Here is a 57671-nt window from a genome sequence, read left to right as displayed (position 1 = left end):
ACGATGATAAAAGCAGCGTGCATGTTTTTCTAGATGACTTAGTTTGTGGATTAGCAGCAGCGGCTTCAGCCAGAATTGCTCATCAAAATGAGCATGCGCCTGATTATAGCTCTAAGCAACGTTTGGACTAATGAGTTCAGTCTTTACTTTAAATATACAAATGATAGGTTTTACGTGATAAATTACCTATATTTCTAGATAAACGCTCACGTCCATAGTGGATTGTGCAGTCGTTTATTTTCGTTTCCATGATGTGCTCTGTTGCGGGCAAAAGTGGAATTATGCTATCATTATTGCATTGTGTGTTCCTATGCATGGATTATCGTCTCGTCATAGCTTAATTGCCTTAGTGGTTGTAGTTGCACGTCATAGGAGGTTTATTCATGTGGACGGTGATCTATATAGCTCCTACTGCGAAAATTGCAGAGCGGATTAAACAGAGGCTGACGGAAGAAGGCTTTCTGGTTCAAGTACGAGGCATCTCTTTATCCAAAAATCAGTTTGAAATTGTAGTTCCCGAAGGGGAGCTGGAAGAAGTACAAGAAGTGCTCAATTCTATTTTACATAGATAGTTAAAGTAGAACTAAGAATCGTGGCTTGTCAGGGAATATAGATCATAGCCAAGTAGAGGTGGAAATGTGCTAAAGGATTTATTTCAAAAGCGAAAATATGCAACGATTCCTTCCGAGAGAACGAAAAGGGAAATTCCTGAGGGTTTAATGAATAAATGTCCGAAGTGTGGCACGATTCAAACAAGCAAAGAGCTTGAGAAGAATCTTAAAGTGTGTACGTCTTGCGGTTATCATTATCGTTTAAGCGCATCCGAACGGATCCAACTTACGCTCGATGAAGGTCAATTTGTTGAATTTGATACCGATATGATTTCAGAAGATCCTTTGCAGTTTCCTGATTATGTCGAGAAATTGGACAAAGCTAAGAACGCAACGAAGCTTCAGGACGCCATTATGACGGGTCAAGGCACAATTGGCGGATATCCGGTTATCGTTGCTGCGATGAGCTTTGATTTTATGGGAGGCTCGCTAGGTTCCGTTGTTGGTGAGAAAATGACGAGAGCCGTCGAAATTGCGATTGAGAAAAAGCTTCCGATTCTTATTTATTCCACATCTGGTGGCGCACGTATGCAAGAAAGTATTCTAAGCCTTATGCAAATGGCCAAAACGAGTGCTGCTTTGTCCAAGCTTAGCGAAGAAGGCGGATTATTCATATCTATTATTACAGATCCGACTTTTGGTGGGGTTTCAGCAAGTTTTGCAATGCTTGGCGATATTATTATTGCAGAACCGGCTGCGTCTTTTGGTTTTACCGGACGCCGTGTAATCGAACAAACGATTAAGCAGAAGCTGCCTGATAATTTCCAAACATCTGAATTCAATCTCGAGCACGGTCAGCTCGACAAGGTCGTCTGTCGTAAGGATATGAGACCGACGTTAATTAAGCTGCTCGACATGCACGGAACGAAGGAGGATGCGACTGATGCCGGGTGAAATGCCGTTTGAACAGCCGCTGGCGGAGCTGAAAAGCAAGATTGCCGAACTGCGTAAATTTGGTGCAGAGAAGCAAATTGACTTTTCAGAGGAAATTCGCCGTTTGGAAGAAAGATATGTGCAACTAGAGGATGAACTTTATACAACGATGACGTCAGCGGAGAAAATGCAACTGGCACGCCATCCGCAAAGACCGACGACAATCGATTATATTCATACGATATTTACAGATTTCATTGAGTTTCATGGGGATCGCTTATATGGCGATGATTTAGCAATTGTTGGTGGTCTGGCCAAACTGAACGGCATACCCGTGACGGTTGTTGGGCATCAAAAAGGGAAAGATACGAAGGACAATATCGCTCGCAATTTTGGATGTCCGCATCCAGAAGGGTTCCGTAAAGCGCTGCGTTTGATGCGTCAAGCTAACAAATTTAAGCGTCCTATCGTTACCTTTATTGATACGAAGGGGGCATTCCCTGGGAATGCTGCGGAAGAGCGCGGTCAAGGAGAAGCGATTGCCAGAAACTTGCTGGAAATGGCCTCTTTTCGTGTGCCGATCATCTGTATCGTCATTGGTGAAGGTGGCAGCGGCGGTGCCTTGGCGTTAGGTCTAGGAAATAAGGTGTTAATGTTGGAGAATGCGATCTATTCGGTTATTAGTCCCGAAGGCGCAGCTTCGATTCTTTATAAAGATGCTTCTAAAGCATTACACGCAGCAGAAGCAATGAAAATTACGGCTGATCATATCCTTGAGCTAGGTGTTATCGATGGGATTATACCTGAGCCTAAGGGCGGCGCTCACCGGGATTTAGCCACACAGTCCGAACACATTAAATCAGCGATCTGGGAACAGCTTCAGCAACTGCTAAGTTTGAACGAACAGGAGCTGCTTGAGGACCGTTACCGGAAATTTAGAGATATCGGTCGGTTCACATTCAATCAGGAGGGTAACAGTAACCATGCGTAAAACGAAAATTGTCTGTACGATTGGACCAGCAAGCGAATCACAAGAAAATTTAAAGAAACTACTACTAGCGGGCATGAACGTCGCTCGTCTTAATTTCTCCCATGGAGATTTTGAAGAGCACGGTGCACGTATCCGCAACCTTCGCGCTGCATCCGCCGAGACTGGTAAAATAGCTGCTATTTTGCTTGATACCAAAGGACCGGAAATCCGTACAGGTAAGCTAAAAGAAGAGCCAATTGAGCTCGTTCAGGACAAGCATATTATTTTGACAACCGAAGAAATTCTAGGGGATGTAGACCGTATCTCAGTTACGTATTCTGATCTGCCGCGTGACGTTAAAGTTGGATCCACGATTCTTATCGATGACGGCTTAATTGGTCTTACGGTTGTTGATATTCGCGGAACTGAGATCGAATGCCGTATCGTCAATGGCGGAACGATCAAAAGTAAAAAAGGTGTAAACGTTCCAGGCGTGAAAATCAGTCTTCCAGGTATCACCGAAAAAGATGCGAATGATATCGTGTTCGGTATTGAACAAGGTGTAGATTTCATCGCAGCTTCTTTCGTGCGTAAAGCAAGTGATGTCATGGAAATTCGTGAATTGTTAGAGCGTCACAACGCATCGCATATCCAAATTATCTCCAAAATCGAAAACCAAGAAGGCGTTGACAACCTTGACGAGATCCTTGAAGTTTCCGACGGTTTGATGGTTGCCCGTGGAGATCTTGGCGTTGAGATTCCTGCTGAGGACGTTCCTGTTGTTCAAAAGCAAATGATCAAAAAGTGTAACATTGTAGGTAAACCGGTTATTACGGCTACAATGATGCTCGATTCCATGCAACGTAACCCGCGTCCTACACGTGCGGAAGCAAGTGACGTAGCGAATGCGGTATTTGACGGAACAGATGCTGTGATGTTGTCCGGTGAGACAGCAGCTGGAAAATACCCAGTTGAATCCGTTGAAACGATGGCTCGTATTGCTGAGCGTGCAGAAGCGGCTTTGGAATATAAAGAGATCTTCCTTCGTCAAGCACAAGCGCAACAAGTGACAGTTACAGAAGCAATCTCGCAAGCTGTAGCGAACTCGGCACTAGAGCTAGGTGCGAAAGCGATTCTGACAGCTACTGAAAGTGGCTACACGGCGCGTATGGTTTCCAAATACCGTCCAAAATCCCCGATTATCGCAGTAACACCTAGTGAGCAAGTGATTCGTCGCTTATCCCTCGTATGGGGCGTTATTCCGGTGATTGGCGTAGAAGCGAAAACAACGGACGAGCTATTCAACCTAGCGGTAGAAAGCTCCATCAAAACAGGTATCGTTTCCCTTGGTGACATCGTTGTTATTACAGCAGGTGTGCCAGTTGGCCGCTCTGGAACAACGAACCTGATCAAGGTTCATCACGTTGGTGAGATGATTGCCAAAGGGACAGGCATCGGTATGCAAACAGCGACAGGAACTGTTGTAACAGCACGTACACCAGAAGAAGCTAACGCGAAAATGGTAGATGGCGCTGTACTTGTAACAGTTTCAACGGATAAAGAGTACATGCCAGCTGTTCAAAGAGCATCGGCCTTGATTACCGAAGTGGGTGGCATTACGTCTCACGCGGCTGTCGTTGCACTTAGCCTTGGGATTCCTGTCATTGTTGGCGTGGAAAATGCAGTAGAATTAATTAAAGACGGTACAGAAGTTTCGATTTACCCAGAAGTAGGCGTAATCTACTCAGGTCAAGCGAGCGTTCTGTAAGTCATATAAAGAGTGAAGCGAGAGCAATCTTGCTTCACTCTTTTTGCGTCTATGACGCCAAATTCCAAGCTCAGGCGATGCCTATGTTATAATGGAAGTATCAAGTTATAGCAGGAGGATTTAACATGAATCAGGAACGGTGGCATGGGCACCAGCTGCGAGTGCGGTATCAGGAGACGGATCAAATGGGGGTCGTCTATCATGCCAACTATTTGACTTGGTTTGAAATTGGACGCACTGAGCTCATTCGATCTCTGGGATATCCCTATAGTCGAATAGAGGAAAAGGGGCTACTACTCCCCGTAACCGAAGCGGATCTCAAGTTCAAAAAGCCAGCACGTTACGATGATCTTGTGGGCATCTATACGCAGGTCATTCAAACGAGCAGCATTCGGCTGCAATTCGCCTATGAAATTCGCAGAATTCATGACGATCTTACCGAAGAATTATTGGTGACGGGCACAACTAGTCATGTTTGGGTGAATCCTTCTTGGAGGCCAGTACGTATAGAGAAGGAAGCGCCAGAATTGTGGCAGCTCATTACGAAGAATTCCGAAGGAGTGTGAACGTATGTTTCGATGGATTATTGCTCTATTAATACTCGTACCAGCCGTTGAAATTACACTGTTAATTATGCTAGGACATCTAGTCGGAGGTTGGATGACCTTCCTGTTCATCATAGCAAGTGGCTTTCTAGGTGCTTACTTTGCTAAGCGCGAGGGACGCAAGGTCATGGAATATGCGAAGTTCGAGTGGTCGCAGGGGCAATTGCCCGCACAGCAAATCCTAGATGGCATCTGTATTTTCCTTGGAGGGATTCTGCTCATTACACCAGGCTTCATTACGGATATTCTTGGTTTCTTGCTCGTTTTTCCGTATACAAGACCGATATTCAAGGTACTCTTGCTGGCAATCATTCGCAAGCAAATCGGTAAAGGCAACATGCACATCATTCGTCGTCGATAAGCTTATTATCAAAGCAAAGGCTCGGTCATCCTCCTATTCCGGAGGTGCCGAGCCTTTGTGTATGTAGGCTGCGATATCATGAAAGATTCTCGCACGATAGAAGGCGGTAATGAGGATAAGCGATACAGGACCAACGATGAGTCCTAATAGGCCGAATAGCTTTAAACCAACGAACATGGCGATTAATGTGGCTAAGGGATCCAAGCCGACGGAAGAGGCTAATACTTTGGGCTCCATAATTTGCCGCGCGATGACAATAACGCCGTACAGAATACTAAGTCCAATACCCAGCATGATATTGCCTTGCGCAAAGAATACATAGAGGATCCATGGCACCATGACCGCACCTGTTCCTAAATACGGCATTAGATCAGCCAAACCCGTCAATAAACCGATGGTGATGGCGTAGTCAACTCGCAGCACAAGCAGACCGATAATGACCACGAGGGCGGTTAAGGAAACTAGAATTAACTGAGCTCTTACATATCCGAACAGCGCTTTCTGCAAATCCGTTCGAATTAACTTCGTCGTTTTGACGATGACATCCGAGAAGATACCTTTGTAGCGTTTGATAAGTCCATACCAGTCCTTGCTAATGAAGAAGGTGGCTAACATGACAATGATCGTGATTGTCGCAATATTCGGCAGCGAGGTTAGGAAACCTTTGAGTGCCGCAAAGATATAGGTGATGACCAATTTACTAACATCGGCTATTGAACCTGCGGTGGACGAGAGATTGGTGTTAACCGTCTCCTGATATTTCGGGTTATTTTCGAAAAATTCATTAACACGCTCAATCCATTGTTGGAAGGTAACCGAATTAATAAACACATTAAATTCTTCTACCCACCGGTTAATTTGCAGTTGAATCGTATCCGCAAGTGAGCCCAGTTCAACGACAATATTGGCTACAAGTAACGTAATGATGGTAACCATGGCACCTAAGAATAAGAGCATGGATAACGAAACCGACAGCCATCTGGGCAGTTTTAATTTGAATTGAAAAAAATTAACAAGCGGGTTAAGCATAAGAGCAATGATCCAACCAAAAATAAAGGGGTAAATTAGAGGAATGATATAGTAAAAGGCAATGGCCACTATGAATAGTATGATTGCCACCCATATACCCCTGAAAATTTGGTGAACCAGTCGCGGATTTAGGATACCCATGGTAGGAATCACTCCTTGTTATCAGTCATTTTTATTGTAACATGAACGTGGATAAATACGGAAATATCATCTTATTTACAAAATCTTAATATATTGAAATACAGGGAATTGGATTGTCGCCCCCTCAGACGCATAGTACAATGGAGAGAGTAGATGACTAAAAAAAGGGAAAATACTGGAGGAATTATGAGTATTGCGCGCGAACCGGAACTGAAGGATGTTAAGGAACTCAAAGAACTCAAAGAGATCTCAACCAAGTACATTAATCGTGATTTGAGCTGGATTGAGTTCAATTGGCGTGTGCTTGAGGAAGCGCAAGATGCGAGTACGCCACTACTAGAGCGTGTGAAATTTCTGTCGATCGTATCAAGCAACCTCGATGAATTCATGAGTGTTCGTGTCGCAGGACTTAAGGATCAAATTAAGGCTGGCTATACCAAAAAAGATTTCACTGGCTATACGCCAGCAGGACTCATTAAGCGCATTATGAAACGCACGGCCAAAATGGTAACAGAGCAGTACAAAACGTACCGTGAAGTAACGCGGCTATTAGGAAAAGAAGGCATCGTTTTTACGGAGTATGAAGATTTGAACACGTCTCAGAAGAAGGCCATGGACGCCTACTATCATGATATTATTTTCCCGGTACTGACACCGATGGCTGTCGATCAGAGTCGCCCGTTTCCTCTTGTCCATAATCAATCCTTATATTTGGCCGTGTTGCTTGTACGTGAGGGCGATGATTTGGATGAAGAACCTTTCTTTGCTATTGTTCAAATTCCTAGTAATTTATCCCGCTGCATCCCCGTACCTGCACGTTCGAATAGCAAAAAGACCGAGTTTATTCTACTGGAAGAGCTAATCGAGCATCATATTCAGTCTCTTTTCAGTGGTTACATACCTATTTCTGTGCATGGCTTCCGAGTGACGCGAAATGCGGATCTAACGCTTAATGAAGAAGGAGCGGAGGATTTACTCGAGGAGATCGAAAAGGAGCTAAGGCGCAGACGCTGGGGCTCTCCTGTGAGGTTGGAGGTCCAAGAAGGGATTCATCCCTATGCTTTAGCGCAATTGCAGGATGAGTTTGAGATTGAGGAACAAATATTTGAGATTGATGGGCCGCTAGATATTACCTATTTTATGAAGTTAGCCAACTCATTGAATGGATTTGATAATCTTCGCTATCCGCGCATTGCGGCTAAGTATCCCATTGAATTTGAAGATACAGCGAATTCCGATGAATTCTTCGAGATTCTCAAGGCAAAAGATGTGCTCGTGTATCATCCGTTCGAAACGTTCGATGCTGTGACGGACTTTATCATTCATGCGGCTTATGACCCACACGTACTTGCGATCAAGATGACACTCTACAGAGCGAGTGGTAAATCGCCAATTATTCAAGCCTTAGCAAGAGCAGCAGAGTCAGGTAAGCAAGTGACGGTGGTCGTTGAGCTGAAAGCTAGGTTTGATGAAGAACGGAATATTGCATGGGCAAGAATGCTCGAGAAATCAGGTTGTCACGTCGTATACGGCCTCGTGGGACTCAAAACACATGCCAAAATTACACTCGTCGTGCGGCAAGAAGAACATACACTTCGCCGATATGTCCATGTCGGTACAGGTAACTATAATGATAGTACAGCACGGCTATATACGGATGTTGGTTTGTTCACCTCCAATAGTGTTATTGGTGAAGACGCTTCTGCCCTTTTTAACGAAATTACAGGTTACTCGGATCCACATGATTGGCAATCTTTTGCGGTAGCTCCAACGGATTTGAAAGATAAGTTGTTTGAACTCATCGCGCGTGAATCTGAACATGCGCAAGCTGGCCGTCCTGCAAAGATTATTGCCAAAATGAATTCACTGTCCAATCAAGAAATGGTGGATGCGTTATACGCGGCGTCTCAAGCTGGTGTGAAGATTGAACTTATCATTCGCGGTGTGTGCTGCTTGCGGCCGGGAGTGCCAGGGCTCAGTGAGAATATTACTGTTCGGAGTATTGTAGATCGTTTTCTTGAGCATTCAAGGATCTATTATTTCGAAAATGGGGGACGTGTCGACGTCTATCTGTCTTCTGCAGATTGGATGACGCGGAATTTAACGCGGCGGATTGAGTTGATGTGTCCCGTATTGGATCGTGAAATGAAGAAAATGATGATTCAGATTTTGAATGTGACACTTCATGATAATGTGAAGGCAAGAGAGCTCATGTCGAATGGGATGTACACACGCATCAAAAATGAACTGACCCCTTATCGGAGCCAGTTCGAGGCCATGCGGATTACTTCATGGAAGAAACTTCGACTTGAGCCGCAAGCTTGAGTCCCCAGATTTTATCAAAATCCTTCGTAAATGCATGAAACTCCTTAAGCTCCAAATAAGGGTTGTGCACACAACGCATATGAAGATTCATCGCGTTACCCTTACGAAGGATAGTCAGTTCTTGAATTGGCTGAGTTTCACTCATATCCAAGGCCATTGCAAGCTTTAGAATCGCACCGAGCTTGACGATTAAGGTAATATCGGATTCCAGTAACAGGTCCTTGTATACAAGTGCCTGCTGCTGGGTCCGATTTTTTGTTTTGAAGGTGGCGATCAGCGATGCAAGGACGATCTCCCGATGGCTTAGACCGTCAATATGGGCTTCCTGAATCATATATTCCGTATGCTTGAGGTACTGGTAGAAATGCACACTGACACCAATGCGGTATAGTAGCGCTGCTGTGTGCAGTAACAGCCTGCTGCGTGATTCCAACTCTGTAGGTGGTGAAAGCGCGTCGTACATCTGTAATGCAAAAGCATCGATATGCCGGACATGTGTGACGGAGGCATTCGGATGAAGCATGAGGATGTTATGGAGGCTCGCTTCTAACACGTCAGCCTTCATCGGTTGCTCCGGATGAAAAGTTTCCCAAAAAAGCCCGTCACGAAGTCCAGATCCGCTAACAAGACAAGAAGAGGATTTGGCTGCTTCGCAGATCGTCTCGAGGATAATCAGACCAGGTACCATAATGTCAGCTCGCTCTTTGGCGAGACCGTCAATTTTCTTCCTTTTTTCAATAGGCAATGAGGATAAAAGAACTGAAAATTCCCGAAGCTCTTCCAGCTTCATGACATAATTATGAGCGAGCTGGAGAGGGTATTTATTGCGCTTACGACTCATTTTACCTAGGGTGCGAATCGTTCCTCCTAGCCCAACCATCGGAAGATTTGAAGACTGGGCTATCCATGGCTGAGAAGCAATTGCTTCAAGGACCATTTGGCGAATGTTGTTGATTTCGGATTCCGTTATGTTAGCGCCTTTCATATATTGGCGAGTCGTATTCACAGCGCCGAAAGGAAAGGAGACGCTTTGGACTAACTCTCTATCCTTTAGTAACGAGACTTCTGTGCTGCCTCCGCCGATATCAATAATCATGCCATCGCGAATATCCATGGCATTGACGACACCTAAATAACCAAATCGAGCCTCTTCAAATCCGCTCAATACTTCAATGCGAAGTCCAGTTTGTTCCTCAAGAATTCGCACGATATCAGCCGTGTTAGCAGCGTTTCGAACTGCTGCAGTTGCAACTGCTCGCACAATTGTAACAAATTGAGACTGGCATAACCTGGCATAGTGGGTTAAGATAGGAACGATTGATATAATATCTTTGTTATGTAAAATGTCATCTTGACCCATACGTTCACTAAGTCTTGCGGAATCTTTATGCTCACTTACGACGCGATAAGCGCCATGGGCATTAATTTCATATATGACAAGTCGGATGGAGTTGGAACCAATATCGATGATGCCAATCCTAGTTGCATGGTTGCTCATTATGTCGCTCCTTTCAACTCATTTCACGGATTCATTAGTTACATTGTATCAATCTCGTACTTGCTCTACAAATTTTTCCGCGTTCACTGAATAATTCGGTGAAATTAACAAAAACTTGTATCGTGTGTTTGGAACCAGTTGCACGAATCATGGTGTGAAAGTTTTCGCCAAAAAGAAATCTTATGATAGTGATAATGAACTTCTATGACCCCTTTTGTTCACTTACCAAGTAAAATACTTTATTATTAAAAGAAGAAAACAGCAATATTATGCTAATAGAGTAGCTAAGGAGAGATTCCCATGTCTGCAACCAAAGGTTTAGAAGGAATTGTAGCCACAACCTCGTCGATCAGCTCCATTGTAGATGGTGTGCTTACGTATCGCGGGATTGATATTGATGACCTCGCAGAAAATGCGACTTTTGAAGAAGTAATTTACTTACTTTGGTTCGGCAAATTGCCTACTCAAGCAGAGCTTGAGAAATTGCAAAGTGACCTGAACTCATACAGCAAAGTACCAGATGCGGTAATTGACCTCATTCGTACATTCCCGAAAGATGTAAATTCCATGGCGGCGCTTCGTACAGCGGTTTCTGCACTTGCCCTGTATGATGCAGAGGCAAATGATGCTAGCATGGAATCCAATGTGCGCAAAGCGATCAAGTTGCAAGCACAAATTCCAAGCATTATCGCAGCTTTCGCACGCATTCGCGAAGGTAAAGAGCCAGTAGCTTCCCCAGGATATGCTTCTGTAGCTGCTAACTTCTTGTTCCAACTGACTGGCAAAGAGCCAGATAAAGTTGCGATTGAAGCTTTAGATAAAGCATTAGTACTTCATGCTGACCACGAATTGAATGCATCAACTTTCGCGGCGCGTGTTACGGTAGCAACATTGACTGACATCTATTCCGGTATTACTTCCGCTATCGGTACGCTTAAAGGACCTCTTCACGGTGGTGCGAACGAAGCGGTTATGGTTATGCTTGAAGAGATCGGTACAGTTGAGAATGTTGTTCCTTACATTAACGGCAAATTAGAGCGCAAAGACAAAATCATGGGCTTCGGTCACCGCGTATACAAAAACGGCGATCCTCGTGCGAAGCACTTGCAAAAAATGTCCTATGAGCTTGGCAAATTGACTGGGAACTTGAAGTGGTACGAAATGTCCATTAAAGCAGACGAGTTGGTAACAGGTCTTAAAGGCTTGAAGCCAAACATTGACTTCTACTCGGCTTCCGTATACACAACATTGGAAATCCCGCGTGACTTGTTCACACCGATCTTCGCGATCAGCCGTACTTCCGGTTGGGCAGCTCACATTCTTGAGCAGTACGAGAACAACCGCTTGATCCGTCCTCGCGCAGAGTACACAGGTCCAGTTAACCAAAAATATATCCCAATTAGCCAACGCTAATTGTTCAAGCTATTTAAGCTCAAGGTGCGGGCGTTTCGTACTGAGCCCCAGTTCATCTGGGGGGAGTACTGTGACACCCGTCACTTTTTGTGTGCCTAGTTATGCACATCATATAAGAAGCAACCATTTAGACAAATTTGAGGAGGAACTATTATCATGCCACAATTCGAAACTTACGAACTTCCAACAGAAGGTCAAAAAATCACGATCGAAAACGGTGTACTTCAAGTCCCTAATAACCCAATTATCCCTTTCATCGAGGGTGACGGTACAGGTCCTGACATCTGGGCAGCTTCCGTACGCGTTCTAGATGCTGCAGTTGAGAAAGCATACAAAGGCGAGAAGAAAATCGCTTGGTACGAAGTATACGCTGGTGAGAAAGCTTTCAACAAATTCAACAGCTGGTTGCCAAATGATACATTAGAAGCTATGCGCGAATACATCGTGTCCATCAAAGGACCACTTACTACACCAATCGGTGGCGGTATCCGTTCCCTGAACGTGGCACTTCGTCAAGAGCTTGATCTTTACGTATGTTCCCGTCCAGTTCGTTACTTCAACGGTGTTCCATCCCCAGTTAAACGTCCTGAGCTAGTTGACATGGTTATTTTCCGTGAAAACACAGAAGATATCTACGCAGGTATCGAGTGGGAAGCTGGTTCCGAAGCAGTTAAGAAAGTAATCTCATTCTTGCAAAACGAAATGGGCGTTAACAAAATCCGTTTCCCAGAAACTTCAGGGATTGGTGTTAAACCAGTATCCTCCGAAGGTACAGAGCGTTTGGTTCGCGCTGCAATCGAGTACGCAATCAAACATGGCCGTAAAACATTAACATTGGTTCACAAAGGTAACATCATGAAGTTCACAGAAGGCGCGTTCAAAAACTGGGGTTATGAGTTGGCTGAGCGTGAATATGCTGATAAAACATTTACATGGGCACAATACGATCGTATCAAAGAAGCAGAAGGCGCTGAAGCTGCAAACAAAGCTCAAAAAGACGCTGAAGCTGCTGGCAAAATCATCGTAAAAGATGCGATTGCTGACATCGCTCTTCAACAAGTATTGACGCGTCCAACTGATTTCGACGTAATCGCGACATTGAACCTGAACGGTGACTACCTGTCTGATGCACTTGCTGCACAAGTTGGTGGTATCGGTATCGCTCCAGGAGCAAACATTAACTACTTGACTGGTCACGCGATCTTCGAAGCAACTCACGGTACAGCTCCTAAATATGCTGGTCTTGACGTTGTTAACCCAGGTTCCGTTATCCTTTCAGGCGTCATGTTGCTTGAGCACCTTGGTTGGTTGGAAGCTGCTGAACTGATCTACAAAGGTTTGGAAACATCCATCAACAACAAAACCGTTACTTATGACTTCGCACGTTTGATGGAAGGCGCTAAAGAAATTAAGTGCTCCGAGTTCGCGAACGAAATCATCAAAAACATGGCTTAATTTTTACCTATCGTTGAGTTAGACAAAAGTTATGAGGAGGTATATTTTAAATGGCTATTCGTCGTAATAAAATTACCGTTGTTGGCGCGGGTTTCACAGGTGCTACTACTGCTCTAATGCTAGCTCAAAAAGAACTTGGTGATGTTGTATTACTCGATATACCGCAATTAGAAAACCCTACAAAGGGCAAAGCACTTGATATGCTGGAAGCAGGTCCTGTGCAAGGCTATGATGCTCAAATCACGGGTACATCCAGCTACTCGGATGCAGCCGGTTCCGACATTGTCATCATCACAGCAGGTATCGCTCGCAAGCCTGGGATGAGCCGCGACGATCTCGTTAACACCAATGCGGGTATCGTGAAATCCGTATGTGAGAACGTGAAAGAAGTGGCTCCAGATGCGATCGTAATCATCTTGAGTAATCCTGTAGATGCGATGACGTATGTCGCTTATCAAGCACTTGGTTTCCCGAAAAATCGTGTTATTGGTCAATCCGGAGTTCTAGATACAGCCCGTTACTTAACGTTTATCTCGCAAGAGTTGAACGTGTCCGTTGAGGATGTAAAAGGGGTTGTTATCGGCGGACATGGCGATGACATGGTACCACTCGTACGATACACCTACGCAGGCGGTGTGCCCATCGAGAAGCTGATTCCAGCTGATCGCATTGAGGCCATCGTGCAACGGACTCGTACTGGCGGCGGCGAAATCGTTAACTTGCTTGGTAACGGTAGTGCATACTACGCACCAGCTGCTTCCCTTGTGCAGATGACCGAAGCTATTCTTAAAGACAAGAAACGGATCATCCCGACAATCGCACTTCTCGAGGGCGAGTATGGGTATGATAACCTGTTCATGGGTGTTCTGACGGTACTTGGCGCTAACGGCATCGAGAAAATCATGGACATCGAATTGACAGAAGCTGAGAAATCAGCTTTGGACAAAACAGCGGAATCCGTACGTAATGTCATTAAAGTTGTTTCGGGTTAATCAAGATAATAAGCAATGGCCAGCTTCCTAAGTTATAGGAGGTTGGTCTTTTTTATGTTGCGATGCGCGTGCTGGTGTTTTCTGCGTATTTAGTCACATTTTTATGGAGATATGGTGAAATTACGGAATATATGACATCGCTTTCTTGTTACGTTCATGCCGATTCTGTATACTAAAAGAGAACGATTCTAATTAAAATTGCGGAGGTCGACTCAATGTACCAGGTTATGATTTTTTTACATGTAATTAGTGCTTTAATGCTGGGCTCTTATGTTGTTTTCCCTTTCATTGTGGGACGAGCTGCAAGCTTATCTGGAGCAGGACAAGAAAGCTTCATGGGGTTGCTATCTACGATGAATCGTGTTGGTCAATTCTCATTGATTGTTACTTTCCTTTCCGGTGGAGCGATGGTAAGCCAAATCGATCCTATGCCGTCTGCCTTGTGGATGGCGGTAGCTGTTATTCTTCTAGTGATTGTTGGGGCTGTAACAGGAATGATCGGTGGTCGCATCAAAAAGTTAAAAGCGAACAGTGCAGCAGGGAAAAGTACGGCAACGGATGCTGCTAAAATCAAAACATTCAGCTGGATCGCTTCTATTTCAGTTATCCTAGCTATTCTAGTTATGACAAATCCTCAAATTTTGGGATAGTCGATACATGTACACAAACAAAGAACCTCTTACAACGCATGGATTATGCGGGATAAGAGGTTCTTTTGTGTGAAAGATCCGAAATCCTAGCTCGGATCCGCGATATCTAACGTAATCTCGTCTAATGTTTTCTCGAAAGATGCGCTCATATGCTCCAAGAAGTAATCGACTTCCGGCATGTTCATCTTCTTCAGACTGTCGAGCACTTGCTGCTTGGCGACGACGAATTCTCGATTACCGGTAGAGAGCTCAGTTAGACATTTGATGTAGGCTTCGATCAAATCAGCGGCTTTGACCCAGCGGTAGAGCTCAGGGTCGGGATCTTGAATGAGGCCGCGGTAGATGTTGCTAAGCGCAGGTGGAATCGTGCTGATTAAACGTTCTACAGCTACGTCCTCGATCTCGCGGAAATTCCGCAGAATTTGCTCATTGTTGTGTTTGACAGGCTGAGGGATATCACCTGTCAGCACCTCAGAGGCATCGTGGAACAAGGCGATGGAGACAACGCGGTCCGTGGGTACATTGCCACCATAGACTTCGTTGGAGATTGTGCACAGCATATGAGCAATAGAAGCTACGTAGAAGGAATGCTCGGCTACGTTCTCGCGGCGCATGTTCCACATGAGGCTCCAGCGGTCGATATATTTGAGACGATATAGATAGGCAAAAAAGTGATGATTCATCATAAATTCCTCCTGGAAACGGAGCGCATGCATTCCGCAATTTAATGTACCCTAACAGGTATAACACTTCGCCTATTTGAAGTCAACATGGCTGGCACCGTGCCAACAATTTTGTAGGGAAAGGTGTAGAAACGAAATTTTAGGTTAGGTTAATGGTAACACGAACATTTACAGCGAAGGGGGAGGAATAATGAAAATTGTCGGTATATTTGTTATTGTACTGGTATTTAATATCGTATTCGTCATTGAGATGGATATCCTCCTCGGCTTTAGCTTGTATCACTCCCTTGATAATATGATGAATCATTTTCGCGCAATGTCAGCACCGGAACATGTTCTTTTGATCTTTATGTTTGTGTTCTTACTGATAGCGCCAATCAAGCTGATGCTGAATAAAACGAGTAAACAAGAAAAATAATTAGAAGATATTTATAACACAACAATAAAGGAGCGTCATAATCGGATGATTATGACGCTCTTTGTCATCTCTTTTTGAATCACCATTCGTCACCGTAAATGATCATTTTTTGATAAATTGTTTGGGGGTCTGGCCATAGGTTCGTTTGAAGATACGAATGAAATAGCTGGTCTCCATGCCCATTTGCTGTGCTACTTTTTCAATGGAGATGCCAGGGTGATCCTGCAGGAGCTGGATCGAGCGGCGCATGCGAATTTGTTGAATATATTGCTGCGGCGTAACGCCATAGCTGCTGATGAATAGTCGGTTAAAATGCTGAATGGAGTAACCGACTGTTCTCGCCAAGTTAGCGAGCAGCAAGCGCTCGTTATAGTGGTCGTGGATTAGCTTGATCGCTTCTTGGAGAGCGATATTAGGTTGCCCTGCTGCATGGACACGTTGCTTCAGCTCAGGGCTAGTTTGGCTTTCAAGGATATGTAAGAGCATATCGTACATCCGCCGGGACGCTTCCCAGTAGCTATTTTCGCCATTTAAGCTGAGCAGATGCCACAAGGACTCAAGCTTATGCCATAGCTCATGAAACAGGGTCTCGTTGAGTTGCGTGGGTATCTGGCTGCCAAGATGGTCTACAAATGTAGGGGCTGATGTGCCGTTGAAAGCCACGAAACCTAGCTCCCATACGTCTTCCCCTGGTGCTGGGAAATACTCGTGGGGCACGTTGGCAGGAAGAATGAGCATGGTACCGGGACTCATTTCCATTTCACGTGTGCCAGAAATCTGGAAAATGCCTTTGCCGCTGCGACATAGGAAGAGCTGATGAGCAGGATAGCCATTAGGTCGCAAAAGCTGCTTCTGTTCATGGCTGCCAACACAATACACATAAAGGGGGACTAAGTTATCAAGCGTTGCTAGTTCAGCAATTAGAAATGGCATCATGTTGACTTCACCACCATGTTCATATTGTACGATTTTTGATATCTTCTGTTCTACTAGTATAGTAACTATTTCCCCTATAATCAAAATAAATAATGAAGTCATAGCGATATGAAATAGGAGTGATTTGGATGTCTCGTAAGATTCCACCGATAAGTTCGAAACTGCCGGTCTTGATGCACGGTGCTGATTATAATCCCGACCAATGGCTGCACGATCCGCGAATTTTGGAAGAGGACATCCGATTAATGAAGCTTGCTAATTGCAATGTGATGGCGATTGGAATTTTTGCCTGGGCGGCTTTAGAGCCAACAGAGGGAACCTTCACATTTGAATGGATGGACAGGCTACTGGATACATTTGCAGAGAATGGCATTTATGCATGGCTAGCAACGCCGAGTGGAGCAAGGCCAGCCTGGATGTCTGAGAAGTATCCAGAAGTGAGAAGAGTTGAAGCGAATCGCGTACGCAATTTGCATGGCCTCAGGCACAATCATTGCTACACAAGCCCTGTGTACAGAGAGAAGACAGCGATCATGAATTCGAAGCTGGCTCAACGCTATGGGGGGCATCCAGCAGTTATCGGCTGGCACATTTCCAATGAGTTTGGTGGGGATTGCCATTGTGAGTATTGTCAGAATGCCTTCCGAGATTGGCTGGAAAAGAAATACGGAACGCTCGAAGTACTTAACGCAAAATGGTGGACGTCATTCTGGGCGCATACGTACACGGACTGGAATCAGGTCGAATCTCCGGCACCGCATGGCGAGAGCATGGTACACGCTCATAATTTGGATTGGCGTCGATTCGTTACAGATCAAACCGTCGACTTCTGCAAGCATGAAATTGATGCCATTCGGGGAGCAAATTCCGACCTGCCGGTAACGACCAACATGCACTTAATTGAAGGCTTGGATTACCGTAAGTTTGCCGATATTTTGGACGTCATTTCCTGGGATGCTTACCCTACTTGGCATGAACACCAGGATGACAGTGAGCTGGCAGCTACAGTTGCATTCTATCACGACCTGTTCCGTTCATTGAAACAAAAGCCTTTTCTGCTCATGGAATGCACGCCAAGCTTGACGAACTGGCAGCCGGTCAGCAAGCTGAAACAACCAGGCATGCACAGGCTTTCCTCACTTCAAGCTGTAGCGCATGGCTCAGATTCTGTGCAATATTTTCAATGGCGTAAAAGTCGAGGCTCCAGCGAGAAATTCCATGGTGCCGTCGTTGACCATGTTGGGCATGAACATACACGCGTATTTAAAGATGTAGCAGAGCTAGGGCAAACTTTATCTGATATCTCAAAAATTGTCGGGACGACGACGCGAGCTGAGACAGCGATTCTATTCGATTGGGATAATCGGTGGGCGATCAAAGATGCGCAAGGTCCACGCAATATGGGCATTCATTATGAACGAACCGTGCTTGCACATCACCGAGCGTTTTGGGAGGAAGGCGTAGCCGTAGATGTCATTGGTTCTGAGGACGAACTATCCCCCTACAAGCTTATTATTGCGCCTATGTTATACCTATGCCGGGAAGAAACGGGGAGAAAGCTCGAACAATTCGTCGCTGAGGGTGGGACGCTGGTCACAACATATTGGTCAGGCGTTGTTGACGAACACGACCTATGCCATCTAGGCGGCTTTCCCGGTCCGCTCCGTAAAACGCTAGGTATTTGGGCTGAGGAGATTGAAGGTCTATATGATCACGATCGGAATGGGGTAGCCCTGTCACCTGCCAATCCTCTCGAATTGACGGGGACTTTCGAGTCACATGAGATTTGCGAAATGATTCACACGGAGGGAGCAGAGGTTCTAGGTGTGTATACGGATAGCTTCTATGCAGGCCAGCCGGCGCTCACAGTGAATCGATTCGGCGATGGTCAAGCATATCATATGGCGACGCGGATGAAGTCGGATTTTCTACAGGCTTTTTACAGTAAACTCATCAAACAAACTGGCGTTGCTCGTGCCATAGACACGGATCTCCCACAAGGAGTCACTGCTCAGGTGCGGACAGACGGTGTGACTGATTATCTGTTTATTATGAATTTTAGCGGGAAAATGACGCAAGTTTCTCTGGACGATCAATGTTATACACATCTGGATTCCAATGAGTTCTTGAAAGGGGTTATTGAACTTCCCGTTAACGGGATAGAGCTGGTTAAACGTTCGGCCAACTGACCGTGTATTGGACGGAAAGTAACATACAGCCATTTGTAACTGTATGTTCTTTCTTATTCCTTTTGATCATGTTCTTGTCGGGCACCACGTCCGATGTGTTTACGAAATAGCGCAATAAGTAGGATCAGTAAGGGAATCCCCGTCTGGATGGGAAGTTGGATATAGCGAGGCAATACATTCAAACCTTCATCGAGGTGCTCGACGAAGTTCGAGGACATGAGAATGGAAGATAGCAGGATGACGATTCCAATGGGCAGGGCTAGTTTTCGGTAGTTATTCACTTGAAATATATCAGAAGCTGCAATAATGGCAGCAAGAAAAAAAGTGCCTACTTTGAAAAAGCTAGTGATCACGAAAATAATGACAACAAGTGAATCTAAGCGCTGTAAAAATTCGCCGATATTGATTTCGCCCATGGTCTCAATTAAGGGGAATACAGCGTTTTGCGTATGGTAGACACCGAGAACAGCCACATTGAGAAGGGTCGTTAGACTTAAGATCAGGCCAGAAAGTAAGATACTAATGACACCGACTTTTGCAGCGGCTTGGGAGTTATTCAAGAACGGTAAAAACATCGTAAACGTGACCATTTCAGCAAAGGGAAACGTATATACGAGAGGAAATGCGGCATGGAAAATGGGTTTCCATCCATTATCGATTATGGGCTTCAGGTTATTCACCTCCATTTGCCTAGAAATGATAAGGAGGAGAACACCAAAGATAAAAACGACAATAAATAAACTGAAAAAGATCTCAACGGATCGAACATACACTTCAATACCTCTAGTTAAACCATAGATTAGTGCAAGAATCATGATGCCATTAAGGATGGAAATGGGGGTTTCATTATAGGAAATCGTCGAGGTAAGCGCACCGAAATCCATTAAGTTTCTACCGGATACATAAGTAAAGTAAACAAGATAGAAGAAACTAAGGAGCCAACCCACATATTTACCAAAAACGAGTTGCGTATATTTGGTAAAGGAGTGATTCGGATATAAGCGAAATAGGGGGACATAGATGAACAGATAAGTAGCAACCCCAGCTAACATCGCTAGTAGAATAACGATCCAGGCAGATTGTTTGGCTTCCATACCGATGTTAATGATAATGGCGTTGCCTATTTCAAACATCATCATCCATGCAAACATTTGTCCGCTATTGATTTTCTCTTTTATCATCGAAGTCCCCTATCTTGTTGTTAAGGTATCTTCTTTCAATTATTACCCATATCGCGAATTGTAAAAGCTGTTTTAGAAATAAAGTCATGGGAAGAGTAGGGCCCAAATCACAAATAATATTGGAGATTATGGGAAATATTAAAAAAAATGATCTGAGAGGATTACATGATGGATCTCTTTAAGAAATTAACCAAAAGAAGTTCTAATCATAGTTCGCTCCAGCCACACAGTTCAGGTATGGAAGCATCACTCGACCTACTGTATACGGATCTGCAGGATAATGTACAAGAGATAAAGACAAAGCTTGGCAACAGCTCAGACCTTGTAGCTAGGGAGTTCATCCTAGGTACGGAAGGAGCACTTAAGGCTTGTATTTTCTATACAGATGGACTTTCCAATGCCATTTCAGTACAAAATTTTATCCGGGATTCACTATTACCTGAAGTGCACTTTGAATCGACCGCAACAGCGGACACCGAGAATTCGGTTATGCAGCAATTAAAAAATCGTATCCTAGCTGTTGGAGAAGTTCATGACGTCATTGATTTCAAATCCCTCTACACCTCTTTATTATCTGGGGATGTCATTCTCTTGTTGGACGGACACACACAGGGCATTGTCATTGGTCTGCGTGGCTGGAATGAACGTGGTGTTACGGAACCCTCCAATGAAACGGTTATGCGCGGGCCAAAGGAAGGATTTTCTGAAAATATTAGAACGAATACGGCCTTAATTCGCCGAAAGATAAAAGATCCTAATCTCTGGATGGAATCTAGAAAAATAGGAAGAGTCACGCAAACCGATGTTGCGATTATGTACTTGAAAGGAATTGCTGATGATTCCATTGTAGAAGAAGTCCGTAGTCGGCTAGATCGAATCGATATTGATGGGATATTGGAAAGCGGTTATATCGAGGATATGATCGAGGATAAAACGTATACGCCATTCCCAACCGTGTACAACACCGAACGGCCGGATGTTATTGCTGGCGAGCTGTTAGAAGGGAAAGTAGCCATACTCGTCGACGGAACACCGGTGGTGCTCGTCGTGCCCGCATTACTTGTCTCCTTCTTACAGGCCGCAGAGGATTACTATCAGCGCTGGGATATCTCTACCCTTATTCGCATCTTACGTTATAGCTCATTTTGTATTGCTTTATTAGGTCCATCTTTGTTCATTGCCGTTACGACCTTTCACCAGGAAATGCTGCCAACGTTACTCCTCATTAGTTTGGCTGCGCAGCGAGAGGGAGTTCCCTTTCCTGCTTTTATAGAAGCATTGATTATGGAAGTGACCTTTGAAATATTACGTGAGGGCGGTTTGCGCATGCCCAAATCGATTGTGACCGCCATTAGTATTGTCGGAACATTGGTTATGGGTACCGCTGCTGTGGATGCCGGATTCGTATCAGCGGCCATGGTTATCGTTGTTTCTATCACGGCAATTGCAAGCTTTGCTGTGCCTGCTTTCACTATTTCTGTATCCGTTCGTATGCTTCGATTTCCGATGATGGCACTTGCCGCCTCATTTGGCTTGTACGGTATTATCATTGGGGTAATTATTTTGGTACATCATTTGGGTAGTTTACGATCATTTGGCGTCCCTTATCTCAGCCCTTTTGCTCCCTTTCAGTTAAAGGATAACAAGGATACCATTATACGGGTACCTTGGTGGGGGATGGTTTCCCGGCCTCGGATACTGAACAAGCATAACATGATTCGTGAACAGACGGATTCGCCATCTCCACCTACAAGGAATCCAGAGGGAGGTTAGCCTATTGTGAGAAAGCGAGTTCTTGCTCTCTTGTTTATGGGGATCGTTATTGTTCTAACCGGTTGTTGGAATCGTAACGAGTTAACTGATTTGGCATTTGTGGTAGGAATGGCCATTGATAACAGTGATGATCAGATTGAAGTATCTATTCAAGTAGTTGAACCACAACAAATTAATGCCAAGGGGGGATCAACTCGCATTCCTGCCATCATGTATAAAAGTAAAGCAGATACGTTAGCTGAAGCTCTAAGAAAAATGATGACGGTTTGTCCTAGAAAACCTTATGTTTCGCATCTGCGTGTTCTAGCCATTGGGGAATCACTAGCTCGGGTAGGCATTGCGGACACTTTAGATTATATCTCCCGTGATCACGAATTTAGAAATGATTTCTCCATTATTATTGCAAAAGGAGGAAAAGGAGCAGATGTCCTGTCAATCTTGACGGCACTAGAACCCATTCCATCCAACAGTCTATTTGACACTTTACGCGTATCGTCTAGAGAGTGGGCGCCTACGACGACAATCACACTAGACGAACTCATTACTGACTTGGTCAGCCAAGGCAAAAATCCAGTGTTATCTGGCATTGAAAGAACAGGTGATCTCAAGGTGGGCAGATCACTGGATAATTTGGAATCAACCACGCCAAATGGCAATGTACGCTTAGTAGGGTTGGCGGTATTTCAAAAAGATAAGCTGGTCGGCTGGTTAGATGAAGCAGATAGCAAAGGTTACAATTATATTGAGGGTAATGTGAAACGAACGATTGGCAATGTGACGTGCGCGGATGGCGGACAGATCTCATTCGAAGTGTTAAATACAAAGTCAAATATGAAAGGTGTCATCAAGAACGGGGAGCCTCAAATCGATATTCGGCTGCTGGTTGAACAAAACGTGGCAGAGGTCAAATGTCAAGTTGACTTGATGAAGTTAGAAACGATTGAAGGTCTTCAAGAAAGATCCAATAAGCAGTTAAAAGAGCTTATCCAACATACCATTCATGAAGTTCAAGCGAAATATCAATCTGATATTTTCGGGTTTGGTGAAGTGATTCATCGTAACGATCCGAAGGGTTGGCAACAAATAAAGGATAACTGGCAGGAGTTGTTTACAAAGTTATCTGTGAATGTTGAAGTCGAAACGAAGACGCGACTCACAGGCACAACATCAAATTCTCTTGTTGAAGAGTTGAAAAAGAAGAAGTAGCCGAATCGAAGAGGTATGTATACCGACGAAGGGGTGAAGGGGCAACGGAGTCCTTCATCCTAAAAAATGATAACAACATATTAATAGGAATATATGTAAGGGTTTACAAAAAAACAGAATCGTGAGGTGCTCTCTATGAAGACAACGAAAAAACCAAATGTGATCGTATTTTTTACGGATCAACAGCGCTTTGATACAACAGGTGTTCATGGTAATCCCCTTGAACTGACTCCTAACTTCGACCGCATGGCGATGGAGGGAACGCATGTTTATAATTCGTTCACGTGCCAACCCGTATGCGGACCTGCTAGATCTTCCCTGCAGACAGGAAAATATGCGACTGAAACAGGCTGCTACGTGAATGGCATTCCGCTCCAGCAAGAGGAGCAAACACTTGCCCACTACTTTAATGACGCTGGCTATCATACCGGATATATCGGTAAGTGGCACTTAGCTGGCCAAGAGCCGGTGCCGCAGGATCAACGAGGCGGTTATCAATATTGGCTAGGCTCCAATGTTCTTGAATACTCTTCGGATGCGTACGATACAGTCATGTATGACAATGAGAATAAGCCGGTGAAGCTTCCAGGTTATCGGGTGGACGCTCAGACTGATGCAGCGATCCGATACATTGATCAACATAAAGAGGATCCATTTTACTTATTCCTATCCTATCTCGAGCCGCATCATCAAAATCATTCGGATAACTATCCAGCTCCGCGCGGATACGAAGGCCGATACAGTGGCAGCCAATTCATCCCTGGGGATCTTGCAACGTTGGGTGGTACAGCACATGCTCATCTTGGCGGTTATTACGGGATGGTCAAACGCTTAGATGAGGCTCTAGGACGTTTGTTCGATTGCTTAATTAGCCTGGACTTGGAAGAAGATACGATTATCATGTTCACTTCTGACCATGGCTGCCACTTTAAGACGAGAAACAATGAGTACAAGCGCTCCTGTCATGATAGCTCCATTCGGGTGCCAACGGCATTCACGGGAGGCTGTTTCAAATCTGGGGGGCGTTTGCAAGAGATGATCTCCTTAGTGGATCTTCCACCAACTCTACTGGATGCAGCAGGTATTCCGGTTCCAGCTTCCATGCAGGGCCGCTCCATTCTTCCGCTGCTGCGTGGTGAAAGAGAGGATTGGCCAGAGGAGATACTTGTACAAATCAGCGAGTCACAAGTTGGCCGAGCTATTCGTACACACCGCTGGAAATACAGCATAAGTGCGCTGAATCTGAATCCTTATCACGATGCAGGGGCAGATACGTATGTCGAGGAATTTCTCTATGATTTGCAATCCGATCCCCATGAGTTAAACAATCTGATCGGGGTCGTTTCCTTTGATAACGTTGCCTCGGATTTACGCACGCGCTTGATTCGTCGCATGCAAGAAGCGGGAGAAGCCGCTCCAACGATACAACCAGCGGAAGTAAAGACTAACTCGGGTGCCAGAAGGGTGTCAGTCAGCGAGCTCCGCAAGAAGCTGTAGGTAAATCATGATGTGCTAGGTAAAACGATACAGTCATTATTCATTTTTATTATAGGAAGAACAGGAATAGCAGAGCGCCAGACTAACACAACACCTTCGTGTTTGGTCTGGCTTTTTTTCTTGGAGCTCGCATGCGAATAGATAAAGGGATTTATGAATGAAAGTAGAAATGTAATGTAGAATTTTATGAATTCAGAATATTCTTTTAAATATAGCGGAGAGGTTTGTAGAAAGGAATTGAGGTCGCCATGCATTGGTTCAGTAAAGTGACAATCAGAAATCAACTGATTTTCCTCGCATCCATCACATTTGTGTTGTTAATCTTAATTTTTTCCGTCTTTTATACCCAAAACAAAGAGATTATTAAACAAAAGAATACCGAGTATACCGTGAATATGATTTCTCAATTGCAGCAAGATGTGGCTTCCTACCGAAATAGTATTGATAAATTACTGATGAATATTGCTTATAACCCCGACATGCAGGAATTCATGCTTGAAACCGATTATGGAAATAGGTACGAGCTCTCTAAGAAAATTAGCAGTGTACTGAACAATGCCAGATTAATGAAGGAAGGTATTGTAGACGTCATTGTCGTTGGAAATTCAGGCTCGTTCTATAGCACCTTCGGCGGAAATGAATATGTCACGAAGTATCAACAGCTCTTCAGTAGTTCTCCCTTTATTTCAGGTTTGAAAGAAGTGAATTTCGGTTCCAATATCAAGGGAACCAAGTTTTTCATAGCAGGACTATCCACCTTCGCCACGTACGATGCTGCACATACAGGCACACAGATTGGCTATTGTTACCTAGTCATTGATGCGAAGGAAATTACCGCGCTTTCGTTCCCCAAGATCGGCAAGGAAGAGATGAAGTTCTACTTACTAGATCGCGATCATCAGGTGTTTACGTCCAACGATACAGCCGCTATTGGGGGCAACTCCGATTTCTTGACAGCGGCAGAAGCTTTAAATGGCCAATCGGCGATCCTTACTTTGAATGGCGTTCGCCAAATTGTTCAAACCGAGAAGTTGCCCGAAATTGGCGGCACTATCATTAGTGCTATTCCCGAAAAAGCGTTATATAGCGAGATTAGAAAATTAAGATTAAATGTCATTTACTTGCTGCTTACAGCTATTTTCATTCTTTCCGTGCCTTTCATCCTCATTATGAATAATTTGATTAAACCCATTCGCCAAATTACGAATTTCATTCTAGGTATTCGAACCAAACAAACGGTCATTTTCAAGCAGGAGATCAAACTTGAAGGCTACTTTGAAATGACCATTCTGTCTTCCAAATTGAATACAATGTTCAACGAAATCGATTCCCTCACACGCAATCTCATTGATGCTAATATCCAGCTGTATCGCGTGGAACTCGAGAAAAAGAAAGCTGAACTTGCGTTCTTGCAAAGTCAGATTAATCCTCATTTTCTGTACAACACCTTCGAAACGATAAAAGGAATTGCGATGATAAGAGGGGTTCACGAGATTAAAGACATGGTCCAAGATTTGAGCCGGATATTTCGATACAGTATTAAAGGAACAGAAGAAGTCTCGCTCCAAGAAGAGTTGGATACGATTAGCGCTTATTTGCGCATTCAAAAGACGCGGTTCAAGGATCGATTCGACATTCAGATGGACATTAACCCTCGGGTATTAACTTGCAAAGTTCCTAAAATGATTCTTCAACCGATTGTTGAGAATGCGATTATACATGGCTTAGAGCCCTTATCGAAAAAGGGTCATCTGAGGATTATGGCGGAAATTGACCCCCATAACAAATTAGTTATCTCTGTGAAAGATAATGGGAACGGAATGCCTGAGGAAATGAGCGAGGCGTTACTTAAGAATGCGGAAGGCAAAGACCCGTTCGAGCAGCATCTAGGCTTGAAAAACGTCAATAATCGAATCCAATTCATCTGTGGAGATGAGTATGGGTTGAGCTTCCAAAGTCAAGAGAACTTAGGGACAGAAGTGATTTTTCATTTGCCGCTAAAGGAGAATGAGGATGTATAAAATTTTATTGGTAGATGATGAAGAGTGGGTTGTACAGAGCTTAAAACATAGTATTGATTGGGAGGAATATGGATTTCAAGTGATTGGAGAAGTGCACAGCGCTGACGAAGCCCTTGCATTCATTGACACCCATCAACCACATCTCGTGATAACGGATATCAAAATGCCTGGTATGAGTGGGCTCGAATTAATAAAAAGAGTCGTAAGCAAAGAGTTACCCGTCCAGTTTGTTGTAGCCAGCGGACATGCGGAGTTCGTTTATGCACAGAAAGCGCTGCAATATGGGGCGATTGGCTACTGTTTGAAGCCTTTTGAAGAAAATGAAATTAAAGATTACTTAAAGAAAGCTAGGTTACATATCGAATCAAAAAGTAAAAGTGATCATTTGGAATTAATCGATTTAATTCTAGGGCAAAGTGTGCCCGATCATGGCAAAGTAAAGGAATTATTACGGGCTGAAGGCGTTGATTGTGATAAAAATGAATTAGCTGTTATTCAAGTGATCGGGAATTTCCTCATGCCAAGCGAAAGTAAGATTCCGTATTGCAGTCTGAAAACTGGACCAAGTAAACGGGTCTGTCTTATGAATCAATCGGATTTTATGTCGTTTATGGAAAAAGTGAAATCGGTCCCGAATGTTAGTGTAGGCTATGCGACGCACATGAAGCTACACGAGATTAAAGAAGCCATACATGCGGCCAATATATCAGCATTTCATTTTTTCGTGACCGGAAAGAAGGATTGTTATTGTGTCAGTGCTGCCTCTACGGATCTTAAGCGTTATTTAGGTCATGTAGCAACCGCGATGGAAAAGAAAGATCTGAAGTTCATTGATGCCACCTTTCATGAACTCTCGCTTTGCTTCGAATCGGGAGCGTATACGATTAAAGATGCTTATTTTGTCTATTATCAAATTATGTATTATGCGAGCGATAGACTAGCTATGCATGTCGACGTGGAGATTGATCATTTCGAACAGCTATCTTCCATTTATATGAATGTACATGTCATGTTGGCAGAGCTTAGACGGCAAATCATTCAACAAGTGATATCCTTAGCGCAGGTATCCGATGTAGAGATCGAGCACGAAACCGTCAGGCATATTGTGAAATATGTCAAAGAAAATTTCTATAATGACATCAATTTGAGTCAGATTTCCAAACTATTTTTCGTAACGCCGAACTATGTTAGTCATATTTTTAAAAGGGAAATGGGCGTTAATTTCACGGAGTATATCAGTAAGCTGCGGATTGATTATGCGGGGGGCTTATTAAACAGCTCAACGTTAACCATTCAACAGGTGAGTGAGAAGTCAGGGTTTAACGATTATTTTTATTTTACCAAAATATTTAAGCGGATAACGGGCATTACGCCATCGGAGTATAGAAAAAAAACAAGGGCAGATTAGTCCTCACTGTGCGATATGAACGATTTCATGATTGGCTATGTAATAATCTACGATGAAGAAACATGTTATGCCTTTCCGATTAAAGCGTCGATATAGATGCTGGAAATCGTCTATATGGGCGTATCGCAGATTATATTAATATTTAGTTAAGACATCGTTCACATCGTAAGGAGGGTTCCTATGGAAACAACAACGAACTTAGTCGAGCATAGGCAGGTTCGTAAACGATCCAACTTATGGGATAGAATCACCTACCATAAGTATTTCTATCTCATGTTATTACCTATCATTACATGGTATGTAATATTTTGCTATATTCCAATGTACGGTTTGTCCTTAGCGTTCAAAACCTACGACTTTAGCAAAGGGATTACAGGCAGCCCATGGATCGGAATTCAAAACTTTAGAGATATTCTGAATGATAGTCAGTATGTAAACTCTTTAATGAATACCATCATCATTAGCTTCGGCAAACTTATATTTCATTTTCCAGTGCCAATCCTTCTAGCCCTTCTCATTAACCAAATTGCGAGGCAGAAACTTAAAAAGATATACCAGACGATTTTTACATTTCCGCATTTTATTTCATGGGTCGTATTAGGTGGAATTATTACCAACATTTTAGGCTCACAAGGTGTTTTTAATCAAATTATGGGGTTGTTCGGATTTGAATCGATGTCCATCCTTACGGACCCTGCGTTATTTCGCCCACTCATCTACATCACGCATATTTGGAAAGAAATTGGGTGGGACTCCATCATTTATTTAGCGGCTCTTGCAGGTATTAATCCTGAATTGTATGAAGCAGCGGATATGGATGGCGCGAATGGCTTACAGAAAGTACTTCATGTTTCTTGGCCTGGTATTAAATCTACGGTAGCCATCCTGTTCATCCTTACAGTTGGGCTTATGATGAATGTTAGTTTTGATCAAATCTACAACCTGTACAGTGCTCCCGTTTATATCGTTGGGGACACGGTGGACACTTACATTTTGAGGACAACCATGTCAGTTGGAAGCAATTTTGGATTATTAGCTGCTGCTGGCTTTATCAAGTCTGTTGCAAGTATGTTTCTACTGTTGTTTGCCAATTATGTTGTGAAAAAATTTGGAGAACAGGGTCTGTTTTAGAAAGGGGGAGTAAGCATGAACTCATCACCAAGTGTAGGCAGAAAACGTTCGGGGTTAAGCTTTATTCCCCATGTCATATTAGGATTCTTTGGAATCCTATCCATATTTCCTTTCTATACGGTTCTGATTTCTTCTTTCGCCTCTTTTGAAGCGATTACTAGTAAGAAGGTATATCTATTTCCCACTTCATTCGTATTAACGAACTACAAAACAATCTTAACGCAAGATCAATTCTTTAGCTCACTAGGTGTAACCATCTTTATTACGGTAGTCGGTGTATCGATCAATATGTTTCTTTCGGTAACTGGAGCTTATGCGCTGTCCAAGAAACAGCTGCCTGGTCGTAATTTGTTCTTATCCTTGATCATATTCACGATGTTTTTTAACGGCGGTTTGATCCCCTGGTATTTACTCGTTAAAAATTTAGGCTTAATTGATAGTCTATTCTCCATGATTTTACCTGTAGGAATCAATACATTCTATCTCATCATTATGAAAAACTATTTCAATTCACTGCCTGAAAGCTTAGAAGAGTCGGCTAAGATCGACGGCGCCAATGATATCTATATTTTGATCAAAATTATCATCCCCATTTCAGCGCCTTTCATCGCTACATTTGCCTTGTTTTATTCCGTAGAACGATGGAACGAATGGTATAACTCCTTATTATTTATTCACTCACCTTCTAAGGCACCTTTACAAATACTGCTTCGAGAGCTGCTGATTAATTTCAATACGGACATTGGGTCGATTGGGGCAGCCATCAGGGACAGTAAAAGCATCTATGTACAAGGTGTACAAATGGCCTCGATTGTAGTCACAAGTCTTCCGATCTTACTTATTTACCCGTTTCTTCAAAAGCATTTTGCAAGTGGCATTATGGTGGGGTCGTTAAAAGAGTAAGAGGCCAAACGTAGGTGTTTGAAAGAAAAGGGCAACAAATTGCCTTTCTCTTCTATATAAAAAATAGGGAGGTTTTCTTATGAAAATGTTGAAAAAAAGTTCACTTTTCTTAATGAGTACGCTGCTGTTTACAACCTCATTAGTGGCCTGCAGTAAAACCAACACGGAACCAAGCTCGGCCACTGTGGCGCCTACAGCCAGTACCAGTACCACCAGTACGACTACACCAAAGACGGAAGAAAACAAGTATAAGGATGCCATCGAACTTTCCGTTGCGATATGGGATGTCGAGTCAGGATTAGCGAAGTCGAAAGATGATGCCCTCTATCAATTCCTTTCAAAGAAATTTAACGTAACATTTAAGCCTGTAGGCATCACATGGGATGATTATGCGCAAAAGATCAATCTCTGGGCCGCTTCCGATTCCTTGCCCGACATTTTCTCCATTGATGCGATCGGAACGCCAACTTTTTATAATTGGGTCAACCAAGGCATTGTAAAACCAATTCCGAAGGATCTTTCCGGTTATCCGAATTTGTCAAAGTACTTAGACGTGAAAGATATTCAAGCAACGAAGATTAATGGGCAATTCTATGGTATCCCTCGACGTACTTATTCTTCTTTGAATTATAATGCGAATGATCGGATCATCTTCTACCGTTGGGACTGGGCACAGGCAGCAGGTGTAACGAAGGAACCAGAAACGTTTGACGAATACAAAGATATGATGGTTAAAATTGTAGCCTCGAATCCAGAAGGGAAAAAGCCTGTTGGACTCACGGGACTTCCAAAAACAGCACCAGATGTACTGTGGACGTACAGTAACCCTCTAGCTTCCTCAGATGGCAGTGGGGCTGATTCCAAATGGATCAAGGAAGATGGTAAATTCATTCCAGCTGTCTTTAGTAAAAACTCCATACCTACATTGAAAATGGCACGTGATTGGTTCGCAGCAGGCATTATTGATAAGGATTTACCATTGTTAAAAGGTGAACAGCATTACGAGAAGTTTGCCTCTGGGAAAGCTGCATCCATTGTTGTCAGCGGTGGTTATATCAATGGCTACAAAAAAATCGAGAAAGACAGATTTAACAAAGTCTATCCGGACAAAAAATTCACGGACGCTGTTAAATCATTGAAACCACTGACAAGTCTAGATGGCAACAAATATCATCCTGTATTTAAAACATACTGGTCGGAAAGTTATTTTAACGCGAAGATTAACGACAAAAAATTGGCACGTATCTTGGATCTGTATGATTATCTGTTGAGCGATGAAGGGAAACGTCTAGTTAGCTATGGATTTGAAAATGTCGATTATAAACTGGATGGTGCCAAAATCATCCCGATCGATCCCAAAGTCGTCATTGGTGAGAAATATCCAAGTACACTAGTCTTCAATACGTTAGCAACGTGGGAAACCCCTTATACCGTTGACGATCCTAACGATCAAAGCTGGGTGAACAAGGATCTGCAGAAGGATGCAATCAGTTACATGCAATTTGTGAAAACCAAAACAAAAATTCCTGATTTCTCACCTGAGTTAACGCTAGTGTCTACACCAGCCAAAGATAAATTTACGGTCATTAATTCAGATTTACTAATCAAAATCATGGCAAGTAAAGATGATGTGGAACAAATGTTCACGAAGGAAATTGACGCTTATAAAGGGAAAGGTCTGGATAAAGTCATCGAAGAAGTGAATGCCAAAGCGCAGCAACTAGGGATTAAGTGAACGAACTTCCTGGTCGGTATCCTCGTATACCGACCAGGAAGAATAATTATAGGGTCATGTCGTATAGAAGGCGCACGAACTTTTGTTACAGGCCAAGTAAACCATAAACAATGATTGGAAGGGAATGGTTAATCCGATGCGACAATACGCTCAAAGGGCAAAAAGAAAGATCAGACTACTTACGCAAGTTTGTTCAGTACTTATGTTATCCTCCCTTTTCAGCAACTGGATTCCGCAACAGCCAGTGTACGCAGACGATTATTACGGCCATGAAAATACAGGTATATTTCGTGAAGATTTTAATGGAAACACCTTAGACCCCAAGAAGTGGCTTATCGCTGCGAAGCAATGGGGCGGAATGAATAACAATGGTGTGGTACCAGAAAATGTTAAAGTTCAAAATGGCAACTTAATTCTTGAAGCACATGGTGATTTATATAATGGTCCAGTCAAAGGCTTATACAAACCCAATAAAAATAAGGAAGATATTACGCCTTATCACCTTGCTTACAATGTGGATACCGTGGAGCGCGGGAATAAAAGAGTGGGCGCAGCAGTAGCAACGAAAGCTTATATGGGTTCTGGCAGATATACGATGTCTGCGAAGATTATTCCGGATTTGGGTGTAGCTTCTACGATGTGGAGCTTTCATTACCAAGAGTATTATGGATCCGTAGCTACCAAAAATGGTGTCAAGGTTGCGAGTGGAGATCCGGAATACATCAGAGCGTTTAAAGAAGGCCGGTTGCTGCCTGGAGCAGGTGGTGTGTACCCGGATTATTACGCATACAATCATGAAATCGATATTGAGCTTCCGGGTAGACCTAGTGGAGCCCATACGGGGCAAACTTATGACCGGGCACTTTTGAACACTTTTACAGGTGAAGCGGATAATGAGTATACGACCATATACGCGAATCTGGCTGCCAAAGGTATTCATGTGAACGATGGGAACTACCACAAATTTGAATACCGCTGGCACACAGGAGGCAATGGAGAAACACCGAGAGTGGACTATTATATAGATGATCAGTATATCGCCACCAATACAACAACACTTCCAACCAACGCAGGCCGTCTCTGGCTGGGCGTGTGGTTCCCGGATGCTTGGGCGGGCTCGTCCGCTAACTTCGATGTGAAGCAAATGGCTGTCGACTACTTTGAATTTGAACCATACCACGAGCCAGGAGACACATGGATGCCGGAGACATTCCCGGATGACGGTTGGGAAGATTCTGATTTCCGTCCTATGACGGCAGACGCGATTAATACAAGATGGGGCACAACAACAGGGGAATTTCGTGATAATTTCGATGGAACGTGGCTAGACACAAGTAAATGGAAAATAGCGCAGAAAAATTGGGGTGGCATGCTCGGAAACTCAAGTGTCAATGGACAAAGCTGGAATGGCGGTGTTCACCCGGATAACGTTAAGCTGGATGCACAAGGGCATTTGGTACTAGAAGCGCATGGCGATTATTATAACGGATTACCTATTGGGATGAATAGCAATGGTGTGCCGCGAAAAGATGGTCGACGTGTTGGTGCCGCTATTGCGACTTCGCACTATTATGGCTCTGGTGAGTATGAAATTCGCATGAAAATACCAAAAGTGATAACAGGGCCTAATAATGAAGGAATGCCGCATGGAGCTGTTCCTGCGATCTGGACATTCCATTATCAGGAAATGGATGCGACAAGTCCTGAAGCTCAGCAATTTAACGTCGATCCTAACGCGGATTACTGGGTCAGTAACAATGAAATTGATATGGAATTTCCAGGACGTCCTGGCCCGACACATACAGGTATGACATTTAATAAGGCCTTATTTAATACTTGGCAAGGCGAGAATGAGACGGAATATCATACGAATTATACAAATTTGGGAACGAACGTGTCAGATGATCAATGGCATACGTACAAAATTATTTGGCAAATTGCTGACCCCGCTCATCAAATTGCGCCTTATGTGCAATTCATGGTGGATGGTGTTACCAAATATACGGCAGATGCCTCCAAATTCATTCCTACTAAACCAGGACGCTTATGGTTAGGGTATTGGTTCCCCAAAAATTGGGGCGGGCCAGCGAATTTCTCTAAAGCACAATTGTTAGTTGATTATGTGAATTTCAAACCGTACAGCACTTCAGGTGCTATGACACAGCAAGAGTCATATCCGATGACAGGTTGGGCTGCGAGTGAACAGTACCCAGGCTATTGCGTATTCCCTTGCAGTGCAGCGCAAACCCCGGACACACAAGCGCCAACCGTACCTACTGCCTTGATATCCCCTTCCAAAACAAGTAACAGTGTTACACTTTCGTGGACAGCGTCAACGGATAATGTTGGGGTTACGGCATACGACGTTTATCAAAACAATACGTTACTTACTACTGTAACAGGAACAACGTATGTGGCATCTGGTTTGACAGCGAACACGACGTATAATTATTATGTCAAAGCAAAAGATGCTGCAGGGAATCTGTCAGCAGCGAGCAGCACGCTCAATGTCACGACAGGAGTTGCGGATACGCAAGCACCAACGGTGCCAACGAACTTAACATCACCATCTAAGACGGATACCAGCGTGAATTTATCATGGACGGCTTCAACAGATAACGTGGGAGTAACGGGATATGAGGTCTACAAGAATGGTGTCTTATCTGCGACAGTAACGGGCATATCAGCTGTCGTGTCAGGACTGACGGCTAGTACGGCCTATAACTTTACGGTCAAAGCAAAAGATGCTGCAGGGAATCTGTCAGCAGCGAGCAGCGTATTAGCCGTGACGACGAATGCAGCCGTAAGCAATATGCTTCAGAACGGTACATTTAGTTCAGGACTTGTTAGTGATGCTGCTTTAGGTTGGAAAAATACGAAAACCGGTGTGTCAGATGTGACGGGTGGCACACTGAATTTACATCCAACGACTGTCGATATTGCAGAAGTCGAGCAAGCTGTAACAGTCACATCTGGTCAGGCTTATAAGTTAACAGGCGATATGTGGAGTACTGGTGATCCAACATATGGGTATGTGTATATCTATAGTGGATCCCAAATCATTGCGCAGGATTTCACGAATGCAACCAAATCGCTAAATCTTGTTTTTACAGCAACAAGTAATCAAATTCGTGTCGTGCTGCAAGCCTATAAGCAGCAAACGGGGGTATTCCATTTTGATAACTTGAATTTAGCTACAAATTAAAGAAGATGGCATGAAAGGCGCGTAACATGTGCCTTTCATGCCATTTTTTTATGAATAGATGGATTATCTACAGTTAAATTTATCGATTTAACGATTAAACGCAAAATAGATGGAAAATATGTAGTTAATTTTAGCCGTTTTTACTAAAAAGAATAAAAACGAAGGTTTTAACTACATATTTTACAGTTAAATGGAATTTATGAGGAAAGTACTCATAAATAGCTGTATATTTTCCAGTTAAAGCTAAACACTGGAAGACGATCTTCTCGAGCACTCAGCTTGCTTATTTCACGCTCGGCGCCACCCGTACCGCCACCTTGCCGGTGGCCGGGGTGTAGACGAGCGACTGCCCGATCAGCGCTTGCAGATCGTCAAGCGCAACCGTGACCTGCCCGTGCTCGCGCAGCGCGGGCTGCCTTAATCGGACGCGCGCGCCGTCGCCGCGCGTCGCGGTCTTCGCATTCACCTGCAAGGTGAATGCCTCTTGCCCCAGGCGGAGGCGCAACTCTCCGCCCTCTACAGCAGCGCTGCCGCCGAGCTGCGCGACGGCAGCGGCCGCGTCCAAGCGCAGCGGCGCGCTGCCTTGCTGCGCCTCGACCCGGCGCTGGATCGAACGGTGCAGCAGCTCCGGCGTAATGTTCGGGCTGCCCGCGTTGATCCGCGGGATCAACATGTGATCGGCGCTGCGCGTCGCCATCTCGGGCGAGATCGTGAAGGCGTAGCGGAAGCCCGCCTTCTGCACTTGCTCCGTCGCCGCAGGCGACGTGATGCCGTAAGGGTACGCCATCGCGTCGAGCGGCGCCTCGGTGAGTGGTGCAAGCTTGCCGAGGCAGGCCCCAGCATCCGTGAACACACGCTGCTGGTAGGCAGCGTCATTCTCGCCATCGAGCTTGCCCACCAAAGCAGCTTCACCACTCGGCAGCTTGTGGTGAAGGTCATCCGTATGGCAGCCGACGTCGATGAAATTCGTCGCATGCGTCATTTCCTTGATTTGATCATAAGACATCGACGGAATGTAAGAGGCCAAGGGTGTCGCTAAGTCCTTCGTGATGACGAAGTTGACAGCGGGTATGCGTAAGCTTTTGAGAATCGGATAAGCTCCTGTATAAAAGCTTTGATATCCATCATCAAAAGTAACCAGCACCGCGTTCGAGGGAACCGTTGCGCCTGCCATGTACATTTTAAACTCATTCAATGAAATAAAATGATAGCCTTTGCTGAGCAGGGTGGTGAGTTGATCTTGAAATAGGGCACTTGTGATGGTGCTTGAGCTGGTATCGGTGTCATGGATATGATGATACATAAGGACGGCTACTTGATCTTGATAGTAAATGGTCCCCGATTTTTCAGCCTGCAAGGGGGTCAATAAGAGCGTAAGCCCGAGTAGACTAACGAGAATCGAAATTGCGATTCTTTTGTACATGTCAGCGAATCTCCTTGTTTTGCTCACAGAACCGTCGAACTGTTCCTATGAGGTATGATATAATAGTTAATATTCTTTAAGATTATGCGGGTAATTGAGAGGAGCTAGACTGTGTTATGCAACATTTTTATCAAAGCGTTTATGATTTAATTGTGGAAACGTCCACGAATCTTCCAGGTGATGTTCGCCTTGCGGTACAAGCCGCTCAAGCAAGAGAGGACAAGGGTACACGCTCAGCGTTATCACTATCCCGCATTGCCGATAACATTCATATGGCGGAAACTAATGTTTCTCCAATCTGTCAGGATACAGGCATGCCAACGTTTATTATACACTGTCCAGTTGGGGCAAACCAAATTGTAATGAAGAAACATATCCTAGAGGCAGTTGCGAATGCAACGAAGGCAAGTAAGCTTCGTACGAATTCCGTAGATTCGCTGACAGGTGCTAATAGCGGGGATAACCTCGGACCTGGAACACCGGTTATCCATTTTGAGCAATGGGAGCGCGAGGATGTTGAAGTGAAGCTCATTCTCAAAGGCGGCGGCTGTGAGAACAAAAACATTCAATACAGCTTGCCAGCTGATCTTGAAGGCGTAGGCAAAGCTGGTCGTGACCTTGACGGTATTCGCAAATGCGTGATGCATGCGGTCTACCAAGCACAAGGCCAAGGCTGCAGCGCTGGATTTATCGGTGTTGGAATCGGCGGAGATCGGACAAGCGGCTATGAGCTGGCGAAGCATCAATTGTTCCGTCGTGTAGACGATGTGAATCCACATGAAGATCTTCGTAAGGTTGAGGAGTACGTGATGGAGCATGCGAATACGTTGGGAATTGGTACGATGGGTTTTGGCGGCCAAGTAACATTGCTTGGCTGTAAAGTTGGCGTAATGAACCGTCTGCCAGCTAGCTTCTTCGTATCAGTAGCGTATAACTGCTGGGCGTTCCGTCGTCAAGGCGTGATTCTAAATGCAGAAACGGGTGAAATCAACGGCTGGTCTTACCCTAGAGGGGAAGAGGTTTCCTTCCAAGATGCTTTCGAAGCAAGTGCAGAAGAAGCCAGAAATACACCGCAAGAAGAGCGTCGCGAGATCGTTCTTACGACTCCGATTTCAGAAGAGCAGATTCGCAGCTTAAAAGTCGGCGACGTTGTTGTCATTAACGGAACGATGCACACAGGGCGCGATGCGCTTCATAAATATTTGATGGATCATGATGCGCCGATCGATTTGAATGGTGCAGCGATTTACCACTGTGGACCGGTTATGGCGAAGGATGATGCCGGCGAATGGCACGTGAAGGCGGCAGGACCGACAACAAGTATTCGTGAGGAACCTTACCAAGGTGAGATTATTAAGAAGTTCGGTATTCGTGCAGTTATCGGTAAAGGCGGTATGGGACCGAAAACACTGGCAGCGTTGAAGGATCACGGCGGCGTGTACTTGAATGCAATTGGTGGTGCTGCACAGTACTACGCACAATGCTTTAAAAAAGTGGAAGGCGTTGACTATCTAGAATTCGGTATTCCAGAAGCGATGTGGCATTTGGAAACAGAAGGCTTCGCAGCTATCGTGACGATGGATTCTCATGGCAACAGCTTGCATGCCGACGTGGAGAAGAATTCCTTAGAGAAATTGGCAGCGCTGAAAGAGCCTGTTTTTAAATAAATTCTAGTACGTGACGCGTTCTCAACATATTTACAAAAAAAATACTGGATTAGCTAGAGAAATTAGGGTTACTATTTAGAGTAGCCCTTTTTCTTTATGTTTGGAATAATCGGCACATCACCCTGTTGGAGGTTTACGCGTCCATGACCAAATTTCGTGCAAAGCTAACCCTGATTTTAATCTTACTCATTGGATGCTCGATGTTGGTTGCCGGTATATTCATGGCGAAAGTTCTCGAGAGTTCACATGTGAAATCTTTACAAGAAAATATGGAGCGTGAGCTTCATGTGATTGCTTCTAGTGGTGTTTGGGATTATCAAGGGACTGACGCCGAGCTGTACTCGTATTATTCTGCACAAGCGCATCGACTTAAAGACGCAACAACGGAACGTTTGACGTATGTACGTGCTGACGGCAAAGTGCTAGGTGACTCCGACCAACCCCCAGAGCAGATGGATAACCATCTAACAAGACCTGAAATCGCCGCGGCAGCGAAGGTTGGCGTCGGTTATGTGACACGTTATAGTGATACACTGAAAGAGAACATGCTGTATGCAGCGATTCCGGTTAAAAATGAAGCCAAAGTGACAATCGGGTATCTGCGAATATCGTTAAGCTTAGCCCAAGTAGATAAATCTATCCGCAGTCTATGGTATTTCCTTATTTCAGGATTATTGATCCTTTTTGTTATTGCAGGTATTGTCAGCTATCGGATTGCCAAAGGGATTACACGCCCCATTGAGCGGATGACGAAGGTTGCGCAGCAAATTACGAATTTAAATTATGAATCTCGTGTTCCCGCGTATCGCAATGATGAGGTGGGGCAGCTCGGCCAAGCGATTAATCGGATGTCTGAGAGCTTGCAGGGTCAGATGGCACGTATTCAAGAAAATGAACGCAGGCTGCAAGGTGTCATGGAAAATATGATGAGCGGTATCATGATGATTGACCGCGAAGAGCGGATTATGCTGCTCAATCCTTCTGCCGAAGCGATTCTAGGATTCACCTCGCAGGAGCTGCTTGGGAAGAAATATAATGAAGCGAAGCAGCAATATGACTTCACGAAAATGATTCAGGAATGTATCGAGCTGCAGGAGCCGATTTCGGATGAGATGATGTTCTATTATCCGGCAGAGCGTATTCTGGATATTCATTTAAGTCCAATTGCGCATGAAGATGAAGAGTGGTCTGGTGTACTTATCGTGCTCCACGATATCACGGCGGTTCGCAGATTGGAGCGCATGCGCAGTGAGTTCGTAGCGAATGTCTCCCATGAGTTGAAGACGCCGATTGCGGCAGTAAAGGGCTTCGCGGAGACGCTGCTGGCAGGCGCGTTGAATGATAAGGAAACGGCGGTGTCGTTTCTGCAAATCATTTTCGATGAGAGTGAGCGGTTAAATCGTCTGATTGGTGATATTCTAGAGCTGTCGAAGATAGAGTCGAAGCGTATTCCTATGAATTTCTCTCCTGTCTATTTGCCTGAATTTCTGGAGAGATCATTAAGTGTACTGCGCAAAGAAGCAGAGAAGAAGCATATCGAGCTTACCATGACGGTAGAGGATGATATGTATATTGAAGCGGACGAGGATCGGTTGCGCCAAATCATCATTAATTTACTGTCTAATGGCATTGCCTACACGCAAGATGGTGGGAAAGTCAAGCTTCGTGTAGAACCTTTGGAAACTAATGCAGATGGGGATTACGAACGACTGCGAATTATTGTATCGGATACCGGAATGGGGATACCGAAGAAGGATTTACCGCGGATATTCGAACGATTCTATCGGGTAGATAAAGCGAGATCCCGAAGCTCAGGCGGGACGGGACTGGGGTTATCGATTGTTAAGCATCTTGTGGAAATGCATAAAGGAACCATTCGTGTTGAGAGTGAAGTAGGGGTAGGGACGAAATTTATCATTGAGTTGCCTGTGATTCACTAAAAATAGGTAGATTTTTAGCGCGGATTTACACCCCGATGATGAAGGGTTTACAATGCCTTTACAATTATGTGATACACTGGGGTTGTGCAATGTTAATAAACTGTAAATGCGGGGGATCCCATGGCACAAAAAATACTAGTAATTGAAGATGAGCCGACGTTGGCTCGGTTATTATCCTATAACCTCTCGCAGGAAGGCTACGATACGAAAGTGATTGATCATGGTGGTGACGGTCTGCAGGAGGCACTCCAGCAGTCGTATGATCTACTCATTTTGGATATTATGCTGCCCGGACTTAGCGGTTTTGAGGTATTGGCTAAGTTAAGACAAAAAGGTAATCGCACACCAGTCATCATTCTAACCGCACGCAATGCCGAGGATGAGGTTGTACAGGGCTTGAAGCATGGGGCAGATGATTATATCACCAAGCCATTCGGGGTAGCTGAATTACTTGCGCGTGTGGCAGCTGTTCTGCGACGTACACAATCGGATGAGACCGCATCCGATATAGCCAAATCGAATGAGAAAGTCATTCAGGCGGGTGAGCTTCGTATTTATCCTGAGAAATATGAAGTTGTGCTGAATGGGGAGTCCATTCCCTTACGGCCTAAGGAATTTGAAGTCTTACTGTATTTAGTTCAGCGCCCAGGTGTGGTTGTTACCCGAGATGATCTCATGAATATCGTTTGGGGCTTCGACTATATCGGTGGTCAGCGAACGGTTGATGTGCATGTGAGTTCTTTACGCAAAAAGCTGGAAATGAATCAACAATCGGTTCAGATTGATTCGATACGCGGAGTCGGGTACAAACTAATCGCGACGACGATTAAAAAGTAAAGGAGCATGGATGCTGGGGAAGCGGCAACCATGCTTTTTTCTCTTTGGAGTGGATTGGATAGGAGCAGCTAATCTCTACATACGGATAACACAATCGCATACATTATTCGCAAAATCGGGAATTTTTTTCACCGAGGGTTGGGGTATAATTAAGATATACATACGAGTATTCTCAGTAATAAATTTGTTTTGTAGGATCAATATAGAGGAGGAACATCATGTCAACGACGTATCGGATCGCGATTATTGGGTGTGGAGGGATTGCCAATGGCAAGCACATGCCTAGCTTAAGCAAATTGGACAATGTAGAAATGGTAGCATTCTGTGATATCGTTGTAGAGAAAGCGCAGGAAGCTGCTGCCAAGTATGGTAAGGGAGAAGCACGTGTCTATGAGGACTATCGTGAGGTATTGAAGGATAGTTCGATCGATATCGTTCATGTATGTACGCCAAATGATTCCCATGCGGACATCACGATTGCTGCTTTGGAAGCTGGCAAGCATGTCATGTCGGAGAAGCCAATGGCGAAAACAGCGGTTGACGCGAGACGTATGGTTGAAGCAGCGAAGCGTACTGGCAAGAAGCTAACTGTTGGTTATAACAATCGCTTCCGCGGTGATAGCCAACATTTACATAAGCTTTGTTCCGAAGGCGAGCTTGGCGATATCTATTTCGCGAAGGCACATGCGATTCGTCGCCGCGCAGTACCCACTTGGGGCGTGTTCCTTGATGAAGAGAAACAAGGCGGAGGCCCGTTGATCGATATCGGTACGCATGCATTGGATTTGACGTTGTGGATGATGAATAACTATGAGCCAGCCGTTGTTTTGGGTACTTCCTATCACAAGCTTTCTCAGCGTGAAAACGCGGCGAACGCTTGGGGTCCTTGGGATCCAGCTAAGTTCACGGTGGAAGATTCAGCATTTGGTATGATTACGATGAAAAACGGTGCAACGATTATTCTTGAATCGAGCTGGGCGCTGAATACGCTTGAAGTGGATGAAGCGAAATGTACGCTCTCAGGAACAGAAGGCGGCGCGGATATGAAAGGCGGCCTACGCATTAACGGAGAGAAACATAGTCGTTTGTTCACGACAGAAGTGGAATTGAAAGCAGGCGGCGTAGCCTTCTACGATGGTAAAGCGGAGCAGGCTTCTGATTTAGAAATGAAGCTATGGATTCAAGCGATAGAGAACGATACAGATCCCGTTGTTACACCTGAGCAAGCGTGTGTGGTATCTGAGATTCTAGAAGCTATTTATGAGTCAGCGAAAACAGGTAAAGCTGTATACTTTGACTAGGTGATAACATCCTATTGCCTGGGAAATAGTTTAATGACATCAAAAATCCCTTCTTCCGATAGTGTTATCGGTTGGAGGGATTTTTCGTTGTTTTGCGATGCTCGCCGGGCGTCGTGCCTGTGCGTTGTTTGAATATTTTAGAAAAATGATGCAAATCCGCAAAGCCACAATAATCCGAAATGGATTCGTGACTGAGTTCGGTATTCGTAAGCAATTCTTTGGCATGGTGGATGCGCATCTGCAATAAATACTGGTGCGGGGAAGTCCCATAACGCTGCTTGAAGAGGAAGCCGAACCGTGAGATGGATAAATTGGCACGACTGGCCATATCTTGAACGGAAAGGGGATCACTTAAATGATTGGAAAAATAAGAAGTGATCCAGTTTAGGCTTGGAGCTATGGACGGAACATCTTGCTGATAGGGCTCTAGCATAGCGAGAATGATATCGATCATGAGCTGCTGTATTCGGAGCTGGGTAAGCGGATTAGCCACATGAACAAGCTCAATCGTATGCAACAGTTTCTCTTTGAAAAGTATAGGGTTCTGTGGCTGAATCTGTACAGGAACTCGCAGCTTGAACAGGTCTTGCAGGGTTGGCTGCAGGAGATGGTTGTAGGCGGTGAGATCAATTTGCCCTGGTCGTGTGGGAAAGCTGTCTTCTCGTACAGGATTATAGGCGACATCAAAATGCAGAAAAGGCGTGACCGTGTTCGTGAGTCCCTCTAGCGAAAGCAGGCTGCCTGGCTGCACGAGGCAGAATTGCCCAGCGTGAAACAGATAGGTCTGATGATCAACCGAGAAACGACAGGTACCTTCTTGGATGTATACCAATAAATAGTCGAGGAGTCTACGCTCGGGATAGTTCCATGGTTTGCGTACGGCAAAGTCACATTCTCGAATATAAGGGACGATCGGCGGGGAATCCAATCCATTTGGCAATAGGATAGAGCCTCCTTTCATTTGAAATTCCAATGGCGTTGCTAGACAGCCGTTGCACGTACGTTACTCTTATTTTAGTGTAGGATGATGGTTGAAATCCAGTTGTTTTTGACAAATCAGTAACCAGGTTTGACAAAGATACTTTGACTAGGTAGTCCTATAATAAAGCTATAAATAGACAAGTCGAGGTGCATGAGGATGAGCAGTCTGGAAGCTAACGGAGTGAATGAATTACCCTTGATGGAAGATGGTTATACGTTGTCGCAAGAACAGAAGATGAGCTATCAACGAGACGGTCATATTGCGCTGCGCGGGGTAGCCAGCGAGGCTGAGATCCATGTGTATGAACCGATTATTTCTGATCTGGTGAAAACGTTGAATAACCAAGATAAACCGCTTGATCAGCGCGATACGTATGGGAAGGCATTCATCCAGATTTCGAATTTATGGGAGAGAAGTGAAGAAATTCGCCGCTTCGCCTTTGCCAAACGCTTTGCCAAAATTGCTGCTGAGCTCATGGGTGTTGATGGCGTGCGGATGTATCACGATCAGGCTTTGTTCAAAGAACCGCATGGCGGTCATACACCTTGGCATCAGGATCAAATTTATTGGCCGCTGGATACGGATAAGACGATAACGATGTGGATGCCACTTGTCCCCGTTTCAGAGGCTGTAGGGTCGATGACATTTGCTTCGAAATCTCATCTTATGGGATACATTAACAAGATGGTGATCTCAGATGAGTCACACCGTACATTGGCGGGGTATATCGAGGGGAAAGGCTTCGAAACCATCTCTCATGGTGCGATGGCTGCCGGAGATGCTACGTTCCACGCGGGTTGGACGCTGCATAGCGCGCCTGGTAACCCGACCGATACCATGCGCAAAGTGATGACCATCATTTATTATGCGGATGGATTGCCGATTGCTGAGCCGGATAGTAAAGCGCGTGAGAGTGATTTGAAAAGGTGGTTTCCTGGGCAACAGCCAGGGGAGCTAGCTGCTTCTGAGCTGAATCCACTGTTGTATAGTCGCAGTTGGGAAGAGGGGCGTAAGTAGCAATATCAGAACATAAAGAAGATCACCTTCCCATAATAGGGAAAGTGATCTTTTTATTTGCGCCGATAGCAGGCCTACCACTTGCTCCCATGTGGGGAAGGGCAGCGGGCGCTGCTAAGTTTGGCTTTAATATCCATTAAGCAGCCGCAGTGGCGGCAAGTTGTGCCGTATTGATAGTCGCTGCAACTTGTGCAGACCGCGATACGACGCTCATACTCACCTTCCGTTGTCAGCTTTAGATTGCGTACACGCAGCGTCTCACCGAAAAGCTTGGCAATTTCTTCGGGCGTCACGTGAACAGAGGCAGAGCATCCTTTGCAATCTGACCCAACCTCTGGTGTAGTTCTAGCTAAGTTATCCATGTCGGAACACCTCTATTTTAGACAAAGCGTAACCACGGAGTGGGCAGGAAGGGTCACGAGAAGGACGTCATTTTCGATCCGATAATCGGTAAAAGCTTGTGATGTCACACAATCTGGCTCTTCAAATGTGTTATGGGCTAACATCGTATCTGAGCTGATGATCAAACCAGAGATTGTGCTGGCCTGGCGTCCCTTCAAGTCACACTGAACTTCCAGTGAATCGGCATGGTGCAAATTACAAAGTGAAATATGCAATTGATTATCAGCATTTAATGAAGCCGATGCGCTAAGTTGATCGATTTGCTTGCCATCCATTTCATAAGAGGGGCTCACGGCATCCGTAGCAATATAGCTCGCATCTTGATGTACCTTGTACATGTCGAATACATGATAAGTCGGAGTAAGCAGCATGTCAGCACCCTCGGTAAGAATGACGGATTGCAGCACATTGACGACCTGAGCAATATTGGCCATGCGCACACGATCACTATGGTGATGGAAAAGATTTAGATTAATACCAGCGACTAGCGCGTCGCGAATGGTATTTTGCTGGAACAGAAAGCCAGGATTCGTGCCAGGCTCTACATTGTACCAAGTGCCCCATTCATCGACGATTAAGGCGACTCTTTTGTCAGGATCGTAGGTATCCATAATGGCAGAATGACGGGTAATAAGTTCATCCATGTATAAGGTTTTCTCTAGCGTGTTAAACCAGTCTTGTTCATTGAAATCCGTTGCAGATCCTTTGTCCTTCCAGACGCCAGTCGGGAGTGTATAGTAATGAAGGCTGATGCCATCCATATATTTGGTTGCTTCACGCATCAAGACTTCGGTCCAGTTGTAGTCCGAGCTATTGGCGCCGCAGGCGATTTTGAAAATCTTATTATCCCCATAGTTCCTTACATAGCAAGCGTATCTACGATACAAATCGGCATAGTATTCAGGACGCATATCCCCGCCGCAGCCCCAATTCTCGTTCCCCACGCCAAAATAAGTGAGCTTCCATGGCTTGTCGCGGCCATTTTCTTGTCGCCAGTTCGCCATAGGTGACTCACCGTCGAAGGTCATATACTCTACCCACTCCGACATTTCAGCTACGGTACCGCTTCCAACATTGCCGCTGATATAAGGCTCAGCCCCAATTAATTCACATAAACGAAGGAACTCATGCGTGCCGAAATGGTTATTCTCCAGAACACCACCCCAGTGCGTATTGATCATCCGTTTACGTTTTTCTGCTGGTCCGACACCATCTTTCCAATGATATTCGTCTGCAAAACAGCCACCTGGCCAGCGAAGCACAGGAATGTGCAGTTGCTTGAGAGCTTCAAGCACATCGTTGCGCATGCCTTCTGTGTTAGGAATCGGCGAGTCGTGTCCAACCCAGATCCCCTCATAGATACAGCGTCCTAAATGTTCAGAGAAATGACCGTAAATATTTCGATTAATCGTGTGTAGGGGGGAATCCGCATGAATAGTCAACTTAGCCATGAAAAGTATCTACTCCTTAGTGATTCATATTAGAAACCGACTCCCGACTGATGAAAGCGGCCGAAAGTATGATTTGTTCCTTAGCGTCAGACGCCTGTGCGCGATGGTGATGAATGGCAGAAAGCAGTTCCTCGACAAGATGCTTGGCATCCAAGCTAAATGTCGTCAATCTTGGCGATATTTGAGCAGCCAGCGGAATATCATCACAGCCAATGATCGATACATCAGCCGGAATCGAGCGGCCATTCTCACGAAGGCCCTGCATGCAACCTGCGGCCATCCAATCATTGACGGCGAATATGGCATTCGGCAGAACGGCTGTAAGCAGTTGGTCCGCTGCACGGCGGCCGCCTTCCCAATTCATTTTCTCCGTAATGACTTGTACAGGCGTGTCGTATTGTTGGCAAAAGGATAGGAAGCCTTGTTTACGAAGACGAGAGGAATCGTACTTGTCAGGTCCTGCAAGCAGGGTGAACGAGCGATGTCCTGCATCGTACAGTGTTTTGGCCGCTTTGCTGCCGATGCGATAATCATCGAAATAAATCTGGATAATATCCTCACGGTGGGCGTAGCGCTGAATGGAGAAAAGCTGTCCAGACGCTAATTTGAGCCGATCCAGCTGTGCATCATCCATTTGTCCGATTAGAATAAGTGGACTCGGAATTGAAGCTGCGGTGAGCTGATCAGGATGCACCATGGAGATTTTGATCGCTTGTTTGGCAGATAGATTCGTAATTTCAACAAGAAAGTTGGTGTAGTAGGGATCATTCGCTTTGATATCAGGCGAACACATGACATAAAGCGTGTCTAAGAGGACAGCGGGAACGATATAGGTTCCTTTACCCCGCAATTGAACGAGTAAGCCCTCCTGTACCAAAGTCTTGATCGCTGCCCTTACACTCACCCGGCTGGCATCGAAGTTCTCGGCCAAATCGCGTTCAGATGGGATCTTGACGAGTTGATCCTTCTGTAAAGATTGAATTTGCTCTCGAAGCTGTTCGATCAGTCTTTCTTTAATAAGCGGAGACTTCTCCATGTGATTAAACCACCATTCTGGGTGATACCATTTCAAATCAATGTAATACCAATAAGATACCACGTGGGGTGTGGGAAGGTCTAGGAATTTTTTTCTTCTTTCTTTATATTAACTAAACATCATACTTAACGATGTATGCACTAAGGATATTTGGACACAGTTAATAATTTAAGTTCTAAAATATAGTTACTTGACAAAAGTAAGTTGTATAAAGTATTATACTTTCATAAAGTTCAATACTTTAAAAAAATAAGTTAAGGGGTCGAGTAATGAAAAACTTTCCACAGCTAGGCGTACTAATTTTAAGATTAATTTTGGGGATTACCTTCTTTGTGCATGGGGTTTCTAAGTTTCAAGGAGGGATTGAAAATATCGCGGGGTGGTTCAGCAGTATAGGCATTCCGAGTTACATGGCTTATATCGTCGCTCTTATAGAATTAATAGGCGGAATTGCACTGATTCTAGGGTTAGGAACACGATGGGTATCAGCAATTTTGGCAATTCTCTTAGTGATTGCTACATTCAAAGTGAAAATGGCCGTAGGTTTCTTAGGGAATGGACAATTGGCTGGTTACGAACTTGATCTTTCCATGATTGGTATTGCTATTTATCTATTCTTAAATGGCAGTAATCTACTTTCTATTGATTCAATTTTCAAAAAAGAAAAAACATTTGTTTGATATTAACTTTATTTATTAGGAATTCAATTTTTATTAATAAAATTAGGCGGTGCTATAGTCATGGGATTTTTGGATAAGATTTTTGGAGATGGGACTAAAAAGGAGCGTACTCAAATGGAAAATGTGAAATTAGCAATTATCTATTACAGTTCAACTGGAACTAATCATCAGATGGCTAACTGGGCAGCAGATGGTGCTAAAGAAGCAGGAGCAGATGTTAGAGTTTTGAAGATTCCAGAGCTTGCGCCTCAATCAGCCATTGATGCCAATCCAGTATGGAAAGCACATAGTGAGGCTACTAAAGAAATTCCAACAGTGAGTTTAGGCGATTTGGAGTGGGCAGATGCTATTATTTTTAGTATTCCAACACGATTTGGTAATATGCCTGGACAGGTGAAGCAATTTATTGATTCCACAGGTGGACTTTGGTTCCAAGGTAAATTAGCGAATAAAGTAGTTAGTGCCATGACTTCCGCTCAAAACTCTCATGGGGGTCAAGAGCAAACTATTCTTTCTTTGTACACGTCGATGTATCATTGGGGAGCAATAGTTGCAGCTCCTGGTTATACGGATCCTGTTATTTTCGCTTCTGGTGGAAATCCTTATGGAACTAGTGTGACTGTGGATCAGTCTGGTAAGATCGTTGAAGATGCTGAAAAATCTGTTAGGCATCAAGCCGCGCGTACAATTCAGGTAGCACGTGCTATCAAAAATGGATTAACTCAGAATTTCTGAATATAACTAACATGAATAGAAGAAGCATACATTATAGTCTGATGGCTTAAACAATTACACAAAAAAAGAAACACGAACCCAAATTGGGGTATCGTGTTTCTTTTTTGTTTAAAGTAAAAATGTACATGATGCTCATCAACAGGATTCATTTCGTAACCACGTTTGTCTTCAAAATAATAATTAATGGAACCAGGGGAAGAATAATGGCATATGAGAAAGGAAGGATACAATGAAAGCATTAACCTACCAAGGGATTAGAAATGTAAAAGTTAAAGAAGTAGCAGATGCCACATTACAAAAATCGGATGATATTCTGGTTAGAATCACGACCACAAGCATATGTGGTTCGGATCTTCACCTCTATAATGGGGAAATACCAAATATGCGAGATGACTTCATTATCGGACATGAACCAATGGGAATTGTTGAGGAGATAGGAGCAGATGTAACCAAAGTGAAAAAGGGGGACCGCGTCATCCTTCCCTTTAATATTGCCTGTGGTCAATGTTGGTACTGCACTCATCAATTAGAGAGCCAGTGTGATAATTCGAATGATTTTTTACATGGAGATACAGGAGGGTATTTCGGTTATTCGGATACATTTGGCGGGTATGCAGGCGGACAAGCTGAGTTGCTGCGGGTTCCATATGGGAATTTTATCCCTTTCAAAGTGCCTGAGGATGCTGAAATGGAGGATGAGAAAATCCTATTTCTCTCTGATATTGTTCCTACTGCCTACTGGAGTGTGGATCATGCAGGTGTCAAGGCTGGTGATACCGTCATTATTCTGGGTTGTGGACCCGTGGGTTTGCTGACACAGAAATTTGCTTGATTAAAAGGTGCAAAACGTGTTATTGCGATTGATCATGTCGATTATCGTTTGGAACATGCGCGTAAAACGAATCATGTCGAGGTTTTTAATTTTAAAAAACAAGATGATTTACTTCAATATTTAGCTGAGCTTACGGGTGGTGGAGCTGATGTCGTTATCGATGCAGTTGGACTGGATTCTGAGAAGACCTTTGTTGAGAAAATAGAAACGATGCTTAAGATCCAAGGTGGTGGACTTGGCGCATTCAGAATGGCTACTAAACTGGTGCGTAAAGGCGGCACGATTCAGGTTACTGGGGTTTATGGGATGAATTATAATGCTTTCCCTTTTGGTGATTTGTTTAGCCGGAACATTACGCTGAAAATGGGTCAAGCGCCAGTTATTCATTATATGCCTGAATTATTTCGCCAAATCAAAGAAGGTATATTTGACCCAACTGATATCATTAGCCATCGATTGAAGTTGGATGATGCGGAACATGCGTACAGTATGTTTAATAAGAAAGAGGATCAGGCTATTAAAATAATTTTGAAACCTTAGTATTTTCGTAGTTAAAAAGGTGAGCAGAATCCCACGGGGATCCTGCTCATTTTTTTAACTTTAAGCATTAACAGTCTCAGGTCTTTTAATTTGTAGAGGTGGAGGAACAAGCCAGCCTTTATCTTTACTCATTTCAAGTATTTTTAATCCTTGGGCTGCTTTAGTAATATGGTACTTTGCGAAAAGAGCGCCGATATCTTCTCTAATCGCTTGTCCCATAGCTTGACTGCAAGCAACTAGTCCAAGTGAAGCGTCAGCAGCGATTTTAGCTGAAATTTCAGGGTCTGAAAATCTTGCACCAACGGGAATGTCTTCAAGCTTAACAGACGGTCTTTCAGGAAGCATTGGAATTGGTGGAATTCCGTTATCAACAAGAATCTTATCTAGCTCTTTAATCTCAAGCTTTGCTTGATCAATAAGACCATCCAAAATTTTTTTTAGTTCTTTGTCACCTGAGTGATTTAAATAAGCTTGATAGCAAGATAAAGCCCCTTTAGCTACTGTAGATGCCTGCCAAACACTATAAATTTCACCGTAGTGCAGAGGTTCATCTTTTGGATTTCCACTTAAAATCCCCATTTAATTATATCCTCCTCAAATATCAATATTTATCTTTACTATTATCTTTCTCCAACATTATTTCTTGATCTCATTCCAGCTAGGCCAATCAGACCAAGTAATCCAAGCCACCCCCAATTTGAATTATTTGATTCTGAATTTATGGTATCGTAAGTGCGGATCGAATTTGGATTATTAGAGTAAGATTGTATTCCATTGCTGTAATTCGCTTGGTTTAGATTAGTACTGGGAGACGCAGCAGGGGAGCTAATCGTTCCTGTATTTGTGCCATAAGCACCGTAATTATTCAAATTACTATTTGAATTTATACTTGTTGAACCCGTTGAAGAATTCATACCAGTCCCTGTATTTTCATGTGCACCAACGGTTCCAAAACTTAATGCTGATGTTAATAAAACAGCTAATGTAAGAGTTTGAACTTTTTTCATAATGACCAATCTCCTCTCAACTCTATTTTGCTTTCGCTTGTTAGGGTGTTCAATGGAGGTGATTTTTAATGGGGGGAGTTAGTGGAATTAATCATAAACTCATAGTCCCACAATGTATGACAGTCAATATGAAAAAAGTGTCTTGATACGGGTAAGGGGACAGTATAAAAGAGGACTTTCATCTCTATTAACACGAGGTGAAGGTCCTCAATTTACTTATTCGACTAAATTAGTTACTGGTATATCCGTAGTGTGCGATAACCGGTTGTGATGATTGTATTGATCCTTGTTGTGGATATCCGCTGTGCTGCGAGTTCTGTGCCTGATAGCCGCCGTAATGAGAAATGACCGGCTGTGAAGCGTTTTGAGAGTAAGCATTGATTTGGGATGCATGATTAGGCTGAATGCTATTCTGGGAATTCTGTGCCTGATAGCCGCCGTAATGAGAAATGACCGGCTGTGAAGCGTTTTGAGAGTAAGCATTGATTTGGGATGTATGGTTATTCCGAATGCTGTGCTGTGAATTCTGTGCCTGGTAGCCGCCATAATGAGAAATGACCGGCTGTGAGGCGTTTTGAGAGTAAGCATTGTTTTGGGATGTATGGTTATTCCGAATGCTGTGCTGCGAATTCTGTGCTTGGTAGCCGCCATAATGTGAAATTACTGGCTGTGAGGCGTTTTGAGAGTAAGCATTGATTTGGGATGTATGGTTATTCCGAATGCTGTGCTGCGAATTTTGTGCTTGGTAGCCGCCATAATGTGAAATGACTGGCTGTGAAGCGTTTTGAGAATAAGCATTGTTTTGGGATGCATGGTTATTTCGAATGCTGTGCTGCGAATTTTGTGCTTGGTAGCCGCCATAATGAGAAATGACTGGCTGTGAAGTATTCTGTGTAAATGAATTAGCGTTTCCGTTTGTATAAGACGATTGAGATGCATTGTTAAGGTTTTGCTGTCCGAATTGATTCATTGTATTGTCCCTCCCAAAATATCTATATTGGCCTTAGAAGCCTACATTATTATTAGGATTCAGCTTGCTTTTATCCTGTGAATAATTGGTTATTTAACCGAACATGATCACTTGATACAACTTCTCATTCTCATTTATTTTCCCTTCATTGCAAAGTAGATCGGAAAAGAAACAGCTGTTGCAATTCCTATTGAACTAGCAATTAAACGTGCAGAGATGAACGATTTATTTTTCAAATTGAAAAAACCTCCTGAGAATATGATGTATTATCTTTGTGAAAAAAGACCTCCATAAATAGGAGATTTTCTTTATTTTGAAGTCTTTCCTTCTTGAATTGGTTTAATAGCGAATAAAGCAAGCAGCGCAGCAACTACACAAGTGCCAGAGATACTATAGAACATAAGTTGAGGTGAAAATTTCACAAGAACTGAAGACAGTGGGGGGCCAACTGCAACGCCAATGAACCTCATAGAACTATAGATGGAAGTTATTGTGCCTCTCTCTGCTTTGTCTATTCCTTCCGTTATCAAAGAATCTAAGCAGGGTAGAGTAACACCAATACCAATGCCTGCAATACTAATTAGAGTGATTAACCAGTAGAGAGATTGAACCATGCCAGATACAACAAGTGAGGCAGTCACAATTACTATTCCACTTAGAGTAATCCACTTCATTAATGTTTTATTTTCACCAATTTTTTTGCCAGTAATGTATGACGCAAGGCATAGCGCTGCTGAAGGGATGGCAATCACGCATCCTTTCCATATGCCTTTAATATGGTATTTATCCTCAAGTGTGTCTGATAAATAGAACAGTGTCGCAAAAATAACAAACATACAGATGCAACCTATAGCAAAAATAGCGGTTAACCAACGCCCATTGTTTACAAATATTTGCTTAAGGCTTTGAAGAAAGTGCCTAAACGTTACTTTTTCTTCATTTTTATCTTTTTTCTTGGGAGATCTAACTAAAAAGGCAACTAATAAAGTAGAGACTACGCACAAAACAGGAATGGTTAGAAAAGGGAGAAACCAAACCACAAAAGCGAGTAACGACCCTAATATAGGACTCAGAACTTTACCCAGCGTGTTGGCTGTTTCTACAATTCCTAGGTTTTTACTAACTTCACTTTCATTTTTGTACATGTCGCCGACAAGTGGCAGCACAATGGGAAAAGCTCCAGCCGCACCTACTCCTTGTAACGCTCGACCGAGCATGATGACCACATAGGGGTGTTCTAACCACCAAGCCCCTAAACCAGAAATCAATCCACCTATTCCAGTGATGAGTAAACTCGGGATAATGATGATCTTCCTGCCAAAACGATCGGACAAATACCCAGCAATCGGAATAAGTATGATTGCAACTGCAGAGTAAACGGTAATTAGTAAGCTCACCTGTAACGAAGTTATATGTAACTTGTTACGAATTGAGGGGAGAACGGGGATTAGCATTGAGTTACCCAATGTCATAATTAATGGGATGGATGCAATTGAAAGTAGGCTCCATTTAGTACTATTTGTTTTCAAAATCCTGTACCCAACCATAAGGAACGCACGTAATCACCTCTTACATTAATTTGCGCAATCTTTTTCGAATTAATGAATCTTGTTATCAACATAACGCCCATGGTCGGGCACAGCTATCCGTTTGAAATCGGACACCAATTGAGACAATCCGCATGTTAGTTCCTCGTCAGACATAGGTACCCCATGGCCAGTAATGGCTACACTCGGTTGTAGAGTTACTAACTTTCTGACAGAGAGCTCAGCAGCATGCCAATCGGTTGTGAAATATACCGGTGGCCCTGTTAACTGCTTTTTCTGAGTTAAAACTTTGTACAGTGAATCCTGCTCAACCGTTACAAATGCATCACCTGCAATAAGCGCCCTGTCCTTATCCCGGAAAAGCGAGACATGCCCAGGCGTATGGCCTGGTGTATGGATCCATCGCCATTCAGGCATGCCTGGGATACTGCCATTAGAGGGTAAAGTATGTACATGACTCCCAAGATTAATAGGTTCATTTGGAAAGAATGGTGAAATTTTGGCTATAAGTCCGCCTTCAACAGAGCCGTCAGGTTCCGGATAACTGGCTTGTCCAGTTAGATAAGGTATTTCTAACTCGTGGGCATATACCATTACGTTCCATGCTTCAACGAGATCAATAACACCACCAACGTGATCAAAGTGCCCATGTGTTAAAATAATGGCCTTTGGTTTCGAGCCTGCACCAAAACGATCTTCTACGACTTTCAGAATACGCTTAGCGGATTGCGGCATGCCAGTATCCACTAACACCCAATATTCGGCAGTGCCAACCATACTTATGTTAACGATTTGATTGGTATAGCAGAAAAGATCGAGGCTAACCTGTTCACCCTCACCGCTTCTAACGGAAGTCATAGGTATATAATGATTTGCCATAGTATCTTCCATATCTCCAAACTGATGATGTTCCATTCTAATAATTTCCCCCCCCCTATTGTAATGTGACTGAAATTTTAGATAGTATGTCCATGCCAACTTGATAGTTATAACTAGATATAGAATAAAAATACTGAAAAGTGAATTTTTGATTATTTTCTTTGGACAGAATAAAAGAGAGGTGATTACATGCGTTGTTTACTTTGCGAAAATGAGCAATTGGTAAAAGGGAAAAAGACGAAGTGTTTTATATGTAACATTATTAACAGACGGAACTTACTTAGAATGGAATAATTTACTATGGAGGTTTTTATTTTGAAATCAGCCCAGGAAAAGCTATCAATTATAGCTCTTGGTGGTGTGAATGAAATTGGTAAAAATATGTATGTCATTCAATATAACAATGACCTCATTGTTATCGACTGTGGTTCCAAATTTCCAGATGAAAGCCTGTTAGGCATAGATCTGATTATTCCCGATATCTCCTATTTACTTGAACATAGAGATAAAGTAAGGGGTTTGGTTATAACTCATGGACACGAGGATCATATTGGCGGTATTCCCTATATTATTAAACAGTTGAACATGCCCATTTATGCTACACGACTTACACTTGGGCTAATAAAGGGAAAACTGAAAGAACACGGACTTTTGGGCACGACTATGCTGCATGAGATTGATGCAAGTACTAATCTTACATTAGGGGATATTCCGCTTAGCTTCTTTCGGACGAATCACAGCATTCCTGATTGCTTAGGTATCGTCTTAGATACCCCACAAGGCGTAGTTGTACATACAGGCGACTTTAAGTTTGATTTAACTCCGGTAAACGAACAATACGCAGATATTCATAAGATGGCAGCGATTGGTCAAAAGGGAGTACTTGCTCTACTCTCCGAGAGTACGAATGCGGAGCGGCCTGGCTTCACACCTTCTGAACGCTTTGTAGGCAATCATATTGAGGAAGAATTGTCCAAAGCTACAGGTAAAATATTTTTATCAACCTTCGCCTCTAACGTCAACAGGTTGCAGCAAGTCATTGTTGCTGCAGAAAAAACGAACCGTAAAATCGCCCTCGTAGGTAGAAGCATGATCAACGTCGTGGATATAGCCTTAACTCTTGGATATTTGAGAATGCCTCCCGATATGTTGATTGAAGCTCAAGATGTGAATCGTTACCCTCCTCACGAACTCGTTATCCTATGTACGGGTAGTCAAGGGGAACCCATGGCTGCTTTAGCTCGTATAGCGAGTGGTACACACCGTCAAGTAGGTGTTTCTCAAGGCGATACAGTGATTTTAGCAGCGACACCTATTCCTGGTAACGAACGGAACGTATCTCGTATCGTAGATAACTTATTTGCGAAAGGAGTTAAAGTGATCTACGGCTCCGGATCGGTAACGGGCATGCATGTATCCGGTCATGCTAGTCAGGAAGAATTAAAACTCATGCTGACCTTAATGAAGCCTCAATACTTTATCCACTATACATGGGGAGTACCGCATGTTGTATCAGCACCGTTTATTAGCTGAAGCTGTTGGAGTGAATTCGGATAATATATTTATCATCAATAACGGCGAGGTTGTTGATTTTACAGGCTCTATCGCTCGGCAAGAGCGCCATATTCCGAATGGAAATACATTGGTAGATGGACTCGGTATTGGAGATGTTGGTCATATCGTTTTACGCGATCGAAAAGTGTTATCTGAAGATGGCATTCTAATCTTTGTGCTATCTCTCAGTAAATCGGATGGCACCGTTGTATCAGGACCAGATATTATATCCCGCGGATTCGTGTATGTTAAGGAGTCAGAGGAGTTAATGGAGGAGGTATATCGAATAGCACTAACAACCATCACACAGCTGCAAGATGCCAAAACGAACCAATGGGGGCTCTATAAACAAGCGCTTAAAGAAGCCGTTGGTAAATATTTATACACCCAAACTAAAAGAAGGCCAATGATATTGCCGATTATTATTCAGTTGTAATTGAATAAGGGTGGAAAATAGCGCCATAATATAGCTGGAAGTCCATTTACCGAAAAGGGAGGGTACTACAACAATGACATCGAGTCGAGGACATCAAGGCGCACATGGCGCTGGTCAAATTGTTGAACAACTGAACAATCAAGCCGAAGCTGCGGAGCAAATTCAAGGGAGTAATGAAGTCGATCAAGCGATCCAGGCAGCTGCAAACGAACATAGTTCAGAGCTGGATGAAATTTTCAGTAATGATAATGATAGGGACTAATTAGTATCATCGAAATGAAATAGGCTTACGCCTGATAATCCAGGAGTAAGCCTACAACGTATCCGAACTTTACACAAACATATCTTGCAATCCCGGACTATGCTCATTTGGCATGTCAGGTAGTTGAGGGACTGGGAATCCCAACGGCGGCGGGGTTACTAAAAGCTGACCATTATTTCTACTTGGTGAAGCACCTTGGTAGACTTCACTAATCCGTGTTTCATCTAAACGAAAATTAAACTGAATATTGTGATATCCCATTTCTACAAATTTTCTGCACTCAGGATACTTATTAATATCGTAATTAGGAACGGGGAACAGTTTCCCCCAATCAACACCTAAAGTTTCTAAAGCTTTTGCAAAAGCATTTTGGTGGGCATTATCACGAACGATGAGGAACCCAAGTGTCTCCCTTAACGTTTTATTAGAGCTCATTTCATAAATTCTGGTTTTTTGAAGGACTCCTGTCGATTCTAGAACTAAGTTATTCAATAAATCAGCAATTAGATTACCATGTGAATATACCCAGGAACCATTCCAGGGGTTACCACCAGCATCTACCGGTAAAGAAGCCTGAGCGCCGACAATGAAATGGTGGGGATTTGCATGTTTGACTGCTTCATCAAGTGGTGCGCCATCCATACCTGCATTTCCTACACCAAAGGAGTTACCAGAATCATTCAGTAATTGATTTATCGTATTTTGAACCAGTTCAACGTGAGAAATCTCTTCTAGAAATACCCCGCGGATTAAATCGCGATATTGTGTAGCTTTACCTCGGAAATTAGAGCTTTGAAACGAATATTGCATCATGGTTCTCATCTCACCAAATTGCCCACCTAGCGCTTCTTGTAAGACTTTAGCTGCTGCTGGATCAGGTTTGTCTGGAACAATTTGATTAATGAGTTCTTCTTTATAGTAATACATACAATCACTCATTTCTTTTGAAATAATAGAGTTTATTTAGTCATCTAATGTTTTCTCCTATATGTAAATTGTTTATACGAATAATAAAGAACCCAAATAGCCCACTAACTGGTATGTAATAACGGTATTGACGATTAATAGCCCTAAAAAACAACCTCACTTAAAGTGAGGTTGTTTTTTGTGCGCTTGGCAGCGCATCGACTAAGGAGTGAAAGTCTCCAGTGCACCGCGAGGTGGCGGAAGTACATAGCTGACAGGCAGTGCATAGT

The 57671-nt window shown here is 43.8% G+C and carries 47 protein-coding genes and 2 pseudogenes (1 of these 49 running past the window's edge); 33 read left to right on the top strand and 16 right to left on the bottom strand.

Translation table 11 applies throughout. The features are described 5' to 3' along the window. From J2736_RS20370 to J2736_RS20340, 7 genes are all read left to right on the top strand, one after another. Window positions 1–131 carry the final stretch of a phosphatidylglycerophosphatase A family protein gene (locus tag J2736_RS20370; RefSeq protein ID WP_310500421.1) on the top strand. 370 nt of this gene lie to the left of the window's left edge, so the window shows 131 of its 501 coding nt (coding positions 371–501); its start codon lies off the left edge, out of view; its stop codon occupies window positions 129–131. A gap of 252 nt (window positions 132–383) precedes the next feature. After that, complete coding sequence (locus tag J2736_RS20365; protein WP_028554922.1) at window positions 384–572, top strand: hypothetical protein; 189 nt, start codon at window positions 384–386, stop codon at window positions 570–572. A 66-nt stretch (window positions 573–638) separates the two neighbouring features. Then, window positions 639–1505, top strand: a complete 867-nt coding sequence (gene accD / locus J2736_RS20360; RefSeq protein ID WP_310500420.1) for an acetyl-CoA carboxylase, carboxyltransferase subunit beta — start codon at window positions 639–641, stop codon at window positions 1503–1505. Beyond that, complete coding sequence (locus J2736_RS20355; RefSeq protein WP_310500419.1) at window positions 1495–2475, top strand: acetyl-CoA carboxylase carboxyltransferase subunit alpha; 981 nt, start codon at window positions 1495–1497, stop codon at window positions 2473–2475. The genes accD and J2736_RS20355 overlap by 11 nt, the downstream gene beginning before the upstream one ends. Continuing rightward, window positions 2468–4222, top strand: coding sequence for a pyruvate kinase (gene pyk / locus J2736_RS20350; protein WP_310500418.1), 1755 nt, complete (start codon window positions 2468–2470; stop codon window positions 4220–4222). The genes J2736_RS20355 and pyk overlap by 8 nt, the downstream gene beginning before the upstream one ends. 125 nt (window positions 4223–4347) lie before the next feature. Beyond that, on the top strand, window positions 4348–4788 hold the full coding sequence (locus J2736_RS20345) for an acyl-CoA thioesterase (protein ID WP_310500417.1): 441 nt from the start codon (window positions 4348–4350) through the stop codon (window positions 4786–4788). A 4-nt stretch (window positions 4789–4792) separates the two neighbouring features. Then, complete coding sequence (locus J2736_RS20340) at window positions 4793–5188, top strand: FxsA family protein (protein ID WP_310500416.1); 396 nt, start codon at window positions 4793–4795, stop codon at window positions 5186–5188. 33 nt (window positions 5189–5221) lie between these two features. Here J2736_RS20340 and ytvI read toward each other — a convergent pair whose 3' ends face one another. Then, complete coding sequence (gene ytvI, locus J2736_RS20335) at window positions 5222–6307, bottom strand: sporulation integral membrane protein YtvI (RefSeq protein ID WP_310500415.1); 1086 nt, start codon at window positions 6305–6307, stop codon at window positions 5222–5224. A gap of 237 nt (window positions 6308–6544) precedes the next feature. Between ytvI and ppk1 the strand changes: the two genes are divergently transcribed. After that, window positions 6545–8683, top strand: a complete 2139-nt coding sequence (ppk1, locus tag J2736_RS20330) for a polyphosphate kinase 1 (protein ID WP_310500414.1) — start codon at window positions 6545–6547, stop codon at window positions 8681–8683. Here the strand turns inward: ppk1 and J2736_RS20325 are convergent. Next, the gene (locus tag J2736_RS20325; protein WP_310500413.1) at window positions 8643–10181 is read right to left on the bottom strand and encodes a Ppx/GppA phosphatase family protein; all 1539 of its coding nucleotides are present in this window, start codon (window positions 10179–10181) and stop codon (window positions 8643–8645) included. The genes ppk1 and J2736_RS20325 overlap by 41 nt on opposite strands. Window positions 10182–10481: 300 nt before the next feature. On the opposite strand from J2736_RS20325, the gene citZ reads away from it, so the two are divergent. The 4 genes from citZ to J2736_RS20305 all read left to right on the top strand — a co-directional run bounded on the left by citZ (window position 10482) and on the right by J2736_RS20305 (window position 14691). Then, complete coding sequence (gene citZ, locus J2736_RS20320; protein ID WP_310500412.1) at window positions 10482–11594, top strand: citrate synthase; 1113 nt, start codon at window positions 10482–10484, stop codon at window positions 11592–11594. A 156-nt stretch (window positions 11595–11750) separates the two neighbouring features. After that, window positions 11751–13049 carry an NADP-dependent isocitrate dehydrogenase gene (gene icd, locus J2736_RS20315; RefSeq protein WP_310500411.1) on the top strand — a complete coding sequence of 433 codons (1299 nt, stop codon included), beginning with the start codon at window positions 11751–11753 and terminating at the stop codon, window positions 13047–13049. Between the two features lie 50 nt (window positions 13050–13099). Next, window positions 13100–14041 carry a malate dehydrogenase gene (mdh, locus tag J2736_RS20310; RefSeq protein ID WP_310500410.1) on the top strand — a complete coding sequence of 314 codons (942 nt, stop codon included), beginning with the start codon at window positions 13100–13102 and terminating at the stop codon, window positions 14039–14041. 215 nt (window positions 14042–14256) lie between these two features. Then, window positions 14257–14691, top strand: coding sequence for a hypothetical protein (locus J2736_RS20305; RefSeq protein ID WP_310500409.1), 435 nt, complete (start codon window positions 14257–14259; stop codon window positions 14689–14691). Window positions 14692–14777: 86 nt separating this feature from the next. On the opposite strand, the gene yfbR is transcribed toward J2736_RS20305, so the two are convergent. Continuing rightward, window positions 14778–15374, bottom strand: coding sequence for a 5'-deoxynucleotidase (gene yfbR, locus J2736_RS20300; RefSeq protein ID WP_310500582.1), 597 nt, complete (start codon window positions 15372–15374; stop codon window positions 14778–14780). Between the two features lie 190 nt (window positions 15375–15564). Between yfbR and J2736_RS20295 the strand changes: the two genes are divergently transcribed. Then, window positions 15565–15792, top strand: coding sequence for a hypothetical protein (locus tag J2736_RS20295; protein ID WP_310500408.1), 228 nt, complete (start codon window positions 15565–15567; stop codon window positions 15790–15792). A gap of 102 nt (window positions 15793–15894) precedes the next feature. Here the strand turns inward: J2736_RS20295 and J2736_RS20290 are convergent, their stop codons facing one another. After that, window positions 15895–16728, bottom strand: a complete 834-nt coding sequence (locus J2736_RS20290; protein ID WP_310500407.1) for a helix-turn-helix transcriptional regulator — start codon at window positions 16726–16728, stop codon at window positions 15895–15897. 128 nt (window positions 16729–16856) lie between these two features. Here J2736_RS20290 and J2736_RS20285 point away from each other — a divergent pair, with 128 nt between their 5' ends. Continuing rightward, window positions 16857–18917 carry a beta-galactosidase gene (locus J2736_RS20285; RefSeq protein WP_310500406.1) on the top strand — a complete coding sequence of 687 codons (2061 nt, stop codon included), beginning with the start codon at window positions 16857–16859 and terminating at the stop codon, window positions 18915–18917. A 53-nt stretch (window positions 18918–18970) separates the two neighbouring features. Here the strand turns inward: J2736_RS20285 and J2736_RS20280 are convergent, their stop codons facing one another. Beyond that, window positions 18971–20098 (bottom strand): GerAB/ArcD/ProY family transporter, encoded by a 1128-nt coding sequence (locus J2736_RS20280; protein ID WP_310500405.1) that lies wholly within the window; start codon window positions 20096–20098, stop codon window positions 18971–18973. A 168-nt stretch (window positions 20099–20266) separates the two neighbouring features. On the opposite strand from J2736_RS20280, the gene J2736_RS20275 reads away from it, so the two are divergent. The 9 genes from J2736_RS20275 to J2736_RS20235 all read left to right on the top strand — a co-directional run bounded on the left by J2736_RS20275 (window position 20267) and on the right by J2736_RS20235 (window position 34977). Next, the gene (locus J2736_RS20275) at window positions 20267–21871 is read left to right on the top strand and encodes a spore germination protein (RefSeq protein WP_397341234.1); all 1605 of its coding nucleotides are present in this window, start codon (window positions 20267–20269) and stop codon (window positions 21869–21871) included. A gap of 6 nt (window positions 21872–21877) precedes the next feature. Next, a complete protein-coding gene (locus tag J2736_RS20270) occupies window positions 21878–23077 on the top strand; it encodes a Ger(x)C family spore germination protein (RefSeq protein WP_310500404.1) in 1200 nt (399 codons plus the stop codon). 135 nt (window positions 23078–23212) lie between these two features. Next, window positions 23213–24574, top strand: coding sequence for a sulfatase-like hydrolase/transferase (locus J2736_RS20265; protein WP_310500403.1), 1362 nt, complete (start codon window positions 23213–23215; stop codon window positions 24572–24574). Window positions 24575–24822: 248 nt separating this feature from the next. Continuing rightward, the gene (locus J2736_RS20260) at window positions 24823–26595 is read left to right on the top strand and encodes a cache domain-containing sensor histidine kinase (protein ID WP_310500402.1); all 1773 of its coding nucleotides are present in this window, start codon (window positions 24823–24825) and stop codon (window positions 26593–26595) included. Then, window positions 26588–28003 carry a response regulator transcription factor gene (locus J2736_RS20255; RefSeq protein ID WP_310500401.1) on the top strand — a complete coding sequence of 472 codons (1416 nt, stop codon included), beginning with the start codon at window positions 26588–26590 and terminating at the stop codon, window positions 28001–28003. Before J2736_RS20260 ends, J2736_RS20255 begins: the two co-directional genes overlap by 8 nt. A 180-nt stretch (window positions 28004–28183) precedes the next feature. Then, on the top strand, window positions 28184–29134 hold the full coding sequence (locus J2736_RS20250) for an ABC transporter permease (protein ID WP_310500400.1): 951 nt from the start codon (window positions 28184–28186) through the stop codon (window positions 29132–29134). A gap of 15 nt (window positions 29135–29149) precedes the next feature. Next, on the top strand, window positions 29150–30037 hold the full coding sequence (locus tag J2736_RS20245) for a carbohydrate ABC transporter permease (protein WP_310500399.1): 888 nt from the start codon (window positions 29150–29152) through the stop codon (window positions 30035–30037). Between the two features lie 79 nt (window positions 30038–30116). Beyond that, window positions 30117–31772 (top strand): extracellular solute-binding protein, encoded by a 1656-nt coding sequence (locus J2736_RS20240; RefSeq protein WP_310500398.1) that lies wholly within the window; start codon window positions 30117–30119, stop codon window positions 31770–31772. Window positions 31773–31974: 202 nt separating this feature from the next. Beyond that, on the top strand, window positions 31975–34977 hold the full coding sequence (locus J2736_RS20235; RefSeq protein ID WP_310500397.1) for a fibronectin type III domain-containing protein: 3003 nt from the start codon (window positions 31975–31977) through the stop codon (window positions 34975–34977). A 283-nt stretch (window positions 34978–35260) separates the two neighbouring features. Here the strand turns inward: J2736_RS20235 and J2736_RS20230 are convergent, their stop codons facing one another. Then, window positions 35261–36400 (bottom strand): polysaccharide deacetylase family protein, encoded by a 1140-nt coding sequence (locus J2736_RS20230; protein ID WP_310500396.1) that lies wholly within the window; start codon window positions 36398–36400, stop codon window positions 35261–35263. A 116-nt stretch (window positions 36401–36516) separates the two neighbouring features. Here J2736_RS20230 and J2736_RS20225 point away from each other — a divergent pair, with 116 nt between their 5' ends. The 4 genes from J2736_RS20225 to J2736_RS20210 all read left to right on the top strand — a co-directional run bounded on the left by J2736_RS20225 (window position 36517) and on the right by J2736_RS20210 (window position 42145). After that, window positions 36517–38067 carry a fumarate hydratase gene (locus J2736_RS20225; protein WP_310500395.1) on the top strand — a complete coding sequence of 517 codons (1551 nt, stop codon included), beginning with the start codon at window positions 36517–36519 and terminating at the stop codon, window positions 38065–38067. A 143-nt stretch (window positions 38068–38210) separates the two neighbouring features. Continuing rightward, window positions 38211–40007, top strand: coding sequence for a two-component system histidine kinase PnpS (gene pnpS, locus J2736_RS20220; RefSeq protein ID WP_310500394.1), 1797 nt, complete (start codon window positions 38211–38213; stop codon window positions 40005–40007). A 120-nt stretch (window positions 40008–40127) separates the two neighbouring features. Then, on the top strand, window positions 40128–40844 hold the full coding sequence (locus J2736_RS20215) for a response regulator transcription factor (RefSeq protein ID WP_310500393.1): 717 nt from the start codon (window positions 40128–40130) through the stop codon (window positions 40842–40844). A 218-nt stretch (window positions 40845–41062) separates the two neighbouring features. Beyond that, the gene (locus tag J2736_RS20210) at window positions 41063–42145 is read left to right on the top strand and encodes a Gfo/Idh/MocA family protein (RefSeq protein ID WP_310500392.1); all 1083 of its coding nucleotides are present in this window, start codon (window positions 41063–41065) and stop codon (window positions 42143–42145) included. A gap of 64 nt (window positions 42146–42209) precedes the next feature. On the opposite strand, the gene J2736_RS20205 is transcribed toward J2736_RS20210, so the two are convergent. Then, a complete protein-coding gene (locus J2736_RS20205; RefSeq protein ID WP_310500391.1) occupies window positions 42210–43085 on the bottom strand; it encodes an AraC family transcriptional regulator in 876 nt (291 codons plus the stop codon). Window positions 43086–43283: 198 nt separating this feature from the next. Here J2736_RS20205 and J2736_RS20200 point away from each other — a divergent pair, with 198 nt between their 5' ends. Then, on the top strand, window positions 43284–44144 hold the full coding sequence (locus J2736_RS20200) for a phytanoyl-CoA dioxygenase family protein (protein ID WP_310500390.1): 861 nt from the start codon (window positions 43284–43286) through the stop codon (window positions 44142–44144). A gap of 74 nt (window positions 44145–44218) precedes the next feature. Here J2736_RS20200 and J2736_RS20195 read toward each other — a convergent pair whose 3' ends face one another. Genes J2736_RS20195 through J2736_RS20185 form a run of 3 tightly spaced genes read right to left on the bottom strand, consistent with a single transcriptional unit; the run spans window position 44219 to window position 47096 of the window. After that, window positions 44219–44506, bottom strand: a complete 288-nt coding sequence (locus J2736_RS20195) for a DUF6171 family protein (RefSeq protein ID WP_310500389.1) — start codon at window positions 44504–44506, stop codon at window positions 44219–44221. A gap of 12 nt (window positions 44507–44518) precedes the next feature. Further along, window positions 44519–45997: an alpha-N-arabinofuranosidase gene (locus J2736_RS20190; RefSeq protein ID WP_310500388.1), complete on the bottom strand. Its 1479-nt coding sequence runs from the start codon at window positions 45995–45997 to the stop codon at window positions 44519–44521. A 16-nt stretch (window positions 45998–46013) separates the two neighbouring features. After that, window positions 46014–47096, bottom strand: coding sequence for a GntR family transcriptional regulator (locus J2736_RS20185; RefSeq protein ID WP_310500387.1), 1083 nt, complete (start codon window positions 47094–47096; stop codon window positions 46014–46016). Window positions 47097–47302: 206 nt separating this feature from the next. Here J2736_RS20185 and J2736_RS20180 point away from each other — a divergent pair, with 206 nt between their 5' ends. From J2736_RS20180 to J2736_RS20170, 3 genes and pseudogenes are all read left to right on the top strand, one after another. After that, entirely contained in the window at window positions 47303–47713 is a 411-nt protein-coding gene (locus tag J2736_RS20180) for a DoxX family protein (protein WP_310500386.1), read from the top strand. A 60-nt stretch (window positions 47714–47773) separates the two neighbouring features. Continuing rightward, complete coding sequence (gene wrbA / locus J2736_RS20175) at window positions 47774–48448, top strand: NAD(P)H:quinone oxidoreductase (RefSeq protein ID WP_310500385.1); 675 nt, start codon at window positions 47774–47776, stop codon at window positions 48446–48448. 229 nt (window positions 48449–48677) lie between these two features. Then, window positions 48678–49820, top strand: a pseudogene (locus J2736_RS20170) (zinc-dependent alcohol dehydrogenase). 60 nt (window positions 49821–49880) lie between these two features. Here the strand turns inward: J2736_RS20170 and J2736_RS20165 are convergent. The 5 genes from J2736_RS20165 to J2736_RS20145 form a co-directional block, all read right to left on the bottom strand. Then, on the bottom strand, window positions 49881–50399 hold the full coding sequence (locus J2736_RS20165) for a DUF3231 family protein (RefSeq protein ID WP_310500384.1): 519 nt from the start codon (window positions 50397–50399) through the stop codon (window positions 49881–49883). A gap of 41 nt (window positions 50400–50440) precedes the next feature. Next, window positions 50441–50827, bottom strand: coding sequence for a WGxxGxxG family protein (locus tag J2736_RS20160; protein WP_310500383.1), 387 nt, complete (start codon window positions 50825–50827; stop codon window positions 50441–50443). 229 nt (window positions 50828–51056) lie between these two features. Continuing rightward, a complete protein-coding gene (locus J2736_RS20155; protein WP_310500382.1) occupies window positions 51057–51797 on the bottom strand; it encodes a hypothetical protein in 741 nt (246 codons plus the stop codon). A gap of 308 nt (window positions 51798–52105) precedes the next feature. Beyond that, a complete protein-coding gene (locus J2736_RS20150) occupies window positions 52106–53269 on the bottom strand; it encodes an MFS transporter (protein ID WP_310500381.1) in 1164 nt (387 codons plus the stop codon). A gap of 126 nt (window positions 53270–53395) precedes the next feature. Further along, window positions 53396–54259, bottom strand: a complete 864-nt coding sequence (locus tag J2736_RS20145) for an MBL fold metallo-hydrolase (protein WP_310500380.1) — start codon at window positions 54257–54259, stop codon at window positions 53396–53398. 279 nt (window positions 54260–54538) lie between these two features. On the opposite strand from J2736_RS20145, the pseudogene J2736_RS20140 reads away from it, so the two are divergent. Both J2736_RS20140 and J2736_RS20135 read left to right on the top strand, forming a co-directional pair. Beyond that, window positions 54539–56213, top strand: a pseudogene (locus J2736_RS20140) (ribonuclease J). Between the two features lie 73 nt (window positions 56214–56286). Then, window positions 56287–56475, top strand: coding sequence for a hypothetical protein (locus J2736_RS20135; protein ID WP_310500379.1), 189 nt, complete (start codon window positions 56287–56289; stop codon window positions 56473–56475). Window positions 56476–56544: 69 nt separating this feature from the next. Here J2736_RS20135 and J2736_RS20130 read toward each other — a convergent pair whose 3' ends face one another. After that, window positions 56545–57402, bottom strand: coding sequence for a manganese catalase family protein (locus J2736_RS20130; protein WP_310500378.1), 858 nt, complete (start codon window positions 57400–57402; stop codon window positions 56545–56547). Between the last annotated feature and the right edge of the window lie 269 nt (window positions 57403–57671).

The sequence above is a fragment of the Paenibacillus qinlingensis genome (genome assembly GCF_031455095.1).
GTDB lineage: Bacteria > Bacillota > Bacilli > Paenibacillales > NBRC-103111 > Paenibacillus_E > Paenibacillus_E qinlingensis_A.
The sequence above is the reverse complement of the archived record's forward strand: the minus strand, read 5'-3'. Positions and strand labels throughout refer to the sequence as shown.

Bases quoted from the DNA above. Each gene is read 5' to 3' on its own strand.
- J2736_RS20260 (WP_310500402.1), top strand. From the start codon at position 24,823: ATGCATTGGTTCAGTAAAGTGACAATCAGAAATCAACTGATTTTCCTC.
- J2736_RS20135 (WP_310500379.1), top strand. From the start codon at position 56,287: ATGACATCGAGTCGAGGACATCAAGGCGCACATGGCGCTGGTCAAATT.
- J2736_RS20250 (WP_310500400.1), top strand. From the start codon at position 28,184: ATGGAAACAACAACGAACTTAGTCGAGCATAGGCAGGTTCGTAAACGA.
- yfbR (WP_310500582.1), bottom strand. From the start codon at position 15,374: ATGAATCATCACTTTTTTGCCTATCTATATCGTCTCAAATATATCGAC.
- J2736_RS20225 (WP_310500395.1), top strand. From the start codon at position 36,517: ATGCAACATTTTTATCAAAGCGTTTATGATTTAATTGTGGAAACGTCC.
- J2736_RS20295 (WP_310500408.1), top strand. From the start codon at position 15,565: ATGAAAATTGTCGGTATATTTGTTATTGTACTGGTATTTAATATCGTA.
- J2736_RS20340 (WP_310500416.1), top strand. From the start codon at position 4,793: ATGTTTCGATGGATTATTGCTCTATTAATACTCGTACCAGCCGTTGAA.
- J2736_RS20345 (WP_310500417.1), top strand. From the start codon at position 4,348: ATGAATCAGGAACGGTGGCATGGGCACCAGCTGCGAGTGCGGTATCAG.
- J2736_RS20255 (WP_310500401.1), top strand. From the start codon at position 26,588: ATGTATAAAATTTTATTGGTAGATGATGAAGAGTGGGTTGTACAGAGC.
- pnpS (WP_310500394.1), top strand. From the start codon at position 38,211: ATGACCAAATTTCGTGCAAAGCTAACCCTGATTTTAATCTTACTCATT.
- J2736_RS20160 (WP_310500383.1), bottom strand. From the start codon at position 50,827: ATGAAAAAAGTTCAAACTCTTACATTAGCTGTTTTATTAACATCAGCA.
- J2736_RS20275 (WP_397341234.1), top strand. From the start codon at position 20,267: ATGGATCTCTTTAAGAAATTAACCAAAAGAAGTTCTAATCATAGTTCG.
- ppk1 (WP_310500414.1), top strand. From the start codon at position 6,545: ATGAGTATTGCGCGCGAACCGGAACTGAAGGATGTTAAGGAACTCAAA.
- J2736_RS20280 (WP_310500405.1), bottom strand. From the start codon at position 20,098: ATGATAAAAGAGAAAATCAATAGCGGACAAATGTTTGCATGGATGATG.
- J2736_RS20240 (WP_310500398.1), top strand. From the start codon at position 30,117: ATGAAAATGTTGAAAAAAAGTTCACTTTTCTTAATGAGTACGCTGCTG.
- wrbA (WP_310500385.1), top strand. From the start codon at position 47,774: ATGGGATTTTTGGATAAGATTTTTGGAGATGGGACTAAAAAGGAGCGT.
- J2736_RS20165 (WP_310500384.1), bottom strand. From the start codon at position 50,399: ATGGGGATTTTAAGTGGAAATCCAAAAGATGAACCTCTGCACTACGGT.
- J2736_RS20215 (WP_310500393.1), top strand. From the start codon at position 40,128: ATGGCACAAAAAATACTAGTAATTGAAGATGAGCCGACGTTGGCTCGG.
- pyk (WP_310500418.1), top strand. From the start codon at position 2,468: ATGCGTAAAACGAAAATTGTCTGTACGATTGGACCAGCAAGCGAATCA.
- J2736_RS20195 (WP_310500389.1), bottom strand. From the start codon at position 44,506: ATGGATAACTTAGCTAGAACTACACCAGAGGTTGGGTCAGATTGCAAA.
- J2736_RS20290 (WP_310500407.1), bottom strand. From the start codon at position 16,728: ATGATGCCATTTCTAATTGCTGAACTAGCAACGCTTGATAACTTAGTC.
- J2736_RS20305 (WP_310500409.1), top strand. From the start codon at position 14,257: ATGTACCAGGTTATGATTTTTTTACATGTAATTAGTGCTTTAATGCTG.
- J2736_RS20130 (WP_310500378.1), bottom strand. From the start codon at position 57,402: ATGTATTACTATAAAGAAGAACTCATTAATCAAATTGTTCCAGACAAA.
- icd (WP_310500411.1), top strand. From the start codon at position 11,751: ATGCCACAATTCGAAACTTACGAACTTCCAACAGAAGGTCAAAAAATC.
- citZ (WP_310500412.1), top strand. From the start codon at position 10,482: ATGTCTGCAACCAAAGGTTTAGAAGGAATTGTAGCCACAACCTCGTCG.
- J2736_RS20200 (WP_310500390.1), top strand. From the start codon at position 43,284: ATGAGCAGTCTGGAAGCTAACGGAGTGAATGAATTACCCTTGATGGAA.
- J2736_RS20155 (WP_310500382.1), bottom strand. From the start codon at position 51,797: ATGAATCAATTCGGACAGCAAAACCTTAACAATGCATCTCAATCGTCT.
- J2736_RS20145 (WP_310500380.1), bottom strand. From the start codon at position 54,259: ATGGAACATCATCAGTTTGGAGATATGGAAGATACTATGGCAAATCAT.
- J2736_RS20180 (WP_310500386.1), top strand. From the start codon at position 47,303: ATGAAAAACTTTCCACAGCTAGGCGTACTAATTTTAAGATTAATTTTG.
- J2736_RS20235 (WP_310500397.1), top strand. From the start codon at position 31,975: ATGTTATCCTCCCTTTTCAGCAACTGGATTCCGCAACAGCCAGTGTAC.
- J2736_RS20365 (WP_028554922.1), top strand. From the start codon at position 384: ATGTGGACGGTGATCTATATAGCTCCTACTGCGAAAATTGCAGAGCGG.
- J2736_RS20245 (WP_310500399.1), top strand. From the start codon at position 29,150: ATGAACTCATCACCAAGTGTAGGCAGAAAACGTTCGGGGTTAAGCTTT.
- J2736_RS20190 (WP_310500388.1), bottom strand. From the start codon at position 45,997: ATGGCTAAGTTGACTATTCATGCGGATTCCCCCCTACACACGATTAAT.
- J2736_RS20285 (WP_310500406.1), top strand. From the start codon at position 16,857: ATGTCTCGTAAGATTCCACCGATAAGTTCGAAACTGCCGGTCTTGATG.
- J2736_RS20355 (WP_310500419.1), top strand. From the start codon at position 1,495: ATGCCGGGTGAAATGCCGTTTGAACAGCCGCTGGCGGAGCTGAAAAGC.
- J2736_RS20150 (WP_310500381.1), bottom strand. From the start codon at position 53,269: ATGACATTGGGTAACTCAATGCTAATCCCCGTTCTCCCCTCAATTCGT.
- J2736_RS20230 (WP_310500396.1), bottom strand. From the start codon at position 36,400: ATGTACAAAAGAATCGCAATTTCGATTCTCGTTAGTCTACTCGGGCTT.
- J2736_RS20210 (WP_310500392.1), top strand. From the start codon at position 41,063: ATGTCAACGACGTATCGGATCGCGATTATTGGGTGTGGAGGGATTGCC.
- J2736_RS20265 (WP_310500403.1), top strand. From the start codon at position 23,213: ATGAAGACAACGAAAAAACCAAATGTGATCGTATTTTTTACGGATCAA.
- J2736_RS20325 (WP_310500413.1), bottom strand. From the start codon at position 10,181: ATGAGCAACCATGCAACTAGGATTGGCATCATCGATATTGGTTCCAAC.
- mdh (WP_310500410.1), top strand. From the start codon at position 13,100: ATGGCTATTCGTCGTAATAAAATTACCGTTGTTGGCGCGGGTTTCACA.